The following is a 54,336-nucleotide window of genomic DNA, read 5'->3' on the forward strand; positions in this document are numbered from 1 at the left end:
GCGTCAGCAACAGCTGCTTCGATCGTTTCAACAAACGATAAACGATCCTGTGAAGCTCCTTTTGCAAGGCCGATTTTTTCTAAGGAAGGCCACGCATGAGCTACAACCTTACGCGTTCTTTCTTCCGCCCCTTCAGCTGGGTCAAACGCGACAACATCATACCCTTGTGCAAGAAAACGTGCGATCCAGCCGTTTCCGATTACTCCAGTGCCAATAACGGTAAGCTTTTTAATCTCTTTTATAGGTTGGCTCATTATTTAACGCCTCCGTTTGGGTTTCTTAATCCGTACAGTTCACGTGCTTCTTGTGGGGTCATTACTTCGATTCCGTTGCCGCCGAGCATTGTTACAGCATGGTCAACGAGTTGATCATTACGAGCAAGGACGCCTTTTTTAAGGTATATATTATCTTCTAAACCAACACGTACATTTCCACCTAACATCGCTGCTTGTGCAACGATTGGCATTTGCATACGACCTATCCCGAATGCGGACCAGTGAGCATTTTCCGGAAGACGACTTTTCATATATAGCATCGTTTCAACATCTGCATCTGCACCCCAAGGAATCCCTAAACAAAATTGGAACAATGGATCTCCATCAACGAGCCCTTCATCAACGAGCTGTTTAGCAAAACGAATATGCCCTGTATCAAAGCATTCGAGTTCGGGCTTTACGCCACTCTCTTGGATGAGCTTCGCTTGCTTTCGTAGCCAATCAGTAGGACTCATGTAAATCATGTCACCAAAGTTCACACTACCGCAATCAAGGGTACACATTTCAGGAAGCAATTCGCCAACAGGCTTATGGCGTTCTTCAGGTGTTTGAATGTCCGTTCCATCTCCACCGGCCGCTGGCGTATCAAGACTCGGAATGAAGTCACCACCACCGCCAGCTGTAATGTTAATGACGACATCTGTTTCAGATTCACGAATACGATCAACAATCTCTCGGTAGTGATCGACGTTATGACTAATGCCTCCTGTTTTTGGGTCGCGAGCATGGACGTGAGCGACAGTTGCTCCTGCTTTCGCTGATTCAATCGCCGATTCTGCGATCTCTTTTGGTGTTACTGGGACGTGGGAACTTTTCCCTGTCGTTTCTCCTGCACCAGTAACGGCTGCTGTTAATAATACTTTATTTTTCATGTTGTCTCCTCCTCGTTCGTTATTTTAGATTAAGATTTACTTTTTTCATTTTTACTGTACCGTACAGACGGTTAACTAAGCACAATTAAAAACATACCATCCAGACGGTATAGTTTCAAGGGATATTCACTGATTTTTTAGATCAAACAAGGATAATATCTTTAATGAAGACTGATATCAAAGGTTTTAGCCAATATTAAAAAAACACCATCACATTTGATAGTGTTTTTATCTAAAAGACCTCTTCTATTCATTCGCCCATTCCATTAACCTTTTATAAACCTGCTCTTTCTTATCCTCTTCAATGTGATAAACATCAAACAGTTCAGACAACCAGATTCCGTCAGTCGCTAACCGAATGATCGTAGCCTTTACCGGGTCAATCCCATCATTTTCAATCTCATGTTGCCAATCAGCATACAGTTCACGAATCGGCTCTAATAACTCTGTATTTACGGCCTTTGCTGCTAATAATCCCGAGTTCATACTTTTTGTTTGATACGTTTGATTAAATGTGACATCCAAATAGGCGCGTGACCACTTTCCTTTATCTTCTGTGGCATTTTCAGCATTCGTCGCGATTTTTTCTCTGTAATTGTCTGCTAAATGAGTGACCATTCCTTTAACCAATGCTTCCTTTGACGGATAATGATATAAAAGCCCACCCTTACTAATCCCAGCTTCTTCCGCTACCGCTTCAAGCGTTAGGTTAAAGATCCCTCTTTCACTTACAATTTTAGATGCCGCATGTAAAATCTCTACCTTCCTCGACACTCTGCCCATTAAAATCTCCCTTTATGTAAAATTTGCGCTTAGTGATCCCGTTGTATGTACAAAAAATCTCAGATGATCTATCAGCATTTCTGATAAGAGATCACTACTTATCGTGACTCTCTTTATAAGTATTCTATTTCTTTCCATCATGTAGTCGTTATTTAAAAAAGTCAACTGTATTTCTAAGAAAAAAAATTGTTGGCTATTCGTTTTCTATGTCTCCTTATGGATAACAAAAACAGGCCCTCTCCCTAAGGAGAAGGCAAATTTTCTTTGGTAATTAAGAGTTCGTTCACTAACCTTTCGATTCAATAATCTCATCAATGATCCCATACTCTTTTGCTTCTTGTGCACTTAAGAAATAGTCTCGATCTGTATCCACAGCTACCTTTTCAAGAGGTTGACCTGTTTGCGCAGCAATGATTTCATTTAAATGTTCGCGAAGCTTTACTATTCGTTTAGCCGAAATCTCCAAGTCCGTTGCTTGACCACGGGCTCCGCCAAGCGGTTGATGAATCATCACTTCGCTATTTGGTAAGGCGTACCGTTTTCCCTTCGTCCCTGCAAGCAGCAGCATTGCTCCAAATGAGGCCGCGATTCCAGTACATATGGTTGTGATGTCGGGTTTAATATATTGCATCGTATCATAAATGGCAAACCCCGCAGAAGTTGATCCGCCAGGGCTATTGATGTATAGGGAGATGTCTTTTTCCGGATCATCTGCTGCTAAAAACAACAATTGTGCAACAATACTATTTGCCATATGATCGTTAATTTCATCGCTAACCATGACAATCCGGTCTTTTAAAAGTCTTGAATAGATATCATAGGAGCGTTCACCGCGACTAGATTGTTCAATGACATAAGGAATCGTATTCATTTTATTTCCTCCCACATTCGTTATTATGCAGCTATTGAGAGGTAGCTGGAAGGAGAGGAATGCGAGCGCCCAATTTTCGTACGGAAAACCAACTTAGGTGTCGAAACTGGAAAGATGATTTTTGGGATGAGTTTAAAAAGTAAGGCCGGATCCTGGACATGGACCGCATGACAAAGAACTGTAGTCACTTCATCTTGAAGCTCCTCTGTCCAATAACTTTGAACAGCAGGAAGGGTCCCCTCATTCGAGAGCTTTTTCAACTTCGATCTCGTACGATTTAAAATCCCTTTTACAGCCGTCTCTGTCATCCCAAGAGCGTCGGCAACTTCAGTATTTTTATACTGAAAAGCTTCTGTTAACGTGAAAATAACCAACTGTTTGGGTGTTAACTTAGAGACAAGATCTTCAATCACACTTCGGACTCTTTCCATGCCCTTGTCCTTTGTATCCATTGTTTCGGGAACCGTGGTGATCGTTTCCTTACTTTGCTTTCGAATCGTATCCACCCACAAGTTACGGGCGATTTTATTTAGCAAAGCAGCGTTCAATTCTGTTTTATGACGATAATATTTTAAAGCTTTGAACATTGATTCTTGAGCCAACTCTTCTCCATCCCATTTATTTTGCGATAGAGAATAGCAATAACGACTTAATTTTAAATACAGTTCTTCCCACTGATCATTTGTAGAGTTTCGATCATACACCTTTAGCCCAGACTTGACATACATAAATCCTCACTCCTTAAAGTACCTCTCACTCTTATAACGAATGAACAAGTAAAAAAGATATGGGTATGAAATAATTATTTTAAAAGTCGTGTAAGTACATCTTGAACATTATGTATATTATTTACTAAATGTTATTTTGCCTAATTTTTTTCTTTAGCTTCCCCCTTTTTGTGACACATGTTTTTTACTTGAAGTGAAAGAATAAAACAGAATGCTTATATATAATAGGAGTGAAAACCTTGCAGAACCAAAATTCAATGAATCAGCAACAACAAAATGGAACGCAGCTATCCGCAAACATGCCGCCTAATATGAGCCACGGAGGACATGAACTCTTTGATGCTCATGAAGTTATTGGAGGTGTTACTGGTTTACTTGATCAGTATCAAATGTATACCCAGCATATTCAAGACCCTGAATTAAAGGATATTTTAAACCGGCAAACGAGCTTTATGACTGAGCTATATAATACTGTCGTTGAAAGCTATCAGACAGGACAAAAACCATCACAATCGACCAAAGTTTATAACATGACACAAAGTAATGACGTGATGTATGGTCTACAGCCTAGCCAACCAGCAAAGCCGATCCAGTCCATTAATGAGCTTTCAGATGATCATATTTCCTCTTTTATGCTCGGACAAGTGAAAGGATTAGCATCTACAATGGCGATGACCGCACTTGAAATGACTAACCCCGTCTTACGAAGAGTAATAGGAGACAGTGTTCCGAACCTTATCGAGATGAGCTACGAAGTTTTCCTATATCAAAATAAGCACGGATATTACCAAGTACCTCAGCTAGCCGAACAAGATATGACCCAAATGCTTCAAAGCCATGTCCCCGCTCCACACCCGCCTTTAAACTAATGAAAGGAGGATGAATGAAATGGAAAAGAAGAAAGAAAAACCTTCTACTCTTGATCATAAAGTAGCACCAACGAACGATGAAGAAGATTCCTACGGTGAAGATGCTACTCAATCTGAGGTAGAACATGGAGACTCGACCAAGGTCACTCGCTTAGTGAATGATGAATACGATCCGAGTTAACATGCAGCGATTTGGAAACAAGACCCTTGTTTAATTTAAGAAGAAAAATCGAATATTAAAGAATGTTTGAAATAACAATTTGTTATTTCAACAAAGGTTTCTCCGCTGACGAATTTGCTAATCGAGTTCGTCGTTCAAACAAACACAACCGATAAGGAGATGTTGACATGTTTGGCAGAAGACGAAACAATAATGGAAATGCTCTCATGCTGTCATTAGTAGGATTAGGAGTAGGCGCTGCTGCATACGGCCTGACAAGAGGGCGTAACAATCGCGGCAATAACGATATGATGCAGTCAGCCCAAAGAGCATTTAACCAGATGAGAGATTAGTTAACCGTATCGGAGTTTTTTGAACAGCTTACTTATGGGTAGGCTGTTCTTCCCTTTTGAACCTGAAAATGATGATACACGGTAAATCGATTAAACATGGAAACGCACCTTGTTAAAGATGTACACAAAGTCATGATAGTAAAACACGCCCCTGATTTCCTCCCCCAATCTGCCTACCCTTACCATGTCAATTTTATGCTTTATGAACTCTCAAAAGGACACTCTGATCTACTTGGTGAGATTACAGGTTAACTAAACGGTTGCCATCTGTTGAAGTAGCATACATTACCAAGCAATCTAATGAACCTACAATTGAAGAAATAACTTTACCCATCAAGGTGTGTCGAAACGTGCCACGTTACGCCATATTTATCTGTTACTTGACCATATGATGGACTCCAGAAAGTTTCTTGAAGTGGCATCACTTCTGTCCCTCCATCTAGTAGTTTTCTGAATACTTCTTTTGATTTTTCCACATCGTTCACCGAAACTGCTATAGTTATATGTGAGCCAACTTGATGGGGCTGACCTGGCATTGTATCTGATATCATGAGATCTGTATTTCCAACTTTTAAGTGTGCATTAAGTATGAGTTCCTTCGCTTCAGCAGGGACTGTGAACCCCGGGTTTTCAGGTAATTCTCCGAAAGTTTGTACCCCTTCAACTTTGGCATCTAATGCCTTTTCATAAAATTCAATAGCCTCATGTCCATTCCCATTTGTAATTAAATAAGGGTAAATACTTAAAATCATCACAAACACCTCTTTTTTAGAATTTTTTGTTTAGTAGGTCCTTTTTCTTTTCCTACGGTTCATAGTGCAGAACAGTAACGCCTGAACGGAATGTTTTCGTATCCAAAACCTTTAAACTGTCAAAACATCGATACAATTACTTTTCTCATTTGGCTTCTCCCCCCATCACTCTACTACGCGGAATTTGAGATGCGTCACATCAGGTGACTCTATCACCCTCGATTTTTCCAGTTCAATATGATTCTTGCCTAAATGCTCGAATAACCGAATACCCTCCCCAAGCAGAACAGGTACGAGGTGAATCTGTACTTCATCAATCTTTCCAGCTTTAATGTACTGTTGAACCACATTCGCTCCACCTGCTACGGAGACATCTTTATCACCGGCAACTGCTTTTGCTTGGTTAATAGCGCTTTCAATACCATCAGTCACGAAAGTAAACGTTGTCCCTCCTTCCTTTATTTCTTTGTCTCGTGGTTCATGAGTCAGTACAAATACCGGCATGTGAAAAGGAGGAGTATCACCCCAATACTTCTCTCCATTATTGAACATCCGTTTGCCCATCACAATTGCGCCAGTATTAGCTAATGACTCTTCTACAATTTCAGCATCCTTATTAGCCTTACCTCCAGTGAGACCGTGGTGTTTACGCCAGCTTTCCAACTCATACACCCACTTATGGATCCGCTCCCCGTCGTCACCCAAGGGGTTTTTAGGACCATCGTTTGGACCAGCGATAAAACCATCCAGTGACATCGAGATATCTAAACATACTTTTCCCATAAAAACTCTCTCCTTTTCCCACTTCCCCTATTTCTAGATGGTTTAGGTAGTTGGTGGAAGGGGATATTTAGGCTTTGTTAAAGCCCGTTGTTGGTATTGTGATTCGCTCGCGGGAACGGCTCGAGCTGTTCCCGATGGAGTCGCCACCTTCGCTCACCACACAACACTTCAGTGTTAACTTCTTTGATAACAACACGAAACTTTAACAGAGCCTTATTTTAAAATGACAAAATGATTAGCATTTTAATGTTTATCTAATTCAATAGCATAAGATGTCATTTCTTGAACTTTACCGTTCGTAAATTTATCTAGTCGATAAATATCGCAAAAACCATACGACTTAGCCACTCCAGATTTATCCATCATTTTCATCTTACCTTCTATCGCAGCAGTATTCCCGTGAACAATCATGTTGGTGGTCGTATATTCAATGACCTTTTCGGGCTCCATCATTTCCATCGCTTTGATAAACTCACCTTTTCCATGAATAGCGGACATCCCTACCATAATCCATTGAATGTCTTCCGTAACATTATCTACGATGAAATCAATATCACCATTCGCAAAGGCTTCATTGATTTTTCCAAAGAATTCTTTGTTCTTTGACATCATCATTTCTCCTTTTCTCAGGCAAGAGTTTATTGCCTTTTATGAATTTTAGTATTCTTATTCTAGCATGGTACCTTTAAGGTGATTTCTTATCGATTGCGATCTTGGAGAACCTGACTGAGAAAATTATTCATCAACAGTGGAAGTGATACCAAAATAGGTGGATCGTTTAGACGTGGACCATGAAGCGTAATTTGCTGGTGGGGAACGATTGAACAGGGTTCCACTACAATAGGATCCTTTAATCTTGCGCGTAATGTGGACTGAGGAAGTAAAATATCTATGGTATGCATCCCCCAAGAGATGGATGTAGCCATCAAGTAATAAGTTCCCGGTTTGACGCCTGTAAAACAAAACTCTCCTAACGAAGAAAGTAGTGTTCCGTAGAGGGGAAGTCCCTCAGGAATTGGTTTGGTAAATAAGCCGATTAGAATAACTCCATCAAATGGAGTCTCCGATTTTATCGTCCCTTCTATTTTGCCATGCTGAGTTATTGAAGGTTCGGGTATAGGCCATTCGTTAAGCATTTTCAATGAACGCAAGTGATCATTCGCTTGTAATGACGAGTTGCGAAATTCAGACGGCGTCACGCCAACACGCTCGCTAAATCGGGTAGTAAAGGTTCCGAGGCTTTGTTGTCCGATCTCCAACCCGATATCTCGGACATTCAAATTCGTGTTCAATAATAAATCCTTTGCTTTTTGTAACCTTAGAGAAGAAACATAATAATGGGGTGAAAGACCAATTCTTTCTTTAAAAATACGTGTGAAATGATACGGACTGTAAGATATGTAACGGGCCAATTTGGCAAGAGGAAGCGGTTCGTGAAGATGCTGATGAATATACGCGATTACTTCGTCTATTTCTGAATAACGGTCCATCATTGCTTCGTAAACCTCCTATTCAACATGGACATACTGCTTAATCATAAATATTAAACCAAAAAGCTCCACTTTAATATTTAGAATAATCCAACTCTCTTTTTCAATTATAGAACAAGTGTTCCTTTAAATGCAATCAAACATTTCACTCTACCACCGATTATTGCTATTATCATGGCTTTATTAACAAAAAATGTGATCATTTCCTTACTTACCGGATTGTTTTCTGGCGTATTCATGATGTCGCAAGGACGCCCTATGTGTTCTTTTATGATTTGGGAGCACCACTCATTATCGGACCGATTTTTGAAAACATGATGTAGTTGCGATCACTTTAGTTTTAGCATGGGGACTTGGTAACGTATTAAATGAAATGGGAACTGCTATCTACATCGTTGAAGTGATGGAAGGAAATGTGCCTGGGTTTATCGTATTTGCCATTTAATTTATATCAGGATCGATGATGTCATTTGCGACGGGAAGCTCCTGAGGGACTTATGCCATTATGGTTCCACTAGCCATAAAGTAAAACAAGACACTCAGTGGGAACTCTCCCACTGAGTGTCTTGTTTTCTACGAATAAATCTTTCAAGACAGTGCATAATGAAACAAAGTCAAATCTAACATGAGGTGAACGGACCGTGGGGACAGGGGAATGGATCGACCGTATTATGGGGTTTATGCCTCAACGTGAAGTGTTTTGGACCGCACTATTTACCGCGCTGCTCATTATTGTAAGTCAATATATCTATGAGTGGTTAGTCCGAATCACCCTGCAACCGTGGATGTACGATCATAACCAGCAAAAACGTAAAGAGTTAATAGAAAAGCAGAAAAAAAATCGAGAGTCAACTGGAGAGTAACACAGAAAGTACTCGTTCACTTTAAAAAATCAGAAATGGACATTAACAGACATTTGATAGCTGTAGGGAGGTGCATTATGAATAAAAATAAATACGTCATTTCCCCTCTGGAAATGAGCTTCTCCTTAATCGCTTTTATTATTGGTGTTGGTGTTTTGACTATGCCGGGGGTTTTAGCTGATACATTGGATACTGCTGATGGTTGGATTTCCATTATCATAGCTGGCCTTATGATCATGGTACTGACCTTTATATATGTAAATTTGCAAAAACACTTTCCCGGACACACGTTTCTACAATTCTTGAGGCAAGGGACACTAGGGAAGTGGTGGGCTTTTATTTTCTCCGTTCTTTTTATTGTCTACTTTGTCACGATACTCGGATTTGAAGCACGTGTATTGGAAATCGTTTTCGACCTGTATCTTTTGGATCGCACACCTTCATATATAATCGTAGCAAGCATTTTTCTTGTGACAAGCTATGCTGTGAGTAAGGGTATCTCTGGGATTATCCATCTAAATGTATTGTTTAGCCCGATCATTTTATTTGTATTAATGGGAATCATTACGTTTAATGTACAAAACTTTGAATTGGCCCCTCTTCTCCCTGTGGCTCCAAAGGGGTTCGTTCATATTTTGAAAGGAATACCAGATGTAGTTCTTGCTTTCATAGGGATTGAGATTTTGTTTTTTTTTATGGCGTTTATGAAAGAAGACAAGCTGTCCACATGGCCTTTAAACATTGGAATTGCGATTATTATGCTATCTTATTTGCTAGTTACCATATTCACATATTTTGTATTTAGTATGGATGAATCGAAGGTAGTCACCTTTGGTACGGTCGAACTAGCAAAAGAAATTGAAATTCCTGGTGGTTTCTTTGAACGTGTTGAATCGATGATGATCACCGTTTGGACAATGGCAATTTTCAATACAATAGCCATTTCTCAGCTGTTGGCAGTCCACATAGTGAATGATCAGTTTTTTTCCAAAAGTAACATAAATAGTCCAATGGACAAAGAAGGAAAGTGGTTAACAGCTATCATTGTTTTTTTCGCCATCATAATTACATTCATTCCTGAATCGATTACCGAAACGTTTCAATTCGGTGATTGGATTGGCACATTGGGAATGTCACTATTTCTTGGTGGCGTGATCGTCGGATATTTTACTGTCTGGTGGAGAAAAAAAGATTCCATCAACACATATTCTTGGCAGGACAAAGCATAATGAAATCAATGGGGTAGATACCATGAATAACCAAGAAAAGTATATGATCTCTCCTCTAGAAATAAGTATTACTTTAATTGCTTATTTAATCGGGGTTGGTATTTTAACTCTCCCAGGAGCGCTTGCGAATACGTTGGATACACCCGACGGGTGGTTAACACTCCTCGCTGCTGGCTTTCCTACGATGGTGCTCACTTTTCTATACGTAAATCTTCAAAAACACTTTCCGGGGCGTACGTTCTTGCAATACTTAAGGCAAGGTAAGGTCGGAAAATGGTGGGCTTTTATATTCGGTGCTTCATTTATAGTTTACTTTGTCACGATACTCGGATGGGAAGCACGTATGTTATACATCGTACTGGACATGTATGTGTTAGGCCGAACTCCTCCTGCTGTGATTATCGCAAGCGTTCTCCTAGTTACAAGCTATGCAGTAACAAAAGGGCTATCTGGTATTATTCATATCAATGTGCTATTCCTCCCTATTATTTTGTTCGTTTTATTATTCATTTTCTTGTTTAATATAGGACAGGCTTCACTTGACCAAATCCGCCCGGTTGCTCCAAAAGGGATTCTTCATGTTTTAAAAGCTTTTCCAGATGTGTTCATTGTACTAGTTGGGAGTGAGATCTTGATGTTGCTCATGGCGCATATGAGAGCGGATAAACTGCGTGCTTGGCCTTTAAATACAGCCGTTGCAGGAGCCACTCTCGCTTATATCCTGGTCACTCTGTTTACATATTTCATATTCAGTGTAGATGAAGCAAAAGTGATCACATTTGCTACAGTCGAATTAGCCAAGGTAATCGAAATTCCAGGCGGTTTCTTTGAGCGCATTGAATCGATGATGATCATCGTCTGGACAATGTCTTTATTCACAACAATGATAATCGCTCAGCTGCTCACTACCCATATTTTGAAAGATCAATTTTTTTCTCAGTCTGCCCCGAAGTATGGGAAGCAAACAAAAGACCGGTTGCTGACACCGGTAATTGTTTTTATCTCCATCATTATTGCTTTTATTCCGGAATCAATAATTGAAACATTTCAACTCGGGGATTGGCTCGGCATTCTAGCTTTGTCTATTTTGATTGGCGGTCTCTTTATTGGTTACATTACCGTTTGGTGGCGAAAAAGAGCAGCAAACAAAGTAAAGGAGCAGCACACGTTATGAAACGGATCGTACGTACATTGTCACTCCTAAGCTTTACTTTCCTTTTATTCGGATGCTGGGATCGTACGGAGATTGAAGAGATCGGATTTGTAATGGGGGTTGCCTTTGACCCCGTGGAAAACGAAGAGCAAATGAAAGCTCAAATTGAACAGGAAATAGGAGAAAGCTTGCCAAATGAGCATCATATGCGCTTATTTCGTGCCTCACATCAAATCGCGATTCCGGACCTTCTCGCCGAGACAGGAAACGACGGAGGAGCAGGAGGCGGTCAACCTTATCATAATGTCGTTTCCACAAATATGACGAATATGGACGCTGGGCGTAGAGCTGCTGCAAAAATGAGTCGTTCATTCAACTATGAGCATTTAAAAGTTGTCGTCATTAATGAAGAGCTTGCCCGTCAAGGGATGCTCGTTCATTTAATTGACTTTTATATTCGAGATCATGAAATGCGCCGACGTACCCATGTCTTCATTTCCGCGGATGAAGCGAAGTCCGTTTTAGAGAAGCCTATTCCGCTTGAAGATGTACCTTCTTTGTTCATCGAAAGGTTGACAGAAAATGACCCCCGTGTACTACAAATGGCTAGAAACCGAGAAATTGGTGAAATATCCGAACGGCTCATCGGCAAACGTAGCTATATTATTCCACGTATTACAACCGGTAAAAACGACGGCGATTACGTCTTAACTGGAGCAGCTGTTATTCGTGGCACCGATAATAAAATGATCGGATGGCTTGGAGAAAATGACATCAAAGGGTATAACTGGGTAGTAGGAGAAGCTGAAAACGGCGTACTGAACGTAAAAGTTGACCGGGAGGAGCTCGGAGAAGAGTCGTACATCGTTTTTGAAACAGATGAAATGGATACAGTAGTAGATTATAAACGTAAAGATGGTCAGGATACTTTCAATATTGAAATTAAAGCTGAGGGTATGCTAGTAGAAAGCTGGCTTCATGGTGTAAGTATTGATGACCAAGAAACCCTTCATTTGCTTGAAGCTGAGATTGAAGACAAAATCGAAAAGCAAGCCAAGGACGTTATTGAAAAAAGTCAACAGGAGTTTCATGCCGATGTATTTGACTTTATTGAACAGGTTAAATATAAAGAATATGATTATTGGGAAGAAATCCGAGAATCTTGGGGAGAACAAGATGGGCCATTTCAACAAGCAGAGGTTACTGTAAACGCTACGGTAAAGTTACGACATTATATGCTTCAAGAAAATTTGGATTGACACAGGATAAATGCTAAAAGAGGTGAAAGTCGATGCTAAAGAAGCTTTTCAACAAATTAAATTCAAATGAAGTCCGAAAAGAAGATGAATATGACCTCCACCTCTCACAGCATCTACAAGAAACCATTGATTCTGTTCAAAACATTGTCGGAGAAAGCGATGATATTACCCTTCGTGAATTCACCATTGGCAATCGTATTTCGGCTGGACTTTTTTATATTGAAGGATTGAGTGATGAGGACACGATAGAAGAAGATGTGCTTAAACCTCTGATCCATCTTGCCGAAGAAAAAATCAAAGGCTCTAATACAAATGACCTTCCTACTATTATAAACGAGAAAGTCCTATCCGTCATATCCGTATCTAAACATAATTCATTTGATGACGCATTACTTCCATTTATGTCCGGTGATGCTTTGCTTGTTGTCGATGGGGTTGACAAGCTTATAACAATGGATACACGACAATATGAGAAACGGGGCATTGAAGAGCCTGAAACCGAAGTCTTAGTACGAGGACCAAGAGACGGCTTTATCGAAGCCATACAAACAAATATTTCATTGTTACGTACTCGAATTAAAGATCCAAATATTACGGTTCAATTAGGTGAAATCGGTCGTCGGTCCAAAAGTCAGTTCGCCGTCATTTATATGAAAGGTATCTGCAAAAACGATTTGGTGGAGGAAGTACGCTACCGACTGGCTTGTATTGAAACAGACATCGTACCGGAAACTGGCGTTTTAGAGCAGCTCATGCAGGATTATGTATTTACAGTATTTCCACAGTTTTTGTATACGGAAAGGCCGGATAAAGTCGTTCGTGCTCTAATGGATGGCAAAGTGATTATTTTACTCGATGGCACACCTTTTGCGCTAATTACTCCTGTAACATTTCAAGAGCTTCTAAAATCTCCCGAAGACTACTACGAAAATTGGTTTATTGGTTCATTGATCCGTCTTTTGCGTTACGGTGCGGCATTTATATCTATATTTCTTCCAGCTTTATACATAGCCGTTGTATCATTCCATCAAGGAATGATTCCTACACAGTTGGGGCTCTCAATTGCTGCAGCTCGTGAAGGGGTGCCTTTTCCATCCTTTGTAGAAGCGATTATTATGGAAATTGCATTAGAGCTGCTTCGTGAAGCAGGAGTTCGTCTGCCGCGTATCGTCGGCTCTACGATCGGGATCGTTGGAGGATTAATCATTGGAGAAGCCGCGGTTCGAGCTGGTATCGTCAGTCCAATTATGGTCATTATCGTCGCTCTAACGGCCATCTCCTCTTTCGCTCTTCCGTCGTATAATGTAAGTATCGCTTTTCGTATTATACGGTTTATCATGATGTTAGCTGCGGCAACACTCGGTCTGTACGGAATGATTCTCGTATATATATGTATCAATATCCACCTTGTCGGACTGCGCAGTTTCGGGAGCTATTATCTCTCACCTTTTGCTCCATTCCATTTATTAGATTGGCTTGATGTCGTATTCCGTGCCCCGATGTCGGTTATGAAATCTCGCCCATTGGAACCGAAAGATAAAGATCACCAAAAACAAGTATAGTTAAGAAAGCGTTCCTTGGTAGGGTAGCAGCAAGCATTTGATCCGGTAGAATGGAATCCTCCATGTTTTATTTAGAACTAGGCTAACAACTGCGACTAATGATGGTCCAGATATATCCTAAGAGCTCAATAATATAAAAATTTGAATATTTACCTACAAAGAGTAAAAGATATTCTATACATATCCGTTTCCCATACTACACTAAAACTTGGAGGGAAGATTCTTGCAAACAAACCACAATATTGATTTAACATCTGCAGAAGTTGCAAATCTATGGACTGCTTACCACAATGATACGATGATTATTTGCGTGATTAAGCATGCTCTAGCACATATTCAAGACTCGGAAGTTATTGACGTTTTAAAGTTTGCTTTACAAATATCTCAATCTCACGTTCAACAATTAACAACCATGTTTAACGAAGAACAGCTTCCGATCCCCGATGGATTTGACGAAAGTACGAACCTTAATATGCAAGCCCCTCCTCTGTTTACAGATCAGTTCTATCTGACATACATTCAAAACTTAGGAAAAATCGGAATTGAAGGTTATGGATTTGCCTTGGCCAATTCTGCTCGATTAGACCAATGCCAATATTTTTCTAATTGTCTAAATGAACAGACACAGCTATTTAACAAAGCAACAGAACTCATGTTATCAAAGGGAGCGTTTACAAGGCCTCCACACATACCTAAACCGAAACAGGTTGAGTATGTTCAAAAGCAGAGCTTTTTAACCGGCTGGTTTGGAGATCGTAGACCTTTGAATGTCATTGAAATATCGGGTGTTTATTTTAATATGACTCAAAATATATTAGGTAAAGCATTAATAACAGGATTTAGTCAGGTCGCTTCATCACAAGAGGTTCGTAATTTTATGACAAGAGGAAAACAAATTTCAGCAAAGCATGTTGAAATATTTGGGTCCCTTTTAAGTGAAGATGACTTACCTCCAGCAAGTAAATGGGATGCCGAACCAACTGATTCAACAGTTTCTCCATTTTCCGATAAACTGATGATGTTCCATATTACATCATTAATTGCGACAGGACTAGGGCGTTATGGTGCGACACTTGGTACCAGTTCTAGGCGTGATTTGGGGGCTCATTATACTCGGTTGATGGCAGAGATTACACAATTTGCGGAAGATGGAGCGAATATTATGATTGAGAACGGTTGGCTCGAAAAACCACCACAAGCACCTGATAGGGACAAATTAGCCAATGTTAAGAAATGACTTTAAAAGAGACAATAAGCAAGGATCAACCGATTGAGAAATTATTTTGGAGCATTGCCTTACCAGGGTTTGGTCAAATATTAAACGGAAAACTGATCAAAGGGATTGTATTTATTTTTCTAGAATTTTTGATTAACATACAATCGAACTTCAATAAAGTCATTATCTTAAGTTTCCTTGGGGAAATACATTCAGCCATACATCAAACCAATTATCAGTGGCTAATGTTTTATCCCTGCCTTTATATGTTTGCAATATGGGATGCTTATAGAGACGCAGGAGGAGGAAAATCACCCTACTCTTTTCTCCCATTTGCCTTTTCTGCTTATTCCGTAACGGTCGGTCTTATTTACTCCTCTCGCTTGACACTATTTGGAGTTTTATTAGGACCCATATGGTTGCCTATGCTATTTTTGATCCCCGGGTTAGTCATCGGATTTTTATTACAGTGGATACTAAATCGAACGAGGTTTGGATAATACATCAGGCTTGGTGTCCTACATCCTCGTTCTTCGAGATATCGACAAAATCTGGGTTCCAAGAAAAAATGTGTCCAGGTGAAAAAATATGTGGCGTTAGATTTTCCCTGTCAATCTAACGTCGACTTATCAGCTCTTCCTGAACCCAACTATTTCTATTTTACAACATTCCCAATTATTCGTTCATTCTCTTAAGCTTCCTTTCTACTAAAATAAATATCAAAATTAAAAAGACAAAACTCAAAACGAGTGTAACGATAAAGTTACCGGTAACAGTTTCTACGAGAATGAGAATGGCTCCACTAAGGATAAGCAGCCTGCTACTAAGTTTATTGGCAAAAGTCCAACTCCTCAAATTGTCCATAGACTGACCAGTTCTATATCCGTAAAAGCTATTAATTTTTTTGGGTGGAAAAGTAAATAGCACGAGTCCAGCTATCAAAATGATCGTTCCTAAAAATGAATTTGCAAACATGAATATCCCCCATATTATTTTCGATTAACATTCGATTCAACCAGCAGTACTTATTACAATTTTAGCACAAATTAATATCCTTATTTTACTAATTAAACGTCATCCTTTCTGAATTCAGTTTAAGTAGTACAACTAGTCTACCTAATCGTTCATTCCAATCAAAAAAACACCGCAGCGACTGCTCGCTGCGGTGTAGTATCTACTAATTCATTAAGCTCTCATACCAAAAAACTTTTTCATTTTTTTGAACATCCCTTTGTCATCTTCTAGAGACATTAATGGAACGGATTCTCCGTTTATTCTGCGAGAAATGTTACGGTAAGCAAGCGATGCTCTACTTTTTGGATCCATGGCAATTGGTTCTCCGGAATTGGAGGCTTTAATGACATCATCGTCATCTGCAACAATGCCTAAAAGATCTACGGCCAGAATAGATACAATTTCATCTACATCGATAGCTTCACCGGTTTTCATCATATGTGTACGAATTCTGTTGACAACGAGTTTTGGTGAAGAGGTACTCTCCTTTTCTAATAGTCCGATAATACGATCAGCATCTCGAACAGATGATACCTCGGGTGTTGTGACAACAATTGCCTGGTCAGCGCCGGCAATGGCGTTTTTAAATCCTTGTTCGATACCAGCAGGGCAGTCAATTAACACGTAGTCGTAGTCCTGTTTTAACTCCTCCACAAGTTTCTCCATTTGCTTAGGTTCTACTGCGGACTTGTCCTTTGTCTGAGCTGCAGGAAGTAACGACAGACATTCAAAACGTTTATCTTTAATGAGCGCTTGCTGCAATCGGCAGCGCCCTTCTATTACATCAACAAGGTCATAAATAATCCGGTTTTCAAGTCCCATGACAACATCCAGGTTTCGAAGTCCGATATCTGTATCCACCAAGCAAACTTTTTTTCCGGACAGCGCTAATGCTGTCCCAATATTGGCAGTGGTTGTCGTTTTACCGACACCGCCTTTTCCAGAAGTTACGACGATGGCTTCTCCCACGTTGTTCTCCCCTTTCTCCCAGCAATAATTATCCACTTATCTTTATTTTATCATGAAATTCTCTAATGCGAACGGATAATTCATTACTTTCGATCTATCCTAGTAATTCATCTGTAATCGTTGGACGAACTTGACTGATTTTTTGCAAGCGGTCTAGAACCATTTCGCCCTCGTGATTTACAAAGGCACATTCCATATCCTGTGACTCTTCTGATTCTCTTTCTGGTGGTCTGCGAATCACATCGGCGATCCGTAATTGTGAGGGAGCCATTTTAGAAGCACAAATAATCGCCTCTTTATTGTCAAGCGTACCTGCATGAGCAATCCCCCGCAAAGCTCCTAATACGTAAATGTTTCCTGAAGCTTTCACGGTTCCGCCTGGGTTAACATCTCCAATGAGTAAAAGGTCCCCCCGAACTTCGATCACCTGTCCGGATCGGATAACTTTTGCTAGTCTCGTAACTTGGTTATCCAAGCGCATTTTCTCAGCTTCAACTTTTGTGACCACATCCGTTTCGATGCTATCGATGACGGCATGAATTTGTTCGCTTAATTGTGACTGCAATTGATCGATTTGTTCTTGTTCCAAGTATCGCTTGCCTGAAACCAATTTGATCCGCACAAGAGGATTTTGGTCCATCTCCTGTGGCTGTGGACGCTCCGATAGTTTATCAGACAGTTCTCCCAACAAATCTTCAAAGGCGCACTGATCATTTAAGACAAATGTTAAGCCGTCTTTTGTTCCTTTTATTATGACATTTTGTGGCTTGGTCTGCTTTTGTACCATGATCTTTTCACCTCAGAACGTTGAATGTTGAACACGCATAATAAAGTCTGTCTGTTACACTTCCTCGAGCCTTCGTTTTACGACATAAAGAATCCACTTTTTCAAATGGTATCCAGCAATTATAAGAAGCAAACCATTAAATACAAACGTTGGTAACAAACGCTCATAGAAAAATAGTTCATGAGGCTGACTGGCGAGGCCCATCAAAGTATAAATGCCGTAGACAAAATACTCGAGCCCGACGATAGCCAGCAACGCAAGTGAAATAGACATCCCTAGATTTTTTTGAATGAATGGAATGGTAAACGAAACGAAATAAACGACAAGTGCCATTCCAAACGTATAAACACCGAGTAAAGGTGCGTATATAAAGTCGTATAAAATACCAAATCCAATGGCGTAAAAAAGCGCGATACCTCGTCCTTGAAGAATGCCGACAAAAACAAGGACCGCTAATACCCAGCGAGGAATCAACAGGTAGGAAAATCCGTACAAATCAGGTGCAAATATTTGAAAAACTGTCCCTTCGAGCACAAACAACAGCAACAACCCTAAAAAAATCGAGTAGCGGATCATCAGTTATCTTCCTCGTTTTCCGGGTCGATTTCTGATTCAAGCTGAGCAGCCCCTCGTTCTATGACCATTACGTAGTTCAATTGATCAAGGTCTGCTGAAGGCTTAACGGATGCCTGTTGTGTTAACCCGAATTCATCTGTTTCATACTCTACAATTTCTCCAATAACAAGTTCACTTGGGAATACCCCTCCTAAACCTGAAGTAACGACCGTCATGCCTTCTTCTAGATCTTCATCAATATCAATTTTAGTAAATTGCAAATAGCCTGTTTCCTCATTTATTCCCTCGATAAAACCGTAAATCGGATCATCTCCGTTTGCCATGGCTGAAATACGATTTGCGCGATCCTGATCCGATAAAAGTTGAACAGTTGATGTAAATTGAGAAACGCTTTGTACTTTCCCGATTAAACCTTGTGAAGTCATCACTGCCATATCTGCTTCAACACCATGCTGAGAACCTTTATTGAGTCCAATGTACTCAGTCCAACGATCAGGAGAGCGGCTAATGACTAAAGCAGATCGAATAGAGTAGTCATACAAATCCGGGTCTTCCCGCAAATCTAAAGAATCCTGGAGCTCTTCATTGTGACGTCTTAATTCAGATAGTTCAACTTGCAAAGAAGCGTAATCATCCAAGTGTGACTTTAATATTTTATTTTCTTCGTAGATTGTTCGCATGTCATTGATGTTCTCAAAGAAGCCCGCTACAAAGTGAGCGGGTCTTGAAAAAGCGGATTGAACCCAACCAACGCTGTCATTGACGACCTGTTCAGGTAAAGACATCGAACGTTTATCGCTCATAGAATACCCGATCAGTGCAACTAACACAATGATGCAAACAAGCAACACAATTAAACGCTTGTTTGAAAAAAATGGGGCCATTCAGGACACCTACTTACCCTTTCCTATTTGATCGAACGGTGATTCCCGCTTTCGAGCGGAATAAGTGAAGATTTTCTAACGCTCTTCCCGTTCCTATAGCTACACAGTCCAATGGTTCTTCTGCTACTAATACCGGCATGTTTGTTTCCTCACTTAAGACACGGTCGAGATTACGTAATAATGCGCCTCCACCGGTCATTACTATACCACGGTCCATAATGTCTGCAGCTAATTCTGGTGGAGATTGTTCTAATGTATCTTTAACAGCCTGCACGATATTAGATACTGTATCCTCTAACGCTTTGGAAATTTCTTCTGCGGTAATCGAAATCGTTTTAGGCAAGCCGCTAACGAGGTCGCGGCCGCGGATTTCCATGTCCTCCACGCCTTCCGGAGGCCCTGCTGAACCAATCTCAAACTTGATTGCTTCCGCTGTACGTTCACCGATCATTAAATTATACGTTTTCTTTACGTATTGGACGATGTCATCATCCATTTCGTCACCTGCAACTCGGATCGATTGGCTTGTTACAATTCCACCTAGCGAAATAATTGCAACTTCAGTCGTTCCTCCTCCAATATCTACGATCATACTTCCAGTCGGTTCCCATACAGGCAAGTCCGCACCAATCGCTGCTGCAAAAGGTTCCTCAATGGTATAGGCTTCGCGCGCACCCGCTTGTTTTGTGGCGTCTTCCACCGCTCTTTTTTCAACTGCCGTAATTCCAGACGGTACACATACCATCACATTAGGCTTTCTTGTAAAAATGGAACGGTGTTTTAGCGCTTGTTTAATAAAATATTTCATCATTGTCGCAGTAGTATCAAAATCAGCAATTACGCCATCCTTCATAGGTCGGATTGCAACAATATTTCCAGGGGTACGACCGATCATATTTTTCGCGTCATTCCCGACTGCTTCGATCGTACCTGCATCAGAACGCATCGCAACAACAGAAGGCTCACGAACAATAACACCTTTACCTTTTACGTAAACAAGTGTGTTCGCTGTACCTAAATCAATTCCTAAATCTTTTGAAAAACCACCAAACATCTATGTAATCTCCCTTCATCTATAAAAAAACTTCACTAAAAATTGAATCGATCATGGCGGAAGTCTTTAGCGTACGTATATTATCATTTCTATCTCATTATAAGTTTCAATAGCCTAACAAAACTCACACCGTTAATTATACTCAAAAACTTCCGTCTTGAGTAGCATTTTCATTCACCTTATTAAAAATCCTCATTTAAGCCTAAGTTCCCACGGTCACTTTAACATGGAAACTTAGGCTTTGCCAAACGATATTAAATGCTTTTAAGAGGATGTTCAAAAAGTCCGGGAAAATAGCTTTCGAATTTTTTCCGTCATCTTACTTTTCCACTCCTCACGTATTAAAAGCATACGTTCCGGTGCCGGGGGTGGCGCTTCCTTGAACTTTATGGCCACATACTTACACGTACCCTTTTTCCTTTAGCGAAATAAACTGCTGATCACCGATAATGACATGATCTAAAACTTCTATCCCTAACACTCTCCCGCATTCAACAAGACGCTTTGTAACTTCAATATCTTCACGGCTCGGCGAAGCATCGCCACTTGGATGATTATGAAGACAAACAATAGAAGCAGCGGAATAGCGAAAAGCCTCTTTGTAGACCTCTCTTGGATGTACGATCGAGGCATTTAAGCTTCCGATAAAAACCGTTTGTTTGTAAACAACTTGATTCTTGGTGTTTAGATACATACATATGTACTTGATACAAACCCCAAAATATGAGAACGTGCGTTTGTTTAAGACACCGTATTTCCGATTCCCACCAACAACTCCATAAATAGCGGCATCAGTTGTACTAATATATATCCCAAACTTGCATGCTGTATCATACTTAACCCTCGTTCTTTTTGATTGATCATAAACATGAGTGCTCCACCTGTTAGCATTACTAATGCAACTGGATAACTAAGAGCCTGAATCATATCCACAAGCGGTGAAAAAGCCTCTATAATTTTGTCCTTTGCCGCTCCTTTTACGTATTCTGTCGCTGGATTTTGTGCATAAGCATGATTAGTAACCATCGTATTTGTAACAGCAATTGCGATTGCCCCGGTTGTGAGTGTCGTCAATGATGCTCGCAACCCTTTTTCTTTTGCTTTCTTATTAAAATGTTTAACCTCTCGTTTTATCTCAGTGTACGGATCATGGGAGACGAAGTCGGAAATGGTGCCTACGGTACAGATCTTTTTATTAAACATCCTCAATCACTCCCTTAATATAGTCGTTCTCAATCATGGGTGTTTGGACAATGTGTTTTCGATCAGTGAGGTAAACGGCGCGCCCTTTAATGAAAGGCAGGTGTGCTGCATCGGTTATCCCTTCTCCAAGGACGACTTCTGAAGCTTTATCCGTCTGTAGCTTAAAGCACAACTTTGCATCACAGTTTTGTTTAATGTTGTGGTTTAATACTTCGCTGTACGGTGTCTGTGTGGCATAAATCAACCGATAACCTAGCGCCCCTCCTATCCTTGCTATACGAGAGAGGACTGTCTCACACTTGTTTTTAATGGCTCTAAACTCCTTATCCTTTTCAATGCCCGGCGCAAGCTCTGCCCCTTCGTCTACAATGATAAAGTGACGGTTCTTGATTCCTGCCTCCTGTACGTTTTCAAATTTTCCTTTCTTTATATAGTCCATCACTTCATTCATTTGATCGCTAATTTGTTCTAGGGCTTCAAGAGACGTTTCTGGCTCACTGACTACACATTGGACTTGCGAGCAATCTTCAAAACGACTAAACGTTAATCCACCCTTTAGATCGATGAGTGTAAAGGATACGTTTTTGGACTGATTCTGCAGCAACGTTGTTATGACGTTTTTCAAAAAGACAGATTTACCGTATCTTGTTGTCCCGGCCACAACCATGTGCATGATTTTTTCAAAGTCATGTTGGATAGATTCGGACCTTGTGACACCTATCGGCACTTTCCATCCTTTAAACTCGTTTTTGTAGGGGAGATCATCGGTTAATGGTTCGCGGTAAACCTTCACATTTAATGTCTTGTCATAACTCATTTGGACTTCTTTTCTTTTGTTTTTATTCTTTGTGAGGGACTTCAGTTGCTTCATGTAATCCCCCTTAATATCAAAGTCTTTCAGATCGTCGATGGATAAATCTGACTTAATACTGTTTAAGCTATCCTCAATCACTTCTCTTTTCTTTTCGAAGTCCTTAAATCCTAGCCCCTCCGGGATGAGGTATACGTACTCATTACCGCCTTTGATCTTTTTCGCCCTAATAAATTTAGGCGTATCTTCTTTTTGGTTGTATTTAACGTACAGTCCGCATTTTCTAAATATCCTATCAAGTTTTTGTTTGTCACCCCCGCCACTCTTCATGTACTCCGCACTAGCCCACACTGCCCCAGCTACCAAAACTTCAAAGATCATTTTTCTCTCAACATTGGGTTCAGTTTTGGTCGTACCTCTTTTTTAGTTACTACTGGCTTTACCTTCGTTCGTTGCTGTGGTGTAGCGGGTTTGGTATGAGCGGATGGTATGACCGCTTGACGTTTGATCTCATCATCTAAAAGCTTCTTGATAAAGCGTGAAAATGACTTCTTCCCGATCAATCTAAGGCGTTCAATGTCTTTTGGATTTGTTTTATTAAAACTGATTGATCGTACCCATTTGTTTTCACTCATCAAAATCAGTCCTCCCACGGAATTTCTTCTCCGTCTTGATACCCTCTTCTTTTTAGCTCTCGTATACACATGTTGCAGGCTTTTTGCATATCCGGCGCGTAATAGTCATTTGAGTGTGAATAAATTAAAAATACAGGAATCATGTCGTTGATCTCTTTTGTATCAAGAGTAGGTAAATCCTCCGCCAGAAACTTTAAATCAACACGTTTTTTAATCATTTCGCCACATCCTTTTTGTCGTTTGATAAAGGATATTAGCGGTATTGCTTGTCATATAACTATAAGTTAATTCTGATTAGTTAAAAGTTTAAAAAGGGTTGTACGTTTTTTTATCGAAACTATAGTTAGGTGATGCCCATGCTAAAAAGTAAAATTGCATATTGGATTGACAAAAGAGGATTGCGGTCTGATTTTGTGGCTGGCGAATTAAACGTATCGCAAGCGCAAGTATCAAAATGGAAAAAAGGGAAGGCACATCCGAGGGTGGAAAAACTCTTTAAATTAGCTCGATTATTAAACGTGAAAGTAGATGATTTATATGAGGAAATCGATCATATCGATACAACCGAAAAAGAGGATTTTTGACGGTACTACTTGAGGGATATTGCAACTAAAAGCTAATACTACGCTTTATGCTAGTAATAGCTTATGATCTGGGACGGGCTGTTTATGATTGGAAAATAGGAGATGTATTTTTGATGGATATAGGCGAACGAATAAAAAATCTAAGAAATGAAAAGAAAATAACACAAAAGGATTTAGCACATAAATTACAAGTCGCAACAACGGCTGTGTCAGCGTGGGAAAGAGGCGCTAATCGGCCAATGGTAGAAAAGATTGCTGCTATGTCAGAAATTTTCGATGTACCTTTTACTTACTTTTTCGCAGAAGAAATGAAAAATCGAAATTTTGGTGTTTTTTTGTATGGAGAAAGGCTTCGTAATTTAAGAAAAGAGAAAGGTTGGACTCAACTAGAAGTAGCCAGGAAAGTTGGGGTATCCAAACAAACATACAGTCATTATGAAAAAGAGAATCGACGTCCAAGCTTAGAAATGGCATACAAGTTGTCGGAAGTTTATAACGTAAATATTAACGATGTGTTCGGCTCTGACAGTGTAGAAAATTCAAATAACGGAGATCAACTGGAGGAATGGATGATCGAGATTATTAATGCTCAAGGTAGCCAAAAAGAAGCGATAAAGGATATGTGGGAGATCGTAAAGAAGTATAGTTAGAACAGGCTAGCGGCTCTATTTGATCGGAGAGTCGATGGTTTTTGGCATGTAGACACGAAAAAAGCCCCTCCGATTAAGGAGAGGCTCTTTTCATTTTTTAACTTATGACACTGGTTGATCATAATCAATTTCTGCTATCGGACCCATCATTGCAATTATATCTATGGCCGTTAGAGTAGGTAGTTTCTCAATAAAAGTTGTTGCCTCCTCTTCGTTCGGAAAAGAGAATGAATTCATTTCCTTATAGATAAAGTAATGATTATCTTCATTAATACCTGCAACAAAAATCCTAACCTCTGCAATATCAGTTATGTATGTAGGTAAAGTTAAGATAATGCTTGTTGTTGATTCTGGATTCTGAAGTACGGAAATAACTTTTAATCCTTCTTCAATGTTTAGTACCACTGGTTTTTCTATTGTCCCCACCTCCTTAAGTACAGTAATTCTACCTTTATATGTAAATACCCTTCATATTTTTACAAATAAATACAACAATGAGCAGAGGTCTATGACTCTGCTCATTGTTGTTACCTAAACAACATGCTTTCCATTAACAGATTGTTAGTATACTGGAATTCTCGACGAACCAAATGTTCCGTACGATTATCAAATACTAAAAGTGCCCTTCCTAAATAAATTATATTTTTTTAAAACCTTTTATAATATCTGGTAAAGAGAAGGCAAACATTAATAAAAAAAACAATGAAGTTCCTATCCAAAATGCTACTCTAATATCGTTGTTTGTTAGAGGAACAGTTGAATATAAAGCTGGAATGAAGGAATATGCCAAAATAAAAGTCAACAAAAGTCCATAAGATATTAACAAATTCCATTGTGACCTTTTTAATTTAGCTTTTTTCACCATTTCTGTCGTCATATTAGTAAAAGGGTCTCTTTGCTCAGGTGGTATATTATTAATCATTAAATCAAACATCTGTTCTCTCCCGGTCTTTCCAATCCAAACTCACACCAATTATCCCAGAGAGCGACATTAAAATCCCTGTAAAAGATGAAAGGGGACCTAAGGTACCAGTGATAGCCGTCGTAGTAAATACACCCAACAATAATGCGCACAGAGCCCAAATAAAAGTGTAATACTTAAATAAATTAAACTTCATCTGCATAGCCTTAACCCTCCTTTGGTCACTTTTAATCGTTAATGTAGCATATGAGTCTCCAACTGGAATATTGACAACAACTTCAGAAACAATTAGATCATGCATTTGTTCTTGTATTTTTGAAATTACCTGATCAGAGAAATATTTATTTCCTGTTTGGTCTCTAAAATCAACTTCTTTTTGTAAAATCCATTCTCCACTTCTTTCATGCCAATTATACATGGAAAGTTTCTTTCTTTCACTACTCTCGGTTCTTGGCCGTTTAAGATTAAGACCACTACCAGTATAATTATTGATGGTGCTTTGTTCTTTTTTTATTGTGTTCCCTGTATCTGACTCAGATAATCCATTTCCTGAGATATCAAGAGTTTCTGTTAATGCTGCACCCACTTCAATCACCTACTCATTTTATCTCTTAATGATTTTAATAAATCTAATGCATCTTCCTTTGAGTTATCCAAAAAATCATTGATATTATTTGGTTGTAAATTATTTTGTTGATAAACATCAATATCAAAGAGAATAACAGCCTCTTGCACTTCTTCTTGATAAGATGGACCTACTCTTATAGCCGTAACAGGCTCTACTCTCAAAGAAACATTTATTTTATTGCCTTTGTTATTAACTACGAAGTAAACTTTTGGAGCCGTTATTTTTTCACTCATAAACATATTGTTTAAATCCAAAAAATTTCCTTTTATTACTGATGAGGCCTCATCTAATGAATTGCATCTCTGAGCAAACAAAAAACGCACTCCCACTCTATTGAATTCATCGACTTCTAAATGCTTTACTACAGATTCAACTGTTTTTACTGAAAGAGACTTAAAATCTTCATATGATTTAGGGAATTCAACATCCACAGCAGTTCTATCCCCACCAATATTAGCAAACGAACCACTGTTTGGGTTCTTTAAAATTAATGAATTTTGTTTATCATTTCGACTGTATTGACCAAATTCAGTCTTTAACCCTTTTGCAATTCTGTTAAGTTGAACTACTTCTTCAAATAATAATGATCTATCATACCTTACTTCAGTAAGTATTTTCTCTAATTCGAAATTCAGTTCTTTCAGATCAATTTCCATTTATATACCCCTTTGTCTATCTGCTATATATTTCTTCTATAGGAAATTATAAAATTCCTTTATAACTTTGTAAATAATTTCTGTTTTATAATATGATTGGAATAGAATGTGGATATTGTACTTAGGAAGGCTGAACATGCTGCGTTGTTTTTAAAAGAAGGTTATTTAATCGTGGCAGATCCTGTGAAAGACTTTTTCTTAGTGATACCTGAAATAAGGAAAAGACAGCAAACAAATACGGATTTTCAGCAATATAAATAATGAAGAGCAGAGGCACATACCCCTGCTCTTTTCGGTGTTGTCGTGGAGGAATTCATGATGCATCACCAGATTTATTTTGTGCAATCTTCAAAACATCATGCATGATTACCGCACAACAACATAATTCGGGTGAGCGGTAATGTAATAACCGGATTTGATTTTATACATGTCCGTGCTGCTACCTTGGACGTTGACGCGCTCAACAATGGTAAAGGCTTCACCCTTCTTGGCTTGTCCTGCAATAGCGCTAGAATCGAAAGATGGTCGGGAACGATAGTTTAGAGTATCTACTTTAACCACGACCATTTTTCCGACTTCAGATTGACGATCTTTTAATGCATTGTAGGTTTGTGGTCCTGCAATACCATCAGCGGTGATTCCTGCATCCTCCTGTAACGATCGAACTGCGCCCTCTGTTTTCGCTCCATAAATGTCATCGACTGTACCCGCATTATAACCAGCATTGTTAAGCTGCGATTGAAGAGAGCCGACTAAAGGACCTCGATCACCACGGCGCAATACCTGACCTGTCCATTCATCTCCGCCGCCGCTTTTTTTACTTAACCCCAGATGCTCTGCTAAACCCTCTACAACAGCACGGCAATATGCTTCTTTGAAAGCTGATTGCCGCATGAGGTTGTTGTCTGTAGCGTTATCGATAAAGGCTTCCTCTAACAGTAAAGCTGACATACTAGTGTTACGAAGTACGCTAAAATTGGCTTCCTTAGTCCCTCGGTTTGGTAGACTATAACCGTTTAATGACGACACAATTTTATTGTGTACTGTGTTTTGCAGATTCCGTGTAGCTTGACCTACACCACCATTCCAGATGTAGGACTCAAAGCCTCGTGCAGATCCATTAAAAGCGTTTTTGTGGTCACTGATAAAAACGTCTGCTCCTGCTGCATTCGCAATCCTAGCACGTTCACTCAGTTCAACAAATCTATCAGTTGACCTGGTTAAGATCCCTTCTACACCTGCGTATTCAGACTCAAGTATTTGCTTCATACGTAAAACACGGTCAAGACATAAATCCTTTTCTCTTAAACCGTGTCCTACTGCCCCCGGATCGCTTCCACCATGTCCTGCATCTAAACATACTTTTTTACTCATTACTCATCATCCCCCTTTGTACTTTGTTTACCAACCTCGAACAAACCAACTGCTGCCAAACCACTGATACCACCTGCCCACAATCGTTCAATGAAGATTAAGTCTGTAAAGCTAAAAGCAGCTGCACCTAAACCGATCCCAACCACTAAAGCTAAATATGGCATCAGGTTTTTTGGTACATCAGACTTTTTCAACATCTGTACAACACCGCTTGTAACTGGCGCAATCAACGTTGCCATTGCTAAGATTTCAGTCATCTTTTCTACCTCCTGCCATCTTTTCTCGTATTTTTCTGAGCTCATAAACAACAACATCATACTTGTCCGCGAATTTATCTAACGTATCGTGTAGCCTTTGTTCGCGCTCTGAGTTCTTTTTCATCACATACATTAATAACCAAACAAAAAGGACCGCGAACGGTCCTTGTGTTAGGAAAAATTGAAGTACAGCACTATCCACTTCTGACACTCCCAACATTGCTTATTCCCCCTTCCACGAATCTCTTTGTCTTATCGTGGTGCAAGCATAAAAAATAGCCCTACTCTTCAGCAGCGCCTTCCTCTTCCGGATCCTTTTCAATTCGTTCGATGATTTTTTCTTTAACGAGACCACTCATTTTCTCTCTTGATACGTTTTGCAGATATTCTTCCTGTGAGGCGATCACATAACCATTTAGGTTGATTTCACGTTTATGATCGATACCCTGGAAACGAATATGGACCTTCTCATCATCTACAAACTGAATCGAATTCACCTTAATTTCTAAATTTTGAACTAAACTCATTACTCATCATCCTCTCTGTTTGCGTTTGTTAGGCTTTCGTTCTCCGCTCTTAGCTGCCTGTTTTCCTCTAGTAAAATAGCGATTTTCCTGTTTGCATTTGCTAGATTTTCCGACCACTCTTTTCCTACGTTATCAACGATTCTGTTAACATCATGCTTCATTGTAACCCTCCTTCATTTTGTTTATTTCAGCTTTTAGCAACTCATTCTCCATTTTCAAAAAGTTTACGTCATAGCCGATCCGGTCAATATCTTCTTCGACAGATGTAATCCGTTTGCGGTCTTTACGTTGAATGACATGTAACAAAGCGGGTACACGGTCGTAATTGAATCCCTCCGGCTCTCCATTCTCTCCGTAAGTAGCTAACCGAGGCTCAAATTCAGCTACATCGTCTGCAATATAACCGTAATAGCCGTGGTGTTTTGGGTCGGAAGGGCACTTCGAACGATACCAAGAAGGTTGTGCTTTATTGAAGAATTGTTCCGCATACCAATCATCAATCGGCTCGATATCTCGTTTGTATTTTTTAGCCGAGGTTGACCGTATAACGTTGTTTGCGGATGATACATACAAATTCGGACTTAAAGAGGTTGTATATGTCTCTAGTCCCGGCAATCGAATCGAACTGTTGTTATCTCCGCCGATCTCATCACGTACACCTAAAATTTCGTTTCCGCTTGAATCAACAAACGCAACTCGCCCATTGTTTGGCATCATAAACTGAGTGACAGATTGATCCACTTCAATATCCTTATGAAAAATCGTCTTTTTGTCTCTTCCAGACCCATACCGAATCGTCATTTGGCGATCACCATCGTAGTCCAAGAAAGCCCAGTTCGCTAAATCTGTTGCGGTTTCTCCTGCCCACATGTTTCCGTATTCATCAAAGCGAATACCGCTCGTGTCTGTGAACTGTAAATCGGTTAACTCTAGTGTTCCGTCTACAATGACACGCCCTTCGGCTTCGGAGAATAAGACTAGATTCTCCCTTGAGTCATGACGTAATCCAGACTTTTGCAAGCTACTTCCGCCAAAGCCAATTTCATAGGAATTTACGAAAGCGCCATACGGACCTTGTGACATCAATAATTCTCCGTCTCTAATTCTCGTAGACCATTCAACTGACACTGTGTTTTCGCCAGTCCGTAGCTCCTCAAATACTTCGATATATCCAGATGATAGTTTTGCGATATTTCTCCGATCACCGATTGACTCCATGTCGCCTAAATACTGCTCAATCGTGTCTCCTTCGATCCTAATCTCACCATCTGATCCAGATGTGTTGAAAGCAGAGCCTTCAATTTCAGCCCCTATGACTTTAGCTCCTTCAAGTTCTCCGTGAAAGGTGCCGGATGCCCCTTGCAAATTACCAGCAAAAGTGACATTACCACTGTTATCTACAACAAACTGATCATTCACATTTAAGCCTTCGAGAGACTTAATGTGCTTGGCTTCCACGTAGCCGTCTAGGGCGATTCGCTCCGCTTCTAATAGTGCGGATTCGGGCGATAGATTAAAGGCTGCAATGACTCCGTTTTTCTCCACCCTGGCATCGATCTCATCTGATTGGATAGAAAGTTCTGCCCACGCTTCATTAAGACTTTGATTTGTTGTATCGAGTTCTGTTTTTTCTGCTCGTAAGGCAATCTGATCAGCGTTTGATTCAATGGCGGTAAAGGCTTGGGGAACCCCACGTCCAATACCTTCGGATATTAACAAGTCGTAAAAATAGTAATAAAAATTATCTCCGTTTGCCGTTGTACCAACAACAGAGAAGTTATCGGTTTCATATGGATGAGAGGCATCGCTACTTCTAAACATACTACCGCCACTACCGTACATTGTATAATACCCTTGATTTGCTTTGAGGACAAAATTTATATCTACTCTATTCTCACCCTCTTCAAGATCAACTTGAATTCTGTCTACTATTTCTCCAGATGTCCCATGACCTTCATATAATCTAATCTCCGTAGAGGAGGGCGAGTCTGAATATATTGTACACGAAGCTATCTGTGTATCTTTTGTCACGGTGATATGATTTCCGTATCCAGAACTATAAGATCCGCTACCTGCACTAGGCAAATTAGCCACCTTATGAATAACTCTTTTTTCAAACTCCTCCCGCTCAACCCTCAATTCAATCGCATCACCTAAATTAGTAATATTCGCTTCATTCGATTCAAAACGATTAATCACACCGTCTTGATCTGCTTGATAATCTTCTGTTTTCACTCGCAAGTCGATCTCGTCAGATAACGCTGTTATATTGCTGTTTGCTTCGCTGATTTGTGTACCGTGGTCGTCTGTGATTTGTTCTAAGGAATTCACATCGATGATGATTGAGTCAGCTTTTTGATCGATGGAAGATGCGTATTCCTCAACGGATATAATTGCATCGTCAACATCTTCGGGTGCCGGTGTCCAATCGGTTGCACGATTTCCTTTTTCGAGTTTGATTTCGTTGATAATGAAGGATATATCGTCATCTATATCGAAAAGACCAACGACACCACTAAAATCATAGTTTGTGCTTGCTTCATTCTGAAAGATGTACTGCTTCCACCCGTCGCCTAAATCGGTTATTTTATACAATGCTAAAGTTAATGTGTTAGCGAACCTAAAGCTTATCCCTTCCAATAAATCATGATTGCCAATTTTAATTTTAACTTGTGCTGTCAGCTTATCCTCTTGTAGTATTCTCATTGAGATGTCTTGACGAGGGATTACCTGGGAATGCTGAACATCCACCTCTAATCCCTCACTAACTACATTTATAGAACTTGGTGAATTTGCTGACCATCTGTCTAATCCGCTAGAAAAGTCACTATTGCGAAGAAGATTCCGCCCACCAATCTCGAAACCATCAACCTCAGCCTGCAAGCTACTAACGTTCGTGCTAATACCATCAACATCAACGCTCAACTCGCTAAGATCATTACTAACACTCGTCACATCGCCCTCTAAATTCTCTAATGATGATTGCTCCGCTTTTAAATCTATCCTGCCTGCTTGTACCTCTAATTCCGAAGATATACTAGATACATCACCGCTCACCGTATCCAAATCATCTTGACTAGCTTTTAATGCAATAGCGCTTGCGTTTGCATCAATAGACGTTTGCTGTTGACTAACTGTGTCATCAAGATTGCTTAAATCAGTGATTGTTGCATTTAACGTGCCTTCCACATCGTCAACATGGGTAGATACGGTAGTAATCCTGCCGTCATGATCTAGTAGCTCGTCTTCGTTGTCGGAGACGCGTTGTAATAGATTATTCGACGTCGTTTCTAAATCGCCGACCGTACTATCAATGGCATCCACACGGCTGTCATCGGCTTTTAAGACGAGCTGACCGTCGACGTATTCAAAGTCGGTTTTGTCGGCGATGTCACTAACTAACTCAGCAACTTTTGCATCGTATTCTTCTTTCGCTACGGCGTACTCTTTCGCTCTTTGTTCGGCTTCTTCCGCCTCACGCTTTGCTTCTTCTTCGGCGTGTCGCTTTGCTCTTTCTTCCGCGGTCTCAGCAACCACATCGGTATATTGAGTGCCATCGAGGTAAACACCCTCGTCCTTTTGATCGATCTCACCTTTGTCATACGTGTACTCTACTAAGTCGTACTCACTAACCTTCTGCCGTATTTCCGCCTGCAACTCTTGCCATATCGATCTCACTTCCTCTTCGGTGTATTCGATAAAGTCGCCGAGTTCGACGTGCTTGTTAGACTTGTCGACGATATCCCGATCTTGCGTATGGACACGAGCTTCGAGATATAAAGGCGGATTAAACTTTGTATCCTTAATTTTGATCGTGTCGCCAAACCGAATTTTCTTGTTTTCCATGCCCGGAACGTTTTCGAGGTCAGCAATATCTGACTCATATTCGACAACAGCGTTAATGCGTTTGTCTAACTCGGTGCGAGTGTACTGTGTTAGTTCTTCTTCTGTCATATCTGATCGCGTTGACTGTGGTTCGTAAACCTCAATTAAATGTTGACCATTACGCCCCCAACGCGCTAATGCTTCTTGATCTTCGACTAGCACTTCTAAGCGTGTACCATCTTCTCGCACAGGACCAAGACCAACTAGAGCAGTAACGATATTGTCTGTCTTTTCGGTACGCCTAATTCCTAAAAGGTCACGACCAAATTCAACCTCTCGCCCTCTCCATTTTCCAACACGCTCGAGTAAATCTACGAATCTGCCGGTGATACGGTTGCCGTCCACTTCGACCCTAAAACGTAACTCTAATTCAAACTCTCGGGCGATGCGCTTCAACAAAGCAAAAGGATTCGTGTGGTTCTCGATGTGGAATGTTCGGTATCCGCTCCCTTCGATAGTACCCGTTCTCCATTCAGTGTCGCCTACCGTAAAACTTGCAGCCGTGGATGGCGTGTACTCACTTAATGTTTGCGGTTCGATCACCTTTGCTTTTTTCAACAGCAGATAGGATGCTGATGCGTATACTTCTGCTTGGAGGGAACCGTTGCTGTCTCTGAATTTAGCCGCTTCATGGATCACAAATTCCGTATATCCTCTGTCCTCATTCAGGATGACAACACGGTTGTGATCGCCTAAATGCTCGGAAAATGGCTTGTCCGCAAAAGTTTCGAATTCGAACGTTTCGAGCATATCTTTAAGTGATTGACGATGGTTATTAGACAGGATGTACTTATCTGTTATGTCGTCTAATATCTTATCGGTTTGACCGTCTGTAATGTGTATCAACTGTTTTCACCTCCTATCTAAACCTCTCCCTATACCTAACACTCGCATTAAAACTATCACTAGGATGTACAACAAGATGATTTTCGCCTTTTCTCAGCTTGAAATACTCCCCGCCAAAGTCCTTTAAATCCGTCCGGTCCTCACCGTTAATAAGCAGCTCATCTGTTTTATGATCAAACGTAATGATGTCACCTTCATTGGCGATATATGGTGTTTGATCTTGTGTTTCCTCCGTGAGCTCAAAAACCCGGAAAATATTAATCTTTGGAGCATAGGCGCTTACTGATTCGCTGTACTTCCCGATGTGGATTTGAACGTATTTCAGTCTGCCTTGAAAATCTTCCTCGCTATCCACAAAAGATGTATCAAGATTTAAAACGTGCCTTGCTCCATCGTTCGCAATCCGTGTCACGTAACATTCAAACCGCTTTCCGATCCGGCGCATCCGAACCATTCCGAAAAAGAAGTCCCAGTTTCTTCGGTAGTTTCGAGAGGATAAAGGGTAGTTTACAAAGCGTCCGGCAAACGGCCCGACACGTCCTTCTGCATCTTTTCTCATCACAGTAGGTAAGCTATCGACAACAGCCATTTTCCCCAACACATTCATACTGTCGTCATATAAATAAAACTCAATGCGGTAAGTTTCCTCGGCGGTATACGTTCGCCCTTGTAGATGCATCTGGACTTCAAAGTCTTGTATCTCCGGAACTTCTTTAATCAGAGCGGGACCATGCCATTCATCACCACTACCGTAATCCGGAACGGTGATACCCTCACCATCCGTACTTAAATGGCCACTAACGTCACCGCCATCGACTTCAACAGGCGTTGTATCCCATTCGTCTAAGTTATCTCCACGCTCTTCAAGCAGCAGCGTTCGTGTGCTTACGACTTCTTCTTCATGTTCAGCCGGACGACCGATCATTTGATACTGCTCATCTTGGTTTTGGATCATAGCAAAGGTGACAGGTTCAGTTGCTTCAAATTCGAAGATCGGGTCTGCTTCGGCTGTGCCTTCGTTTTTGAGAGTGACGGCATCGGATGGGAAGTCGGCTGTTTTTTCGAATCCGTATTTCCGAGGATCGGAACGCCTTACAAAAATCGTTGTATCATGACGGTGTAAATGAACCTTTTCACCCGATTCGCTTGACCCTTCCACCGTCCCGTAGTAAGTCATATCTGGCTCATCTGGGAATATGATCGGTACAGGCTCATCAGCTGAAAATATGCTATTTAAATCATCGATCGCCCCTCTTAATTCTTCGTTAACAATACGTATGTCAATTTCGAGATATTTTGACGGGTATTCAATTGATGATAAATGCTCTCCGTGCATTCCGGGGGATGTGATTGCATTTATGTTTCTGTTTATTATTCCTCTTCCACGGATGTCTTTTATTCTTAAATACGGTGTTAAATCGATACCATTAAAAAACACTTAATCACCCCCTAAACATTTTTAATGTATGTTGTTCTCGTTCTTGTACTTGTGTTATATCCTTTACAAACGTTTTAAACTCTTTCCCACCAAGGATCATCGTAATAAATGCTGGTTGTTTTTCATTAGGTCTGTCTTGACTTCTATTGACAGATACCGTACTAGCTTGCCTAGCGGCATCAACAACACTCCCACCGCTCGAATAAGCCATTCTATTTGCTCCAGCCGCCTGTTCTGGCGTGGCTGTTGTTATCATGTTATCAGATAGATTGTCTAACTCTTTATAAACGGATTTTGCGTTATCTCTAATCCCTATAGCGATGCCCTCAGGTATCCATTTACCAACGTCATCTTTCATGACTCGTGACGGGGAGTGGATTCTTAGTGATCGTTGCATTGTGCTAGCAACTTGATTAGCGATACTTCTCGCTGTTGACATCACTCTCCCTCTACCGGCAATTAAACCCGCATTTAATCCACTCATTGCATTTCTGCCAATCGAATTAAATTGAGACGGCGTTCTGCTAAATGGGCTAGTGAGATTGCTTGAGAGCGACCTCATAATTGCCACTTGAGACGTCGCGCCAGATCTCAACCTATTAAGCATATTTGACATAGCTTTCTGTGTGATGCCGGGTAGTTTATTTAATGTTCTTTCGATTACGCTAACCGATTGATCGTGATTTTGAGTGATGGTCTTAAAACTTCTCTCCGAATCATCTTGCACCGACTTAAACATTTTCTGGATAGCTTGGACAACCCTGTTTGTTCCATCTGTGATACCTAACGATAGACCTTCCGTAATATCAGATCCAAATCCCCTAAACACTGTTGACGGACTTTGTATCCCTGCTTCTCGCTTAAACGCGTCAGCTGTTCCCTCAGCTAATTGTGATGATGTCCCCTCAACCTTAGGTGCGCCACCTTCAACACCATCAATTAAACCTTCTGGAATCATACTCCCGATTTCATCAAAACCAGAATTTTCAATCTGATCCCTTAAGGTAGAAGAACCATCATCCACAAACCCCGTCATTACATCTACTGCTTCGTCAAACCCATCCCCTAACGAGGTTTTAAGGCTATCCGTCGCAACGTTAGCACCTTCTCCCATCAATTCTGCAAATCGGTCTAACTCACCCTCACTCATATCTGAGACAACTTGTAACTCCGCGGCTGATTCCGGTCCCATTGTTTCAAGCCATTGTAAAAATCCGTCATGACCTTCCTTCCCTGCCCAGTCATACAATTCAGCAACGTTTTCACCCCATTGCTCCGTCATTTGCTGGTTATGCTCAAGGTTATCGATCATTTCATCAGCTGTAACCTTTGATTCATCATTCATTCGATCAAAGGCATTAGTTGCATTGTCAGCTAACTCGTCATACTTTTCTTTCATGTTGTCGAATGCTTCTTTATGTTCGTCTTTTAGTTCCTCGTATGAAGTAATCTGTCTTAAATTACCTTCTTCAACGGCTGTGGTCGCGTTCTCGGTAGCCGTGATTATTTGTTCTTCCGTTATGCCATATTGTTCGGCTAATAGTACTAATGTTTCTTTTAAAGCTTCTTCTTGCTCGTCAAGTTCCGCAACGGCATCCTTATGCTCACCACTCTTGACAGATCCTTCTTCTAGTTTCTGATTCCATTCTTCACGCAAGTTGTTAATCTCATCGAGTTTCATTTGCGCTTCGTTTTGTTCTTCTATGATTTCAGTTAGTCTTTCTTGCGCCGCCATACCAGCTTCTGTTTCTTTCATTAAATCCAGTCTGGCTTCCAGCTCTTGAGATGACATATTGAGTGCGCCCGCTTCTTCATCGTAAGCGAGATTTAAACCATCAACAGAACTATTTAAACTTTCAATGTGAGATGCAAGAAGTGCTTTATCTGCTGCGCTTTTATTTTCTTTGGCTGACAATTCATCAATTTGTTTAGCTAGTTCACTATTCTTGTTGGCTGTTGCTTCTATATCTTTTGCGTTATCCTTGTAAGCCTGCGATGTGTTGTTCAATTCATCGGTTAATTCGTTGGTAGAACCGCTTAACTCTTCAGTTTCATCATTCAGTCTTTCGGCCTCTTCACTCGATCGCCTAAACCAATTGACAACCGCTATTGTGGCACCAACTAAAGCTCCGATCCCGGCAGTTACCCAACCAACAGGACCCATCATAAACCGTAACGCCGCGCCTAAAACTCGTGCCGCCGCTGCCTTTGCTAACATAGCGGCTTGTGCTAAGGTGATCTGTCTTGTAAACAATAATTCCGCCGCGGTAGCTGTAGCTAACAATACCGACCTTGCTTTTGTCGCCGCCGCTGATACTTTTGCCGCCGCCGCATTCGTGACATACCCTGTTGTATTTTGCATTATCGCTAACGTGTACGCCTTTTTTAGTGCAGTAACCGTAGTTATTACCGCCTGTGATGCCTTTAACGTCGCTATTGTCTTGCCTATGACCGCGTGCATGGCATAAGCTGTTGCCATGCCAATTAATACAGGCGACAATGCCTTAACAACCGGAATCGTCGCACTAACACCCGAAGCGAATGCTTCTACATAAGGCGTCGTCCTTACTATCGCATTACCCATCGCCTCAAACGCTGCGTTCACGACAACTTTTAGACTGTCAAGATTTTCTGCCAAGTCCCTACCTGTAACATTCTCCGATAACCGACTAAATGATTCAATCATGTTTGCAATACCTATTGCGACCGCATACCTTAGGTTAGATAACGATGTAGCAATACCACTACTGGCAGTCTTTGCTCTGTCAGCAAATCCACCTGTTTCGTTGCTTAACTCGATAAGTTTGGCGTTAAAGTCATCGAAAGTAACATCCCCCGACTGTAACGCATCGTATAAATCATGTTGAGCTGAATCTCCGGCATAACCAAATGCCTCAGCTACATCATTTAAAGCGACGCCCATTGTCTCTTGTAACGTTCGCCACGATTGTAAATCCACTTCACCCTTTGCCAACATTTGTACATATTGTTGTAACCCGCGTTGGGCATCAGATGTACTAGCTGAGCTTGCCAAAAATGCGTTATTTAATGCAAGTGTTGTATCAACCGCTCCATCTAAATCACCAGTCATAACAGCAATTTGTTGCGCTGTGGATGTTACGTCATCTAACTTAGTGGGCAATCCGTCAATGCCATCAGCTAACGTTTGCACCGCCCTTTCAGAATCTTCGGCTGAAAAGCCTATTTGTTCCATAACTTTAGGAAATTGGTTAAGTGTGTCAAATCGGCTTATAGCATCGTCCATAGATGCCCGTAACACTTGAAATGCCGCGGCTCCAATTGCCACGAGTCCTAATGCACTAGCAATCTTTTTAATGTTGCCAGATGCTTTGTTGGATTCTTCCCCAACGCCTTTTAATCCATCTCCGGCTTGTCTGGCTCCTTCTCCGGCTTTATGACCGGATGATTCAAGATTGTCTAATTCCTTAGATGCGACATTAACCTGTTTTCCGTCAACGTCAATTTGTATACTGATACGTCCATCTGCCAATGTGCTCTCCTCCTTTCTTCAAGACATAAAAAAGACACCTCGCTTGAGATGTCTTGATTGGTTATTTAATTATTCATCTTCTTCGCCTTCAGAAAAACTAAGGTTAATAAACATGACCACCATACCTATGTCAGGCGAATCGTGACTAGAGAAGGTTACCGTGTAGTCATCACCAAGGTACATTCCCGCATGATTAGGTATCGCTCCTTCGAACTCTCCTGTTAGCTCTTCTATATCAAGGTCTAATGCTGCTCCAACATGCAACATCGCAAATAATGCATTCCCTTTCAAATCTCTGTATGGTTGGTCATCTGAAATGACAAAAACATAAGACTCAACCTCGCCATCTTTTTTGTAGAGTGCTGATAAACCGTATTCGGATGAACTGTATAAAAGTTGCGTATACCCGTCATCGTCTTCTTCAGCGGGTTCAACAGCTTCAATCAGATCTATGTCATCTTCTAAAGAAGCGAGTAAATTAAAACTCTCGATAAATTCTTTTACATCATCACTATAAATTTCATTTTCTTCTTTTTCGGTGTCGCTGTCATCATTGTTTGTAGACTCATCGACTGTAGTTTTTGTGTCATCTGTTTGCTCCGATTTTTCTTCTGATTGCAATTCTTCGTTTTCTGAATCAGAAGCATTGCCTTCCGCCTGTTCTCCACAAGCAACCAATAATAAAATACTGACCGCAAACAAAAATAATACATTCTTCATAATAACGTTCCCCCTGTTTCATGTAGTTGTCTGTAAATTTTACCATTGAGGAGGATTATTTTCCATGTTTTATTCCGCTTGCTCGTCTGTATCCTCAAGCGCATACACCTTCTGCAACTCACGCATATTTGCCTTATATTCGCTTGATTCACCTTTACTCGGTTCCCATAGTCTTATCTGGATGATCCGTTGCATGATCGTGTTTGTGGGTAAACCATTTAAAAGAGATTGGAATTCTAACCAGTGCATTTTTCCTTGCATTTGAAATAAATTCATATTATAGGCTTGTTGAAATGAGGCGAAAATGTACTCGGCATCCTTGTCGAAGTCAATCATCTTCTTGTTATCCTTTTTCACAGGCAAGGGATTGCCTTTCAAATCGTACTCAATAGGTTTTTTATTCTCGATCTCGATAAAATTTTCGTAGATGTAATTCCAAAGATTAATAGATTCTTCGCCCTTGAGAGACTCACCCGAAAGCAGTTCAACGTTAATTTCAGCCTTTTCGTGATCTCTAAGAGTTTTATCATCAAGGACATCGAATACGTCTAGGACGTTGTCGAACGCTAAGTTCAAAGGGTATTCTTTTCCCTCGTAAACAAAAGAGGTGACTAAAGGGTCGTTTAATCGCATTACTTTTTCTTCGCTTTTTTGCTCAAGTATTCGCTTTTCTTCGCTTCGATCTGTTCTGTTCGTTCCTTTTCTTGCTCTTCAATACGCTTAGCAATAGCAGTTCCGATCGGGTCAAGCGCTTGTTCTAATGCTATGATGTCGGGATATTCTTTATAAATCTTTTTAAATGTATCGTCGCCAAAGATAATGTCATATTGGGCAGCGATGAACTCTTTATTTACATCAAATGCCGCATCGACCGTCTTAACGTCCAAATTTTCAATTTCATCCATGTTAATGTCATCTGGGAAGTGGATATGTTTAGCCTTTTCTTGTGCCTCTTTCAGCTTTTCCTGTGCTATTTCATCAACATTGAAAAAGCGACGAAGATTCTCTAACGAACTATCAAACCATAATTCTAACGATCCGATTTTCACCGGGAATCCAGTCCGCCGTATGTCAATCTTTAATTCTTGAGTCATCATTTACCCTCCTTATTAAAAAAGAGAGGCGTCAAGCCCCTCTTATCCTTCTGGTTCTGTTAAATCTGTTTCTTCTGGAATACTATCAAATCGGATATTACAACTAAATGTTTCATAGGCACTGGCTTCACCAGCACCTGCAACGATTGCGGTTACTGTCGCACGACCTACCCACTCTTTTTTACCGTCAGAAGAAACAACTTTGTGCCAAATCTTACGTCCGTCACCAGTTTTGTATTTTAACCCAGCAATCAGCGCCTGCGCTTCGTCATCTGGGTCATAAACTCCCTCGGGTGTGTATGCGCCAGCTACGGAAGTGACGGTAGTTTCCGGCGTCCCGTCAGAATCATAGAAAGCCTCATCCTCCGTTTCCTCCTGCGTATCGTCGCCGATTGTGGAGATATATTTAGCCAACTCTAACCATTCAGTTCCCGGCTCATCTTCGCCCGGTGAATAAGCTTGCACAAAGTGCCCTCGTAATGCGTTTTTTAATCTAGCCATTCTTATTCATCCTCCTTGAATACCGTGATATTTGCTTGTACATCCAATAAAAAAACGAACCAACCTTGATCATCAGCGTTATTGATGTAAGGCTTGTTCGTTATGATTAATTCTTCAAATTCAAAGCTGCCGTCGTGACTTTCTAAATTCTTTAATTTTTCTAACTTGTTTTGAACAAGCCACAAAGTACTGTGAATTTCACTTTGCGACTTAGACTTCATCGCAAATTCGAAGTTTAGTTGTTGGTCGCTCATTCCATCCATAAACCTCGAGACCACACGGGAACCGGGCAACGGATAAACCACAAATGATTCATCTGTACCGAGATAACCGATCCTACATGTAACAGGGAGCCCTTGTATTTCATTTACTCTATCAGCTAATCTCTCTATAAAATCCATTACAAGCCAGCTCCCCTCTTAAATGCACGTTCCCAATCAGCCATATACATTCCTTTTGCCTTGTTATCCCATCGTGGACCCGTCCCGGGTGTTGTGTAGTTATGCATCATCATGTAAAACAATTTAGCAGCGTATGGCATATTCCAGATGACTTCTGCACCGTCACTACTAACATGTCCTGTTTGCCTCAAAATGTTTTCTCTCATCGGCACAAACTGATTCATATCCGCAAGAGCTTGATTTGCTAATGCGTATCTACCACGATCTACATTGCTTTTCGATAGTTTTTGTTTAGCTCCGCTCAAATTAACATTGACTCGTACCATCAGACCACCTCTATTTCATAGGAATAGATGGTCTTGTCGTAAGCTTCATAAATCGGAATGACCTTTGTCACTATATGGTCTTGACCATCAAAATGGAGAACAGATTGCACTTTAAACGTCGGTAATGGTGTCGTTATTCCTTCATAACAGAACAAAACAGCGTTGTAGAGGAGAACTTTTCCACTAGTAGATTGGCTATATTCTGCTCCCCGATCAATGCGACAATGTTCAATTAATACAGGTTGAGCATATTCGGGCTCTGACCAGTTATTCTCCCCTAGATACTCTTTGTAATCGAAAGAATCGATGCAAAAATCAGCAGGTGGCTTAGGCATCACCATACAGCAACACCTGTATACAAAAGACCAGTTCCAGACAAATGTATATATACATCCTCAGCCACTAGTGGCTTGCTCTCATTCGAGCCATTAGGATTATACCTACTGGAATTAGACACGCTCGTTCTGCCTGCTGAAAACGTCTGTGGGGCGTTGTTGATCTCTTCGAATGTTGTAGCTCCTAAAACATGAAAGTATTCAATTTGAGCGCATAGAGCCTGTTTAAATTGTTGTACTCGCCATGCATTATCTTGCTCTATCTTATTACTGACATAAAAATAATTTGTGACGTTATTCAAAATAGCAGATGCTTTTTTAAGCAAACTACTAAACTCGCTATTTTCAATGTCACGACTGCTTAATTCGTTAAATTCTTCATAGGTGAGATAAGGCATATTAACCCTCCTTCAAAAAAGAGGAGGGCTTTTATTCGCCATCCTCTTGTTCGTTGTTTTTATTGTCAACGCGTTCTAAAAAATCGCCGTCCCATTTCTTGAGGTTTTTCATGGCTTCATCAGCGCGTTTGACAGCCATGTCAATTGCTTGACCTTCCGTGTATTCTTCTTTCGTCTTAATGTCCTTAAACGACTGTAATACTTTGTACTTAGCCATTTAAATCACCTTACCCTTCCGGCGTACCCAATACAACTTTAGAAACAGCCTTTTTGTTGTCTTCCAGAATAAATTCTCCTGCTTTCCCAGCGCCTTGCAATGCTCGACCGTCAAAGTCCTCAGACTCGATAGAACGGGCTGTATTAATACCTGTGAACGCTTTACCTACACCTGCGATATATGTGTAAGCAACTTCCTCGCTCTGTAATTGAGCATCAGGAATTTTTTCCACAGCAAAATCTTTAAAAGTTAAGATTCTGTTTTGGTCAATGTTTGCAGAAGATGACTTGGCGCTTGTAGTAAGTGGGTGATCTACGATAGCGTTATATAATTTCGCATTTACTTTAGCGACCTTCATTCCGATAGCTTCAATATTCGTGTAATACTCGTCAAGGCTGTTGAATAACGCAAGAACAGGGTCGTTCTCGTAACCTGACAATGTTTCAGTGTGCTCGGCCACACTGGAAATAAACTTACTGTGCGCGGCGTTAAATTGTTTAATTTTCGCTTGTGCTTGTAAGTCCAGACGGTCAGCAATTGCTGATTCAAAGTTGTTGTTTACTGTGTGGCGATCAATACCCTCATGAAATACCCATTCCCAAGTGTACGGTACTGGCGTATCTTGGTAGATAATTTCAGTACGATCACCAAAACGCGTGGAGCTTCCAGTCCCTGATCCAAAAGCTACGTCAGAGCCTTTGTCGTATGCATCTCCTACGACTACAGGAATGTCGGAAGTTTTTACATAAAACGCTGTTTCATTGTGTTGTACTCCGTCCAGCGCTTCAATTTCCCCGGAAAAAAAGTCACGGAAATAAGCCTGTGAACGGAACACTGCCTGCATTAACTCCCTAAATTGTTTTTGATAACTACGAGCTGCTTGATTATTGTTTGATGTTGGCATGTTTATTCCTCCTGTTATTTGTATTTAGCCAGTTTTGCGGAAAACGGATCATCCGGCGTATTTTCTCCACCATTAGGATTACCGCCTGTGACGATTCTGGGTGAGTTTTGGTTTTCTTCTCCCTTTTCACCAGCAAAGTGTGGGTATTCTTTTACGACTTGCTCGATGGCATCGTCAATGGAGACATCATCATTAACGCGCCTTTCAGCTAAAGCAATGACATCCTCAACGGATTCACCTTTAACTCCTGCTTTCATTGCGCTGATTTGGGATTTTAAGTGATTATTTTCGCTGGACAATGAATCTTTTTCACTCGTAAGCGAATCAAGCTGTTCTTGTTGTTTTTCAGCTTCGGTTTTCTGTGATTCCTGCCATTCTTTAAACTTAGTCATGCCATCTTTAGCATTTTCAAAGTCATCAATCCCAAGCTCTTTTAAAAGCTTTTCTGTTGCTTTCTTCGATTCTTTAGCAACGATGTTATTAACATCGTCTTGCTTAAATGTTTTTTCCTCTGCTTTTTCGGTAGCAGTATCCGTTTGTTGTTCTTCTCCAGAGGTTGCTGTCTGGTCAGTCTGTTGTTCGGTTGTTTCGTTTGTATTTTCTTCTGGCATTATAAGTCCTCCCTAATGGGTGATTTCTCTTCCGTTCTTTACCGCCTGCGGATAAAGGCATAATAAAAAGCACTTTAACGTTAGTGCTAGACGAGATAATGGATCACCTCCTAATCATCATAAGAAAAGCCATCCAACAATGTTGATAAGGGTGTATATACTTTCTCACGGCGGTAATTCCTTCTCAAATATTCACCGTTTCCGCTTAGGTGCTCCCTCATTGCCTTTTGCCTACGTCTGACCATCATTCCCCAATAATCAGCCTTGTCACTTCCTAACCCCTCGGCAACCATCAAATTCTTTTTGTATTTAACGATTTCCCTTTCGATTCTGCGTTGGGTATCACGGTTTTTGGCAATTCTTTCGTTAAGTTCTTCGTCAAACTTAGGTTGGTTGTTGGTATTCGCACCGGGAACAAAAGGAATATGCAAATGTCTGCATTGAATTCCTCGATGCCCTCCAGCTGTCCCGTACTCAGCTTGCCAATGCGGATCATAAATTGATCTATACTCACTGTCTGGCGGTATCTCACTTACACCTCTTAGATCCACAACATTCCCCTGTATGATTGAACAAGCATCCCTCGCCCCTGCGTGGCTAGTAACAAGCACAGTATGGACACCGTATTCAGCCATGCGGTCTTTTCTGACTTCATCGTAAGTGTTGCCTAGAGTAGACTTTAAAACCGTTCGGGTATAACTTTCGAGATTCCAAGCGTTTCCACTCCTATCCCTCATCGTACTCTTAATACCTTTTTGTGCTAACTCGGTTATTGATCGCTCTAACGAGTCCTCAAAAGTGTAAAGACCCGTATTAAACATTGCTGTTGTCCGATTGAGTACGTCTGTATAGGATCTTTGCGCTGTACCTACACCATAAGCAGTCGTAATAAGTGTTTGATTAACGTAGTTGTCAATATCCTCCCAAACTTGCTCACGATACGACCTCATAACGTTATCTAGATTGTTCGGCATTGGCTTAGTTGGATATGGCATAGCATTGTCAATGTCCTGTACAATCGCAATCCCTGTTTCTTCAAACATCCTCTTAATCTCAGATTCTGCAACATTCGTAACCTCTGATAATAACTTAGTAACCTCACTATTGAATAACCTTAATTCTGATAGTTTTTGAGCTTGCCACTCAGATATGTTTTCTGTTCCACCTTTTAATCGTTTGGTGATGATTCGGATAATCTCGCCCTCTAAGGATTGATATAGTTCTGACATGTTAGAACTCCACAAATCTAAGTGAGTTGGTGTAATACGTGGATTTCTCGGTTCCATTATTCTTCATCACCAAACATATGCCTCGCGGTTTGTTGATTAATCTCCATTGGATCAATAGCGCCCTGTTCTCTCTCAATCTCTTCAAGCCACTGTTCGGCAGTCTCCTTCGGCACCTTAAACACACGCTGAATAATCTCCACAGTAGGAATAAGCCCAAACGTCTTAGCTTGTCCATAAAACCTTAGGAGCGCGCCACGATCTTGAAATACTCCGTCATCAAAATCAACGCCGATGTGTTCGAATGTTGGTATTTCGCCATTGAATAGGCCTTTTGCCTTTGCAAGCTCAAGCACAGAAACGATCAACCCTTTGATGAACTTCTCCACCTCATAAACGTGATTGTTTCTCGTTCGGTAGGTGAGGTCATTTTCACTGACAACCTCTGTCGCCGTCTTCATGCTGCGGCCATCAAAAGAGAAGGTTCCAACAGACAGTTTCAGCTCCATTTCCAAAGCCTTCAAGGACTGATTAATAGCTGATACATATTGCTCTGTTCGAATATCGTTTGTAATGTCCTTGACCATTCCTTCGTCACTATCCATCCGCATAGACTTAAACACGTTCACATCAGGATCGAATATCTGCTTAGGTGGCTGTCCGTCCTCAGAAGGTAATAAGTTCAGCATCTGATCACTGACAAATACAGTCCTTTGTCCCATGCGAATCTCCCAATTAAACTGATCGTAAGTATCGTTGATCTGCTTGAGGGTATCTTTGCTGTTGTCTGTGATTCCTAAACCTAGCGGACTGTGAGGATTGATGTTGTTAAAGCCAAATGGCTTCACGTAATTAAAATTAGGTCGAGAGAGGTTTGCGAATATGGTCTCCTCTCTCAAGCCCTCGTACAAATCAGTGAGAGGAACAGGTTTCCCAATCTCACCTTTGTTGTCTGATTTGTAAAGCTCATTCGTAATAACATAGCTCCCTTTTTCCCATTCATGGAACTCAAGCAGAGTATAGTAAACCTTCTTTCCACGCTCCATTTTCATCGTGACTGACTTTATCACACCTTCTGTAATACCGGCACTGTTACTACGCAATGGATAGAAGGCGTTGGCAAGAGCCCAAGAAAATTCGATTTCACCTGTCTCATCATCTACGTATGGTCTGACAGCTAATCCGCCCGTCGCAAACATCGGGTCCAGGTACCGAGCAAGGTTCTTCTTGAAGTCATTGTGTTCAAACACATGCTGAATAAAATCGTTGGCGGATTTGAATGAGTTTTTTTTCCTATCGTCATCGCCTTCGTCCGAAACAACGATCTCACATTGTTCATTAAACACTAGACCAGACAATAGTTCAGAACTGAGCTTCACCATGTTGATCGTCATGTATTTTCTTTCCTTCAGATCACCGTAGGAATTGAAGTATTCAACATTAGGGTAGTGACCCTTATACTCATCAAAATTGCGTTCAATCCTCGCAAGTTCGAGAGGATCAATATTAATTTTAGGATGATCGTTAATGGTTTTTAGCGTATTGCCTGACAATGTGTAACCCCCTCTCTTGAAAAGATTCTTGATGCTTTCTATGATTTTCAAGCTCTCACCTCCTACAACTTCAACCGGAAGTCTCTTGCATTAGAAACACACAAGTACTTAAATTCATCGACTGTATGATCATCCTCTTTAATGACCCTCGGGTCGTCTGTGTTCAACGTTTCTTCTTTCCACTGGTACTTCTTATGCTCCTCAACGAATATATCATTGCTGTCACAATGAGGCAGGTTTGTTGGTATGGGTGTCTTTAAATAATAAAAACGCCCCTGAGCAAGAAGGTCATGGACGTAATCAACCATATCTATGTTCTTAAGTTTTTTAACAGGAATCCAATGTTGACCGTGGTCCTTATAGTATTGGTTACGAAACGCACCGTCAGCACTGTCTATCGTCCTCTTCATGATGCGAGCGCCTTTCCAGTGTTCACAAGTAGATGTTTTGGAAATAAATCTGTGTATTTCCTCTGACAGGTCGGTAGGGGCTTTTTTCACTACTCTCCCCGAAGGATTGTAATAATACGTGTTGAGTCGTATTACCTTCCCCTTTGCCGTCAATCCATAACAACCACAAGACGTCGCCGAAACTGAGTGGCCTGTATCCAACGAATAGTAAAGCCCTATGATCCTATCATCACTAGGTAGCTCCACAATCTCATTGAACAAGTTCATATTATAAACATTCGTTCCAAGTCCAACAGGTTCGCCAAGATATAAATAGCGGTAGTAATCATAATCGTTCTTCTTGATCCGCTCGATGTCTTGAATCATCTGCTCAGTAACAAAGCCCAGTTCATCATTAAGATAACTAGAATCATGCACCAAGTAGTTATCTTCACCAATCATGCTATCAGACCATTCATTTATCCAGGACCAAGGGTTCCTCGGAGGGTTATAAGACCAAAAGAATCGAACAATATCAGCTAATGGATGTTTTTGCCGCATGAAAGTAGTGTTTGTTTGGTCGAATTCCTCGGCACTGTTGAATTCCGCCGATTCCTCGTACCAAGCGGCGATAAGGTTCCCGATGTCATTTGACTTCAGTTTTTGGAAGTCATCTGAACCATAAAAATAAAATGTTGATCCAGTAGCCTTGTGAGTTATTTTAAAAGGCGCTACTGTACTTTGGAATTGATCTGATAAACCGAATTTATCTAATGCCCATTGGATTTTAAGAAAAACAGAATCTCGAATGGTACTGGCTACCTTACGGATGACAACAACATTCGCCTTCTCGCCTTTTTTTATATATTTAAGCATCATATAAACAAGCAATAGTACGATTACAGACGATTTAAACGAGTTACGACCACCACGCAAGATGTTATATGGCTTCTTAGTTTTCCATACAGGCTTAAAATGTGGGTTAACCTCTTTTTGGATGTCGATATTAACTTGTTTACTCATCGTCATCGCTCCATGCGTCTATGATGTTTATTGTTGGTGGAGCTTCGCTGTTGTCATCGTTAGCTATTTTTTCAGTTTCAGCTTTTGTCTTTTCGATGCTCAGTTTCATCTGCTCAAGCTTCAACCTACGCTCATCATCTTCATGGGCAAGTTCATTAAACTGTTTAATTAGAGAACGCAACTCACTCATTGCCCTTGATTGAGCATTCAGGAATGTTGCTTGTCTATCCCAAGCGAATTGGAACTCCCACTCTTCTTTTTCTGAAGATGAGAACTCGTTTTCTTGACTTTCGCTTTTCTTAAGCTCCTTTATCATTTCACTCTTATTAGATACATACATGATATTTTGAGAACGAATGATAGCTGCATACTGTATCTCTATCTGATCATAGATCAAGTCAGCAGGAGAACGATCCTGCATGCTTTCAATGATCTCTCTCGTCTCTGCTGGCAGGAATTTAGAGAAGAAACCGTGTGTTACAGCGTTTTGATTACCCTTAGGAGCCGTACCACCTTTATTCCCTTTTGCGTTTATATTCCCTTTTGGAGCACCTTTATTTTTTGTATGCACACTTTTTTCTTCGGGTGCACCCCTATCCCGGTTCCAGCCATATCGTCTTTTCCAGGACTTAACTGTGTTGATCGACACACCATGCTTCTCAGCGATTTCTTTGTACTTCAACCCTTTTACATAATCTTTCTCGGCTTTGATATGTTTTTCAGCCACTACATCATCACCCACCCCCAACATTCTTTTGAGTTTGTTTTGGAGCAAAAGAAAAAGCACCACAGTGGGTGCTAATTTAAATCTGATACACTTATGACATTAAATTCTTCGTATTCCATGGATTCAAGAATCGAGACAACCAAGTTAGCATGCATTGTATTGTTTTCTTTATAAATCACTACTATTTTCCCATAACTCCAGTTTGGATACCCGATATCCACCTTGCTTGTGTCCTCTATAAAATTAATTGTACTAACATCTTTAAAATCAGCTATGTCTTTAGCTTGTTCTAAAAATCTTCTTTCGAACTCTTTTGTTGAAAAATTAGAAGTATACTTTATTTTTATTAATGTTTCCAAATTAACACCTCCCTTTCTCCCTATACTTCGGCAAAAGAAAGGTATTTCCTGCAATTAATAAACAGGATGCTCGTGTGTTTTTATATTAGATAGTCTTAGTATATACCTCTCTATGAGTGTGCTAGTTCACATAACCGCGCCTGCCTCCCTCTAAGTCTACACGGATTGTTTTTGATACTTCAAATACTGCCAATTTCGACACAAATGACCATTTTGACACATTTGGCTGATCACTTCGTCTCTAAGCCTTCTCACCTGTTCACGAGATACGCCGGCATGCTTTCCAATTGCACGATAGCTGAGACCTTCCATCATGCAGCTGTAGACAATCTGATGTAATGGTCCTTCAATGTATTCCTCGCCAGCCTCGACGAAATCAACCTTATCCTGATAAGCCTGCATCCGTTTAAGTAGCTTCCGCTCTCTGCTGTCTAAGCGATCAAGCTCACTTTGACTAATTCCTCCCGATCCTTTCGGCATAGCGGCTTCTTCACCGTATTGAGCTGTCAATCCTCCTCTGCCTTTACTTGGCACACCTGCAATTCCGTATATTAGATCGTTCAACCTTTCAATTTCTCTTTTGAACAAACGATAGTCACTGATTATTTCTTCAATCTCTTTTCTATCCATGATGACCCCTCCCAAGGTTATTCATGTGTTATACTAACGGTAGGCGTACCGTCCTGAGAGGGGCGGTTTTTTGTTTATCCCCGTTCCGCTTCTTCTTTCCTCCGAATATGCGGCCATCTCCAATCTCGCTTTTCTTTCAGTTCTGCTAATTGCTGTTTATCTTCTTGACTAGGACCCGGGCTATTGCGGTATTTCTCCAATTCCTCTTTACTGAGGTAGTACGTCACGACTTCACTCACATCGACACCGCCTTTTCCTCATTGATCCGATCAATGACAGCCAAGTAGTCCAACGGCGCGCGTCCTCTTTCCACCTCATAAGCGTAAATTTCAAAGTCTGATAGAGGGATGGATTTCCTCCCGCCTCTATGCGCCTCTCTAAGGTATTTTTTAATGAACGAGAGGCTTATATAGTAAACTGTGTTTACATCCCGAAATTCGACAAGCAGGAAGGAAATAGCACCATGTTTTTGTGCACGCTCTAAGTATTCTAGTTGGTGATCATGTATGTTCTTTAAATCAAATCGCTTCCCCGATACACTTTTTGCTTCGAATGCAACGGCTTGTCCTTCGTAGCAACCATCGTAATCGACTGTACTTTTAGATTCGTAGAATCCCTTTAGAACCTGCGTTCCTTTTGATTTAAGAACCTTGACAGGAGTAGGACGCTTATTAATTAGCGCCACCCCATTATTCTTGTAAAGCTGATTAACGAGATTCAGAGTCATTTCAAAGGCTTGTCCTCTGTTACCCTGTCCGTGTTTCATGATCATCCCCCTCAGTAATTTCAGCGTGATAGATCAAGTCTGGTTCCTCCTGGATCTTCCTCCAACAAGTAGGACCGTATTTCCGATCCATGCTTTTCTTGTCCTTGAGCTTCCGACCACATCGTAGACACTCCATCAATAACCGCTCCTTTGACGTTCTAAGTTGATGGCGTTCTTATCGAAGTAAGCCTGTTCAATCTCGTCCCACGTAAATCCTAGCGACTCACCTAAAAAGTGAAACTCTGTAAACAGCGCATTGTACCTCGTTTGTATAGAGCCTTTTTGGAAATCTTCAATAAAGCTATACATGAGCCTGAAACTGGATTCTGTTTTAATACTAGGCCAGTTTTCCACCTTCACATTTTCAGTCAATTTTGACTCGATTCCGATTGACAAGATGAAGTGGAGGCAATCAACGTATTCTTCTAAAAGAGGGTTTCTTGTTTTTCCTTCTCTAGCTGCATGGAACGATGTTAAACCAACCTTTGTGCGTGGCTTCTGGTTCTCCGACCAAAACTTAAACCCCCGCCACTCGTTCGCAAGTTCCCCTAACTCAACCTGCAAAGCTAGAATCTTCTTTGGGAGTAAATCCTGCCCTTCTAACCCCTTACGCTTCACAATGTCCTGATCAAGTTCCTTCTGCATCTTAAACAACTTTTTAAGATTCATAACCTCACCTCGTCCGATATTTTTCATTGTTAGATTTCAAGACTTCGTTTTCTTCCTGCAACAATTCGAGAACTTGGCAAGCTTTCTTGTACTTATTTTTGTACGTGTTCCGCTCTTTCTGAAGCTCTACCAACCCTTGTTCGGTTTTAACCTCTTTCAAGTGCCGTTTCTGATCGTGAAAGCTTCTTTTGAGCTTTTTATACTCTTTTTCAAGTTGATCGGCTTTATTTGCTTTGTTGATAAGCGATTTTAATTCGTCAATGATCTGATTTTCCCATTCACTCATCACGCCCACCAGCTCCTTTCGAAAAACCTAGTAAAAATCCGAAGAACAGTGAAAACAGACTTGTCAGAAACAACACTGCTGCTATATCGTTAAACTCTAGGTACATCATCCGTCACCTCTTCCAAAGCTTCTTCCCGAATCACCTTCCGCTGCCATTCGATCTGCTCTTCGTGTGTCAACTCTTGCTGTGGTGTTTTGTTTGACATATAAAGCACCACCTTCATTCAGTTTTTGGACGTACTCTGCAACAATTACCATTCACTACAAGCAAAAATATCTGGTTTATTACAGTATTTTTTTATTAAATTTCCAAAGGTGTCCTTATCTGGCGTTGTACCGTCATGGTAATAAGTAAATAATTTTCCATTCGGTTCTTCTTCAATGTTGTCAGTACCATCACCAAAATATTCTTCAAACATTTCTTCTCCGAATGTACCTTTATAAATCTTGATTGCTTGTTCTTTTGTTTCTGCAACAATCCAATCACAAGGGTCGTCACCAAACCTAAACATTTTCAATCCCATGAAATCCTCTTCCTCCTTCACAGTTTCGGTCTACTCCGTCACCTGCTCATACCTAACTCCCGACACTCTCCCAACAGACCGGACAGCAAATATCTTCTTGGTCCTTAAAATCAAGATCAACCGCAAATTTAAGTTCGCACTTTCTACATTGATAATCACGGTAGTAAAGTTTGTTTTTCTTCCCCTTATGCCTGCGCGGCCACATTGCGGGATTATTTTCACGATGAACCTGTATTCGCTTTCGCATGGTCGCTTCTTTGACTCCGTAAATTTCGGCTATTTTTGATACGGTGTACCCTGCAATCCACATCTCATTTAAAATTTTAGTAGAGCTTGTCATTATTGCATCACCCTTTCACCAGTTGATCTTTTAACAAACAACCGCGTTTGGTAACGACTGTACTCAAGTTCCAAATCTTGCAAAGATAGATCGGATAGCCGTTTGCCATCTTTCGTCTCGATGATCGCTTTGTTTTGCAAATACTGCATGATGTGTTGTCGTCTTAGTTCCATCACATGGCCTCCTCCCTTAGCTCTCTCTTGCGTTCATCTAACTTTCGTAGTAAATCTTTCGTTTCTTTCTCCCGCTTCATCCTGCGGCGCTCACGCTCTTCTGTGGGGCAATCTAAACAAGGCTTTGTGTGGATGATCGATCCTTGAATACTTTTTATCACGCCTTTTCCGTTGCATGTTTGGCACATTACGCTAATCCCTCCAAACGGTGGTTTAGTTTTTTTCTGTCACCTTCGACAACGACGGTAAAGTATCGGCACATTTCGAAAATCCGTGTCCCTAGTGCTTCGTCTACGTCACACAACTGATCGACGTTTAGTTCTGAGGACACCATGATCGGCTTGTGATTTAGGTACCGATGATTGATGACAGCATAGGTTTGCTCCACTTGCCAATCCGTAGCACGCGGTTTTCCTTTTGCAGGCTTGAATAGGTCGTCTATAAAGAGCACGTCCACCTTCTTCATACGGTCGAGCTTCTTCTCTAGCTGATCGAAGTCGTCTTTTAAGTCGTTGAACCCTTCGACGTACGGAAAATACAGCACCGGGATGTGTTTTTTTAGCATTAAATTGTTTGATACCGCCATAAGTAAGTGCGTTTTCCCCGAACCCGGTTGACCAAGGAAGGATATACTGTTCTGACGGTCGTCTCTTACAGACTCGAATTCTTTGTAATAAGACATTGCGCATTGATACATGTTTACAACCTCGTTCGGTTTGCCGTCCGTTCTAAAATTGCTAAACCCTAACCTTTTAAACTTTTCTGTGATTTCACTAGACTTTATGATTCGTTCAGATCGTCGCCAAGCTACACAAGAGCAATCACGCCAATATTCCACACCGTCTTTATTCAAAATAAACCCAGTACGGTCTTTGCACTTATCACACTGATAATCAAGCTTGCTTTCTCCCGATCCATCCGGTTTGACCGCCTGTGATTGAATCTTTTCTTTTAGCTTGTCCATTACTTCCGCTATTGATTGAGTCATGAGAGCCTCCTCCCTTCGCGATCCTTGATTGTTTATGTTTTCTCTCAATCTCATAAGCTCGCACATCATCGATCGTTTTTAAATTTGCTCCTGCCCATTCTTTTAAGATTGACTCGATGTAAGAGAAGCTACTTCCTCCAGATTTAGCCGCACTCTTCATTGCAGCTAAGACGATTTCACCTGAAAGGTCGTCGCACCACTTTCCTATGGATTCGCTTATAAATGATCCGAGTACACCAAAATTATCTTGAAAGAATTGATATGGATTTTCGCGCGCGTTGACACTACTACTCTTATTATCATTGTTATAATTATTAACATTATTGTTTGTGGTCAACTGTTGGTCACTTGATGGCCATTTGCTGGTCAACTGTTGGTCATTTTGTTGGTCAATATTGTTACCACTGTCTTGATAAACATCATAGTTATCAATGGTTACAACGCTATATTTGTTGGACGATTTGACGGACAACATTCCCCATTTTTTTAAGTTCAATAAGTAACGCCACCACGTTTTCTCTCCAAGCTGATCTTTTGGCTTCATCCCCCTATTCAGGTCTTCTGCTAGAGAAAATCTACCAGTAACAAATTGACCTCTTTTGAGTTCAACAAGTTGATTACCTACTAACTGTTCTCGATCTTTGTGTGAAGCTTCAAATAGACAGTACATCCACAATTTGAGATAGTTCGGATCTGCCCAAATTGGGTTTTCCTGTAGTTTTCTATGAACGCTTATCCACCCTTTGG

General features: G+C 40.7%; 71 protein-coding genes and 1 pseudogene (1 of these 72 only partly in view). 12 read left to right on the forward strand and 60 right to left on the reverse strand.

The genetic code is table 11. The features are described 5' to 3' along the window. From CDZ94_RS07485 to CDZ94_RS07505, 5 genes are all read right to left on the reverse strand, one after another. A protein-coding gene (locus CDZ94_RS07485) for an L-carnitine dehydrogenase (protein WP_096435879.1) crosses the window boundary here: on the reverse strand, window positions 1-254 show its beginning. 715 nt of this gene lie to the left of the window's left edge; the window shows 254 of its 969 coding nt (coding positions 1-254); the start codon lies at window positions 252-254; its stop codon lies beyond the left edge, outside the window. Further along, the gene (locus CDZ94_RS07490; RefSeq protein ID WP_096435880.1) at window positions 254-1,147 is read right to left on the reverse strand and encodes a beta-keto acid cleavage family enzyme; all 894 of its coding nucleotides are present in this window, start codon (window positions 1,145-1,147) and stop codon (window positions 254-256) included. The genes CDZ94_RS07485 and CDZ94_RS07490 overlap by 1 nt, the downstream gene beginning before the upstream one ends. Window positions 1,148-1,393: 246 nt before the next feature. Then, the gene (locus tag CDZ94_RS07495) at window positions 1,394-1,930 is read right to left on the reverse strand and encodes a TetR/AcrR family transcriptional regulator (RefSeq protein ID WP_096435881.1); all 537 of its coding nucleotides are present in this window, start codon (window positions 1,928-1,930) and stop codon (window positions 1,394-1,396) included. Window positions 1,931-2,216: 286 nt separating this feature from the next. Beyond that, window positions 2,217-2,801 (reverse strand): ATP-dependent Clp endopeptidase proteolytic subunit ClpP, encoded by a 585-nt coding sequence (gene clpP, locus CDZ94_RS07500; RefSeq protein ID WP_096435882.1) that lies wholly within the window; start codon window positions 2,799-2,801, stop codon window positions 2,217-2,219. 23 nt (window positions 2,802-2,824) lie between these two features. After that, window positions 2,825-3,529: a sigma-70 family RNA polymerase sigma factor gene (locus CDZ94_RS07505; RefSeq protein WP_096435883.1), complete on the reverse strand. Its 705-nt coding sequence runs from the start codon at window positions 3,527-3,529 to the stop codon at window positions 2,825-2,827. 257 nt (window positions 3,530-3,786) lie between these two features. Here CDZ94_RS07505 and CDZ94_RS07510 point away from each other — a divergent pair, with 257 nt between their 5' ends. From CDZ94_RS07510 to CDZ94_RS21225, 3 genes are all read left to right on the forward strand, one after another. Further along, on the forward strand, window positions 3,787-4,398 hold the full coding sequence (locus tag CDZ94_RS07510) for a spore coat protein (protein ID WP_096440646.1): 612 nt from the start codon (window positions 3,787-3,789) through the stop codon (window positions 4,396-4,398). A gap of 19 nt (window positions 4,399-4,417) precedes the next feature. Then, window positions 4,418-4,579, forward strand: coding sequence for a hypothetical protein (locus tag CDZ94_RS21525; RefSeq protein ID WP_198546699.1), 162 nt, complete (start codon window positions 4,418-4,420; stop codon window positions 4,577-4,579). A gap of 167 nt (window positions 4,580-4,746) precedes the next feature. Next, complete coding sequence (locus CDZ94_RS21225) at window positions 4,747-4,911, forward strand: hypothetical protein (protein ID WP_157812140.1); 165 nt, start codon at window positions 4,747-4,749, stop codon at window positions 4,909-4,911. 326 nt (window positions 4,912-5,237) lie between these two features. Here the strand turns inward: CDZ94_RS21225 and CDZ94_RS07515 are convergent, their stop codons facing one another. The 4 genes from CDZ94_RS07515 to CDZ94_RS07530 form a co-directional block, all read right to left on the reverse strand. Continuing rightward, window positions 5,238-5,663 carry a VOC family protein gene (locus CDZ94_RS07515; protein WP_096435884.1) on the reverse strand — a complete coding sequence of 142 codons (426 nt, stop codon included), beginning with the start codon at window positions 5,661-5,663 and terminating at the stop codon, window positions 5,238-5,240. A gap of 165 nt (window positions 5,664-5,828) precedes the next feature. After that, window positions 5,829-6,446, reverse strand: coding sequence for a dihydrofolate reductase family protein (locus CDZ94_RS07520; protein WP_096435885.1), 618 nt, complete (start codon window positions 6,444-6,446; stop codon window positions 5,829-5,831). Window positions 6,447-6,689: 243 nt separating this feature from the next. Next, window positions 6,690-7,055: a nuclear transport factor 2 family protein gene (locus tag CDZ94_RS07525; RefSeq protein WP_157911704.1), complete on the reverse strand. Its 366-nt coding sequence runs from the start codon at window positions 7,053-7,055 to the stop codon at window positions 6,690-6,692. 89 nt (window positions 7,056-7,144) lie between these two features. After that, a complete protein-coding gene (locus CDZ94_RS07530) occupies window positions 7,145-7,936 on the reverse strand; it encodes a helix-turn-helix domain-containing protein (protein ID WP_198520913.1) in 792 nt (263 codons plus the stop codon). A 641-nt stretch (window positions 7,937-8,577) separates the two neighbouring features. Between CDZ94_RS07530 and CDZ94_RS07535 the strand changes: the two genes are divergently transcribed. From CDZ94_RS07535 to CDZ94_RS21655, 7 genes are all read left to right on the forward strand, one after another. Next, complete coding sequence (locus CDZ94_RS07535) at window positions 8,578-8,799, forward strand: hypothetical protein (protein WP_096435888.1); 222 nt, start codon at window positions 8,578-8,580, stop codon at window positions 8,797-8,799. Between the two features lie 77 nt (window positions 8,800-8,876). After that, window positions 8,877-10,028 carry a GerAB/ArcD/ProY family transporter gene (locus tag CDZ94_RS07540; protein WP_245415711.1) on the forward strand — a complete coding sequence of 384 codons (1,152 nt, stop codon included), beginning with the start codon at window positions 8,877-8,879 and terminating at the stop codon, window positions 10,026-10,028. A gap of 22 nt (window positions 10,029-10,050) precedes the next feature. After that, window positions 10,051-11,202 carry a GerAB/ArcD/ProY family transporter gene (locus CDZ94_RS07545; protein WP_096435889.1) on the forward strand — a complete coding sequence of 384 codons (1,152 nt, stop codon included), beginning with the start codon at window positions 10,051-10,053 and terminating at the stop codon, window positions 11,200-11,202. Beyond that, window positions 11,199-12,440, forward strand: coding sequence for a Ger(x)C family spore germination protein (locus tag CDZ94_RS07550; RefSeq protein ID WP_096435890.1), 1,242 nt, complete (start codon window positions 11,199-11,201; stop codon window positions 12,438-12,440). Before CDZ94_RS07545 ends, CDZ94_RS07550 begins: the two co-directional genes overlap by 4 nt. A 32-nt stretch (window positions 12,441-12,472) precedes the next feature. Next, window positions 12,473-14,002, forward strand: a complete 1,530-nt coding sequence (locus tag CDZ94_RS07555; protein ID WP_096435891.1) for a spore germination protein — start codon at window positions 12,473-12,475, stop codon at window positions 14,000-14,002. Window positions 14,003-14,225: 223 nt separating this feature from the next. Beyond that, on the forward strand, window positions 14,226-15,239 hold the full coding sequence (locus CDZ94_RS07560; protein WP_096435892.1) for a DUF3231 family protein: 1,014 nt from the start codon (window positions 14,226-14,228) through the stop codon (window positions 15,237-15,239). Next, window positions 15,236-15,718 (forward strand): hypothetical protein, encoded by a 483-nt coding sequence (locus tag CDZ94_RS21655; RefSeq protein ID WP_096435893.1) that lies wholly within the window; start codon window positions 15,236-15,238, stop codon window positions 15,716-15,718. Before CDZ94_RS07560 ends, CDZ94_RS21655 begins: the two co-directional genes overlap by 4 nt. Before the next feature lie 175 nt (window positions 15,719-15,893). Here CDZ94_RS21655 and CDZ94_RS07570 read toward each other — a convergent pair whose 3' ends face one another. The 11 genes and pseudogenes from CDZ94_RS07570 to CDZ94_RS07620 form a co-directional block, all read right to left on the reverse strand. Further along, window positions 15,894-16,193: an SdpI family protein gene (locus CDZ94_RS07570; protein WP_096435894.1), complete on the reverse strand. Its 300-nt coding sequence runs from the start codon at window positions 16,191-16,193 to the stop codon at window positions 15,894-15,896. Between the two features lie 210 nt (window positions 16,194-16,403). After that, window positions 16,404-17,201, reverse strand: a complete 798-nt coding sequence (minD, locus tag CDZ94_RS07575; protein WP_096435895.1) for a septum site-determining protein MinD — start codon at window positions 17,199-17,201, stop codon at window positions 16,404-16,406. Between the two features lie 94 nt (window positions 17,202-17,295). Continuing rightward, on the reverse strand, window positions 17,296-17,988 hold the full coding sequence (gene minC, locus CDZ94_RS07580) for a septum site-determining protein MinC (RefSeq protein WP_096435896.1): 693 nt from the start codon (window positions 17,986-17,988) through the stop codon (window positions 17,296-17,298). A 54-nt stretch (window positions 17,989-18,042) separates the two neighbouring features. Next, the gene (gene mreD, locus CDZ94_RS07585) at window positions 18,043-18,564 is read right to left on the reverse strand and encodes a rod shape-determining protein MreD (protein ID WP_096435897.1); all 522 of its coding nucleotides are present in this window, start codon (window positions 18,562-18,564) and stop codon (window positions 18,043-18,045) included. Continuing rightward, entirely contained in the window at window positions 18,564-19,448 is an 885-nt protein-coding gene (gene mreC, locus CDZ94_RS07590; protein ID WP_096435898.1) for a rod shape-determining protein MreC, read from the reverse strand. The genes mreD and mreC overlap by 1 nt, the downstream gene beginning before the upstream one ends. Window positions 19,449-19,461: 13 nt before the next feature. Beyond that, entirely contained in the window at window positions 19,462-20,502 is a 1,041-nt protein-coding gene (locus CDZ94_RS07595; RefSeq protein WP_096435899.1) for a rod shape-determining protein, read from the reverse strand. A gap of 400 nt (window positions 20,503-20,902) precedes the next feature. After that, window positions 20,903-21,205 (reverse strand): annotated as a pseudogene (gene radC, locus CDZ94_RS07600) (RadC family protein); the annotation flags it as partial. Window positions 21,206-21,243: 38 nt separating this feature from the next. Next, on the reverse strand, window positions 21,244-21,705 hold the full coding sequence (locus CDZ94_RS07605) for a hypothetical protein (RefSeq protein ID WP_096435901.1): 462 nt from the start codon (window positions 21,703-21,705) through the stop codon (window positions 21,244-21,246). Further along, complete coding sequence (locus CDZ94_RS07610) at window positions 21,698-22,897, reverse strand: FtsK/SpoIIIE domain-containing protein (protein WP_096435902.1); 1,200 nt, start codon at window positions 22,895-22,897, stop codon at window positions 21,698-21,700. The genes CDZ94_RS07605 and CDZ94_RS07610 overlap by 8 nt, the downstream gene beginning before the upstream one ends. Next, window positions 22,894-23,151 (reverse strand): hypothetical protein, encoded by a 258-nt coding sequence (locus tag CDZ94_RS07615; protein ID WP_096440650.1) that lies wholly within the window; start codon window positions 23,149-23,151, stop codon window positions 22,894-22,896. Before CDZ94_RS07615 ends, CDZ94_RS07610 begins: the two co-directional genes overlap by 4 nt. A 5-nt stretch (window positions 23,152-23,156) precedes the next feature. Next, a complete protein-coding gene (locus tag CDZ94_RS07620) occupies window positions 23,157-23,369 on the reverse strand; it encodes a hypothetical protein (RefSeq protein WP_096435903.1) in 213 nt (70 codons plus the stop codon). A gap of 138 nt (window positions 23,370-23,507) precedes the next feature. Between CDZ94_RS07620 and CDZ94_RS07625 the strand changes: the two genes are divergently transcribed. After that, a complete protein-coding gene (locus tag CDZ94_RS07625) occupies window positions 23,508-23,735 on the forward strand; it encodes a helix-turn-helix domain-containing protein (protein WP_096435904.1) in 228 nt (75 codons plus the stop codon). Between the two features lie 113 nt (window positions 23,736-23,848). Further along, complete coding sequence (locus CDZ94_RS21660; RefSeq protein WP_245415775.1) at window positions 23,849-24,385, forward strand: helix-turn-helix domain-containing protein; 537 nt, start codon at window positions 23,849-23,851, stop codon at window positions 24,383-24,385. Window positions 24,386-24,487: 102 nt separating this feature from the next. Here CDZ94_RS21660 and CDZ94_RS07635 read toward each other — a convergent pair whose 3' ends face one another. The 40 genes from CDZ94_RS07635 to CDZ94_RS07810 all read right to left on the reverse strand — a co-directional run bounded on the left by CDZ94_RS07635 (window position 24,488) and on the right by CDZ94_RS07810 (window position 54,133). Next, the gene (locus CDZ94_RS07635) at window positions 24,488-24,811 is read right to left on the reverse strand and encodes a hypothetical protein (protein WP_157911705.1); all 324 of its coding nucleotides are present in this window, start codon (window positions 24,809-24,811) and stop codon (window positions 24,488-24,490) included. A gap of 211 nt (window positions 24,812-25,022) precedes the next feature. Further along, window positions 25,023-25,319, reverse strand: a complete 297-nt coding sequence (locus CDZ94_RS07640) for a hypothetical protein (protein ID WP_096435906.1) — start codon at window positions 25,317-25,319, stop codon at window positions 25,023-25,025. Further along, a complete protein-coding gene (locus CDZ94_RS07645) occupies window positions 25,312-25,893 on the reverse strand; it encodes a hypothetical protein (protein WP_157911706.1) in 582 nt (193 codons plus the stop codon). Before CDZ94_RS07645 ends, CDZ94_RS07640 begins: the two co-directional genes overlap by 8 nt. Window positions 25,894-25,898: 5 nt before the next feature. Continuing rightward, complete coding sequence (locus CDZ94_RS07650) at window positions 25,899-26,591, reverse strand: TIGR04255 family protein (RefSeq protein ID WP_096435908.1); 693 nt, start codon at window positions 26,589-26,591, stop codon at window positions 25,899-25,901. Window positions 26,592-26,957: 366 nt separating this feature from the next. After that, window positions 26,958-27,965 carry an N-acetylmuramoyl-L-alanine amidase gene (locus CDZ94_RS07655; protein WP_096435909.1) on the reverse strand — a complete coding sequence of 336 codons (1,008 nt, stop codon included), beginning with the start codon at window positions 27,963-27,965 and terminating at the stop codon, window positions 26,958-26,960. After that, entirely contained in the window at window positions 27,965-28,222 is a 258-nt protein-coding gene (locus CDZ94_RS07660; protein WP_096435910.1) for a holin, read from the reverse strand. Before CDZ94_RS07660 ends, CDZ94_RS07655 begins: the two co-directional genes overlap by 1 nt. Continuing rightward, window positions 28,215-28,442 carry a BhlA/UviB family holin-like peptide gene (locus CDZ94_RS07665; RefSeq protein ID WP_096435911.1) on the reverse strand — a complete coding sequence of 76 codons (228 nt, stop codon included), beginning with the start codon at window positions 28,440-28,442 and terminating at the stop codon, window positions 28,215-28,217. The genes CDZ94_RS07660 and CDZ94_RS07665 overlap by 8 nt, the downstream gene beginning before the upstream one ends. A gap of 61 nt (window positions 28,443-28,503) precedes the next feature. Continuing rightward, window positions 28,504-28,749 (reverse strand): hypothetical protein, encoded by a 246-nt coding sequence (locus CDZ94_RS07670; RefSeq protein ID WP_096435912.1) that lies wholly within the window; start codon window positions 28,747-28,749, stop codon window positions 28,504-28,506. Continuing rightward, window positions 28,749-28,910, reverse strand: coding sequence for a hypothetical protein (locus tag CDZ94_RS21235; protein ID WP_157911707.1), 162 nt, complete (start codon window positions 28,908-28,910; stop codon window positions 28,749-28,751). Before CDZ94_RS21235 ends, CDZ94_RS07670 begins: the two co-directional genes overlap by 1 nt. After that, the gene (locus tag CDZ94_RS07675) at window positions 28,900-33,480 is read right to left on the reverse strand and encodes a phage tail spike protein (RefSeq protein WP_096435913.1); all 4,581 of its coding nucleotides are present in this window, start codon (window positions 33,478-33,480) and stop codon (window positions 28,900-28,902) included. The genes CDZ94_RS21235 and CDZ94_RS07675 overlap by 11 nt, the downstream gene beginning before the upstream one ends. 13 nt (window positions 33,481-33,493) lie before the next feature. Beyond that, window positions 33,494-34,918, reverse strand: coding sequence for a distal tail protein Dit (locus tag CDZ94_RS07680; RefSeq protein ID WP_096435914.1), 1,425 nt, complete (start codon window positions 34,916-34,918; stop codon window positions 33,494-33,496). 4 nt (window positions 34,919-34,922) lie between these two features. Further along, a complete protein-coding gene (locus CDZ94_RS07685) occupies window positions 34,923-38,429 on the reverse strand; it encodes a tape measure protein (protein WP_096435915.1) in 3,507 nt (1,168 codons plus the stop codon). Window positions 38,430-38,498: 69 nt separating this feature from the next. Further along, complete coding sequence (locus CDZ94_RS07690) at window positions 38,499-39,149, reverse strand: hypothetical protein (protein ID WP_096435916.1); 651 nt, start codon at window positions 39,147-39,149, stop codon at window positions 38,499-38,501. Between the two features lie 69 nt (window positions 39,150-39,218). Further along, on the reverse strand, window positions 39,219-39,782 hold the full coding sequence (locus tag CDZ94_RS07695) for a Gp15 family bacteriophage protein (protein ID WP_096435917.1): 564 nt from the start codon (window positions 39,780-39,782) through the stop codon (window positions 39,219-39,221). Further along, complete coding sequence (locus CDZ94_RS07700) at window positions 39,782-40,243, reverse strand: type 1 periplasmic-binding domain-containing protein (protein WP_096435918.1); 462 nt, start codon at window positions 40,241-40,243, stop codon at window positions 39,782-39,784. The genes CDZ94_RS07695 and CDZ94_RS07700 overlap by 1 nt, the downstream gene beginning before the upstream one ends. Window positions 40,244-40,285: 42 nt before the next feature. Then, entirely contained in the window at window positions 40,286-40,744 is a 459-nt protein-coding gene (locus tag CDZ94_RS07705) for a phage tail tube protein (protein ID WP_096435919.1), read from the reverse strand. Window positions 40,745-40,746: 2 nt separating this feature from the next. Continuing rightward, a complete protein-coding gene (locus tag CDZ94_RS07710; RefSeq protein WP_096435920.1) occupies window positions 40,747-41,145 on the reverse strand; it encodes a phage tail terminator protein in 399 nt (132 codons plus the stop codon). Then, on the reverse strand, window positions 41,145-41,471 hold the full coding sequence (locus CDZ94_RS07715) for a minor capsid protein (RefSeq protein ID WP_096435921.1): 327 nt from the start codon (window positions 41,469-41,471) through the stop codon (window positions 41,145-41,147). Before CDZ94_RS07715 ends, CDZ94_RS07710 begins: the two co-directional genes overlap by 1 nt. Beyond that, window positions 41,471-41,812 carry a putative minor capsid protein gene (locus CDZ94_RS07720; protein WP_096435922.1) on the reverse strand — a complete coding sequence of 114 codons (342 nt, stop codon included), beginning with the start codon at window positions 41,810-41,812 and terminating at the stop codon, window positions 41,471-41,473. Before CDZ94_RS07720 ends, CDZ94_RS07715 begins: the two co-directional genes overlap by 1 nt. Further along, the gene (locus CDZ94_RS07725) at window positions 41,806-42,204 is read right to left on the reverse strand and encodes a head-tail connector protein (RefSeq protein WP_096435923.1); all 399 of its coding nucleotides are present in this window, start codon (window positions 42,202-42,204) and stop codon (window positions 41,806-41,808) included. Before CDZ94_RS07725 ends, CDZ94_RS07720 begins: the two co-directional genes overlap by 7 nt. Before the next feature lie 31 nt (window positions 42,205-42,235). Continuing rightward, window positions 42,236-42,421: a hypothetical protein gene (locus CDZ94_RS07730; RefSeq protein WP_096435924.1), complete on the reverse strand. Its 186-nt coding sequence runs from the start codon at window positions 42,419-42,421 to the stop codon at window positions 42,236-42,238. Window positions 42,422-42,431: 10 nt separating this feature from the next. Beyond that, window positions 42,432-43,325, reverse strand: coding sequence for a phage capsid protein (locus CDZ94_RS07735; protein WP_096435925.1), 894 nt, complete (start codon window positions 43,323-43,325; stop codon window positions 42,432-42,434). 14 nt (window positions 43,326-43,339) lie between these two features. Further along, window positions 43,340-43,936 (reverse strand): hypothetical protein, encoded by a 597-nt coding sequence (locus CDZ94_RS07740; RefSeq protein WP_096435926.1) that lies wholly within the window; start codon window positions 43,934-43,936, stop codon window positions 43,340-43,342. Between the two features lie 110 nt (window positions 43,937-44,046). Continuing rightward, window positions 44,047-45,222 (reverse strand): phage minor capsid protein, encoded by a 1,176-nt coding sequence (locus CDZ94_RS07745; RefSeq protein WP_096435927.1) that lies wholly within the window; start codon window positions 45,220-45,222, stop codon window positions 44,047-44,049. Next, window positions 45,222-46,715, reverse strand: a complete 1,494-nt coding sequence (locus CDZ94_RS07750; RefSeq protein ID WP_096440654.1) for a phage portal protein — start codon at window positions 46,713-46,715, stop codon at window positions 45,222-45,224. The genes CDZ94_RS07745 and CDZ94_RS07750 overlap by 1 nt, the downstream gene beginning before the upstream one ends. A 62-nt stretch (window positions 46,716-46,777) precedes the next feature. Then, entirely contained in the window at window positions 46,778-48,127 is a 1,350-nt protein-coding gene (locus CDZ94_RS07755; protein ID WP_096435928.1) for a PBSX family phage terminase large subunit, read from the reverse strand. Continuing rightward, a complete protein-coding gene (gene terS, locus CDZ94_RS07760) occupies window positions 48,120-48,854 on the reverse strand; it encodes a phage terminase small subunit (protein WP_096440656.1) in 735 nt (244 codons plus the stop codon). The genes CDZ94_RS07755 and terS overlap by 8 nt, the downstream gene beginning before the upstream one ends. Window positions 48,855-48,925: 71 nt before the next feature. Then, window positions 48,926-49,213, reverse strand: a complete 288-nt coding sequence (locus CDZ94_RS07765; RefSeq protein ID WP_096435929.1) for a hypothetical protein — start codon at window positions 49,211-49,213, stop codon at window positions 48,926-48,928. 156 nt (window positions 49,214-49,369) lie between these two features. Then, window positions 49,370-49,843, reverse strand: a complete 474-nt coding sequence (locus tag CDZ94_RS07770) for a hypothetical protein (RefSeq protein ID WP_096435930.1) — start codon at window positions 49,841-49,843, stop codon at window positions 49,370-49,372. A gap of 74 nt (window positions 49,844-49,917) precedes the next feature. Then, window positions 49,918-50,082: a hypothetical protein gene (locus CDZ94_RS21240; protein ID WP_157911708.1), complete on the reverse strand. Its 165-nt coding sequence runs from the start codon at window positions 50,080-50,082 to the stop codon at window positions 49,918-49,920. After that, window positions 50,079-50,609: a Holliday junction resolvase RecU gene (locus CDZ94_RS07775; protein WP_096435931.1), complete on the reverse strand. Its 531-nt coding sequence runs from the start codon at window positions 50,607-50,609 to the stop codon at window positions 50,079-50,081. Before CDZ94_RS07775 ends, CDZ94_RS21240 begins: the two co-directional genes overlap by 4 nt. Next, window positions 50,590-50,745 carry a DUF6011 domain-containing protein gene (locus CDZ94_RS21960; RefSeq protein WP_425352526.1) on the reverse strand — a complete coding sequence of 52 codons (156 nt, stop codon included), beginning with the start codon at window positions 50,743-50,745 and terminating at the stop codon, window positions 50,590-50,592. Before CDZ94_RS21960 ends, CDZ94_RS07775 begins: the two co-directional genes overlap by 20 nt. Beyond that, window positions 50,745-51,278 carry a dUTP diphosphatase gene (locus CDZ94_RS07780; RefSeq protein ID WP_096435932.1) on the reverse strand — a complete coding sequence of 178 codons (534 nt, stop codon included), beginning with the start codon at window positions 51,276-51,278 and terminating at the stop codon, window positions 50,745-50,747. The genes CDZ94_RS21960 and CDZ94_RS07780 overlap by 1 nt, the downstream gene beginning before the upstream one ends. Window positions 51,279-51,282: 4 nt before the next feature. Next, a complete protein-coding gene (locus tag CDZ94_RS07785) occupies window positions 51,283-51,567 on the reverse strand; it encodes a hypothetical protein (RefSeq protein WP_157911709.1) in 285 nt (94 codons plus the stop codon). 248 nt (window positions 51,568-51,815) lie between these two features. Next, window positions 51,816-52,088: a hypothetical protein gene (locus tag CDZ94_RS07790; RefSeq protein ID WP_096435934.1), complete on the reverse strand. Its 273-nt coding sequence runs from the start codon at window positions 52,086-52,088 to the stop codon at window positions 51,816-51,818. A 52-nt stretch (window positions 52,089-52,140) separates the two neighbouring features. Next, window positions 52,141-52,428, reverse strand: coding sequence for an FmdB family zinc ribbon protein (locus CDZ94_RS07795; protein ID WP_096435935.1), 288 nt, complete (start codon window positions 52,426-52,428; stop codon window positions 52,141-52,143). Continuing rightward, window positions 52,428-52,601, reverse strand: a complete 174-nt coding sequence (locus CDZ94_RS21245; RefSeq protein ID WP_157911710.1) for a hypothetical protein — start codon at window positions 52,599-52,601, stop codon at window positions 52,428-52,430. Before CDZ94_RS21245 ends, CDZ94_RS07795 begins: the two co-directional genes overlap by 1 nt. Continuing rightward, the gene (locus tag CDZ94_RS07800; protein WP_096435936.1) at window positions 52,601-52,789 is read right to left on the reverse strand and encodes a hypothetical protein; all 189 of its coding nucleotides are present in this window, start codon (window positions 52,787-52,789) and stop codon (window positions 52,601-52,603) included. Before CDZ94_RS07800 ends, CDZ94_RS21245 begins: the two co-directional genes overlap by 1 nt. Further along, window positions 52,789-53,589, reverse strand: a complete 801-nt coding sequence (locus CDZ94_RS07805; protein WP_245415713.1) for an ATP-binding protein — start codon at window positions 53,587-53,589, stop codon at window positions 52,789-52,791. The genes CDZ94_RS07800 and CDZ94_RS07805 overlap by 1 nt, the downstream gene beginning before the upstream one ends. After that, window positions 53,495-54,133, reverse strand: coding sequence for a DnaD domain-containing protein (locus CDZ94_RS07810; protein ID WP_198546700.1), 639 nt, complete (start codon window positions 54,131-54,133; stop codon window positions 53,495-53,497). The genes CDZ94_RS07805 and CDZ94_RS07810 overlap by 95 nt, the downstream gene beginning before the upstream one ends. Window positions 54,134-54,336 lie beyond the last annotated feature (203 nt).

Source organism: Alteribacter populi (genome assembly GCF_002352765.1).
In the GTDB taxonomy this organism is placed as follows: domain Bacteria; phylum Bacillota; class Bacilli; order Bacillales; family Salisediminibacteriaceae; genus Alteribacter; species Alteribacter populi.

What these genes read in the sequence shown, in the direction of transcription:
- CDZ94_RS07735 (WP_096435925.1), bottom strand. Translation starts at nt 43,325, where the DNA reads ATGCCAACATCAAACAATAATCAAGCAGCTCGTAGTTATCAAAAACAA.
- mreC (WP_096435898.1), bottom strand. Translation starts at nt 19,448, where the DNA reads ATGGCCCCATTTTTTTCAAACAAGCGTTTAATTGTGTTGCTTGTTTGC.
- CDZ94_RS07690 (WP_096435916.1), bottom strand. Translation starts at nt 39,149, where the DNA reads ATGAAGAATGTATTATTTTTGTTTGCGGTCAGTATTTTATTATTGGTT.
- CDZ94_RS07665 (WP_096435911.1), bottom strand. Translation starts at nt 28,442, where the DNA reads ATGTTGGGAGTGTCAGAAGTGGATAGTGCTGTACTTCAATTTTTCCTA.
- CDZ94_RS07740 (WP_096435926.1), bottom strand. Translation starts at nt 43,936, where the DNA reads ATGCCAGAAGAAAATACAAACGAAACAACCGAACAACAGACTGACCAG.
- CDZ94_RS07595 (WP_096435899.1), bottom strand. Translation starts at nt 20,502, where the DNA reads ATGTTTGGTGGTTTTTCAAAAGATTTAGGAATTGATTTAGGTACAGCG.
- CDZ94_RS07520 (WP_096435885.1), bottom strand. Translation starts at nt 6,446, where the DNA reads ATGGGAAAAGTATGTTTAGATATCTCGATGTCACTGGATGGTTTTATC.
- CDZ94_RS07810 (WP_198546700.1), bottom strand. Translation starts at nt 54,133, where the DNA reads ATGAAGCCAAAAGATCAGCTTGGAGAGAAAACGTGGTGGCGTTACTTA.
- CDZ94_RS07725 (WP_096435923.1), bottom strand. Translation starts at nt 42,204, where the DNA reads ATGCCTTATCTCACCTATGAAGAATTTAACGAATTAAGCAGTCGTGAC.
- CDZ94_RS07625 (WP_096435904.1), top strand. Translation starts at nt 23,508, where the DNA reads ATGCTAAAAAGTAAAATTGCATATTGGATTGACAAAAGAGGATTGCGG.
- CDZ94_RS21225 (WP_157812140.1), top strand. Translation starts at nt 4,747, where the DNA reads ATGTTTGGCAGAAGACGAAACAATAATGGAAATGCTCTCATGCTGTCA.
- CDZ94_RS21245 (WP_157911710.1), bottom strand. Translation starts at nt 52,601, where the DNA reads ATGGAACTAAGACGACAACACATCATGCAGTATTTGCAAAACAAAGCG.
- CDZ94_RS07795 (WP_096435935.1), bottom strand. Translation starts at nt 52,428, where the DNA reads ATGACAAGCTCTACTAAAATTTTAAATGAGATGTGGATTGCAGGGTAC.
- CDZ94_RS07700 (WP_096435918.1), bottom strand. Translation starts at nt 40,243, where the DNA reads ATGACTCAAGAATTAAAGATTGACATACGGCGGACTGGATTCCCGGTG.
- CDZ94_RS07775 (WP_096435931.1), bottom strand. Translation starts at nt 50,609, where the DNA reads ATGAAACACGGACAGGGTAACAGAGGACAAGCCTTTGAAATGACTCTG.
- CDZ94_RS07570 (WP_096435894.1), bottom strand. Translation starts at nt 16,193, where the DNA reads ATGTTTGCAAATTCATTTTTAGGAACGATCATTTTGATAGCTGGACTC.
- CDZ94_RS21660 (WP_245415775.1), top strand. Translation starts at nt 23,849, where the DNA reads ATGGATATAGGCGAACGAATAAAAAATCTAAGAAATGAAAAGAAAATA.
- CDZ94_RS07540 (WP_245415711.1), top strand. Translation starts at nt 8,877, where the DNA reads ATGAATAAAAATAAATACGTCATTTCCCCTCTGGAAATGAGCTTCTCC.
- CDZ94_RS07640 (WP_096435906.1), bottom strand. Translation starts at nt 25,319, where the DNA reads ATGTTTGATTTAATGATTAATAATATACCACCTGAGCAAAGAGACCCT.
- CDZ94_RS07545 (WP_096435889.1), top strand. Translation starts at nt 10,051, where the DNA reads ATGAATAACCAAGAAAAGTATATGATCTCTCCTCTAGAAATAAGTATT.
- CDZ94_RS07610 (WP_096435902.1), bottom strand. Translation starts at nt 22,897, where the DNA reads ATGATCTTTGAAGTTTTGGTAGCTGGGGCAGTGTGGGCTAGTGCGGAG.
- CDZ94_RS07525 (WP_157911704.1), bottom strand. Translation starts at nt 7,055, where the DNA reads ATGTCAAAGAACAAAGAATTCTTTGGAAAAATCAATGAAGCCTTTGCG.
- CDZ94_RS07620 (WP_096435903.1), bottom strand. Translation starts at nt 23,369, where the DNA reads ATGATTAAAAAACGTGTTGATTTAAAGTTTCTGGCGGAGGATTTACCT.
- CDZ94_RS07495 (WP_096435881.1), bottom strand. Translation starts at nt 1,930, where the DNA reads ATGGGCAGAGTGTCGAGGAAGGTAGAGATTTTACATGCGGCATCTAAA.
- CDZ94_RS21655 (WP_096435893.1), top strand. Translation starts at nt 15,236, where the DNA reads ATGACTTTAAAAGAGACAATAAGCAAGGATCAACCGATTGAGAAATTA.
- CDZ94_RS07510 (WP_096440646.1), top strand. Translation starts at nt 3,787, where the DNA reads ATGAATCAGCAACAACAAAATGGAACGCAGCTATCCGCAAACATGCCG.
- CDZ94_RS07705 (WP_096435919.1), bottom strand. Translation starts at nt 40,744, where the DNA reads ATGGCTAGATTAAAAAACGCATTACGAGGGCACTTTGTGCAAGCTTAT.
- CDZ94_RS07800 (WP_096435936.1), bottom strand. Translation starts at nt 52,789, where the DNA reads ATGTGCCAAACATGCAACGGAAAAGGCGTGATAAAAAGTATTCAAGGA.
- CDZ94_RS21235 (WP_157911707.1), bottom strand. Translation starts at nt 28,910, where the DNA reads ATGAAGCATGATGTTAACAGAATCGTTGATAACGTAGGAAAAGAGTGG.
- CDZ94_RS21525 (WP_198546699.1), top strand. Translation starts at nt 4,418, where the DNA reads ATGGAAAAGAAGAAAGAAAAACCTTCTACTCTTGATCATAAAGTAGCA.
- CDZ94_RS07805 (WP_245415713.1), bottom strand. Translation starts at nt 53,589, where the DNA reads ATGACTCAATCAATAGCGGAAGTAATGGACAAGCTAAAAGAAAAGATT.
- CDZ94_RS07555 (WP_096435891.1), top strand. Translation starts at nt 12,473, where the DNA reads ATGCTAAAGAAGCTTTTCAACAAATTAAATTCAAATGAAGTCCGAAAA.
- mreD (WP_096435897.1), bottom strand. Translation starts at nt 18,564, where the DNA reads ATGATCCGCTACTCGATTTTTTTAGGGTTGTTGCTGTTGTTTGTGCTC.
- CDZ94_RS07730 (WP_096435924.1), bottom strand. Translation starts at nt 42,421, where the DNA reads ATGGCTAAGTACAAAGTATTACAGTCGTTTAAGGACATTAAGACGAAA.
- CDZ94_RS07655 (WP_096435909.1), bottom strand. Translation starts at nt 27,965, where the DNA reads ATGAGTAAAAAAGTATGTTTAGATGCAGGACATGGTGGAAGCGATCCG.
- CDZ94_RS07715 (WP_096435921.1), bottom strand. Translation starts at nt 41,471, where the DNA reads ATGGTACGAGTCAATGTTAATTTGAGCGGAGCTAAACAAAAACTATCG.
- CDZ94_RS07515 (WP_096435884.1), bottom strand. Translation starts at nt 5,663, where the DNA reads ATGATTTTAAGTATTTACCCTTATTTAATTACAAATGGGAATGGACAT.
- CDZ94_RS07670 (WP_096435912.1), bottom strand. Translation starts at nt 28,749, where the DNA reads ATGAGTTTAGTTCAAAATTTAGAAATTAAGGTGAATTCGATTCAGTTT.
- CDZ94_RS07550 (WP_096435890.1), top strand. Translation starts at nt 11,199, where the DNA reads ATGAAACGGATCGTACGTACATTGTCACTCCTAAGCTTTACTTTCCTT.
- CDZ94_RS07615 (WP_096440650.1), bottom strand. Translation starts at nt 23,151, where the DNA reads ATGAGTGAAAACAAATGGGTACGATCAATCAGTTTTAATAAAACAAAT.
- CDZ94_RS07660 (WP_096435910.1), bottom strand. Translation starts at nt 28,222, where the DNA reads ATGACTGAAATCTTAGCAATGGCAACGTTGATTGCGCCAGTTACAAGC.
- CDZ94_RS21960 (WP_425352526.1), bottom strand. Translation starts at nt 50,745, where the DNA reads ATGGAGTGTCTACGATGTGGTCGGAAGCTCAAGGACAAGAAAAGCATG.
- CDZ94_RS07490 (WP_096435880.1), bottom strand. Translation starts at nt 1,147, where the DNA reads ATGAAAAATAAAGTATTATTAACAGCAGCCGTTACTGGTGCAGGAGAA.
- CDZ94_RS07530 (WP_198520913.1), bottom strand. Translation starts at nt 7,936, where the DNA reads ATGGACCGTTATTCAGAAATAGACGAAGTAATCGCGTATATTCATCAG.
- CDZ94_RS07755 (WP_096435928.1), bottom strand. Translation starts at nt 48,127, where the DNA reads ATGAGTAAACAAGTTAATATCGACATCCAAAAAGAGGTTAACCCACAT.
- CDZ94_RS07790 (WP_096435934.1), bottom strand. Translation starts at nt 52,088, where the DNA reads ATGGGATTGAAAATGTTTAGGTTTGGTGACGACCCTTGTGATTGGATT.
- CDZ94_RS07745 (WP_096435927.1), bottom strand. Translation starts at nt 45,222, where the DNA reads ATGGAACCGAGAAATCCACGTATTACACCAACTCACTTAGATTTGTGG.
- CDZ94_RS07605 (WP_096435901.1), bottom strand. Translation starts at nt 21,705, where the DNA reads ATGTTTAATAAAAAGATCTGTACCGTAGGCACCATTTCCGACTTCGTC.
- CDZ94_RS07710 (WP_096435920.1), bottom strand. Translation starts at nt 41,145, where the DNA reads ATGGATTTTATAGAGAGATTAGCTGATAGAGTAAATGAAATACAAGGG.
- minC (WP_096435896.1), bottom strand. Translation starts at nt 17,988, where the DNA reads ATGGTACAAAAGCAGACCAAGCCACAAAATGTCATAATAAAAGGAACA.
- CDZ94_RS07780 (WP_096435932.1), bottom strand. Translation starts at nt 51,278, where the DNA reads ATGAATCTTAAAAAGTTGTTTAAGATGCAGAAGGAACTTGATCAGGAC.
- CDZ94_RS07720 (WP_096435922.1), bottom strand. Translation starts at nt 41,812, where the DNA reads ATGGTGATGCCTAAGCCACCTGCTGATTTTTGCATCGATTCTTTCGAT.
- CDZ94_RS07695 (WP_096435917.1), bottom strand. Translation starts at nt 39,782, where the DNA reads ATGCGATTAAACGACCCTTTAGTCACCTCTTTTGTTTACGAGGGAAAA.
- CDZ94_RS07505 (WP_096435883.1), bottom strand. Translation starts at nt 3,529, where the DNA reads ATGTATGTCAAGTCTGGGCTAAAGGTGTATGATCGAAACTCTACAAAT.
- CDZ94_RS07770 (WP_096435930.1), bottom strand. Translation starts at nt 49,843, where the DNA reads ATGGATAGAAAAGAGATTGAAGAAATAATCAGTGACTATCGTTTGTTC.
- clpP (WP_096435882.1), bottom strand. Translation starts at nt 2,801, where the DNA reads ATGAATACGATTCCTTATGTCATTGAACAATCTAGTCGCGGTGAACGC.
- CDZ94_RS07650 (WP_096435908.1), bottom strand. Translation starts at nt 26,591, where the DNA reads ATGGAAATTGATCTGAAAGAACTGAATTTCGAATTAGAGAAAATACTT.